General features: G+C 61.4%; 52 protein-coding genes and 5 tRNA genes (2 of these 57 running past the window's edge). 23 read left to right on the plus strand and 34 right to left on the minus strand.

Going from position 1 to position 56,540, the window contains the following annotated elements; genetic code table 11:
• The 5 genes from NKT35_RS00965 to phaR form a co-directional block, all read right to left on the minus strand.
• On the minus strand, positions 1–2,029 hold the 5' portion of the coding sequence (locus tag NKT35_RS00965; RefSeq protein ID WP_254297939.1) for an EAL domain-containing protein. 488 nt of this gene lie to the left of the window's left edge; only the first 2,029 of its 2,517 coding nucleotides appear in the window; the start codon lies at positions 2,027–2,029; its stop codon lies beyond the left edge, outside the window.
• Positions 2,030–2,194: 165 nt separating this feature from the next.
• Positions 2,195–3,511 (minus strand): 30S ribosomal protein S12 methylthiotransferase RimO, encoded by a 1,317-nt coding sequence (rimO, locus tag NKT35_RS00970; protein ID WP_254297940.1) that lies wholly within the window; start codon positions 3,509–3,511, stop codon positions 2,195–2,197.
• Positions 3,512–4,031: 520 nt separating this feature from the next.
• On the minus strand, positions 4,032–5,117 hold the full coding sequence (locus tag NKT35_RS00975) for an RICIN domain-containing protein (protein ID WP_254297941.1): 1,086 nt from the start codon (positions 5,115–5,117) through the stop codon (positions 4,032–4,034).
• Positions 5,118–5,285: 168 nt separating this feature from the next.
• A complete protein-coding gene (locus tag NKT35_RS00980; RefSeq protein WP_254297942.1) occupies positions 5,286–6,581 on the minus strand; it encodes a methyltransferase domain-containing protein in 1,296 nt (431 codons plus the stop codon).
• A gap of 74 nt (positions 6,582–6,655) precedes the next feature.
• Positions 6,656–7,216 (minus strand): polyhydroxyalkanoate synthesis repressor PhaR, encoded by a 561-nt coding sequence (phaR, locus tag NKT35_RS00985; RefSeq protein ID WP_254297943.1) that lies wholly within the window; start codon positions 7,214–7,216, stop codon positions 6,656–6,658.
• A 183-nt stretch (positions 7,217–7,399) separates the two neighbouring features.
• Here phaR and NKT35_RS00990 point away from each other — a divergent pair, with 183 nt between their 5' ends.
• Positions 7,400–7,954, plus strand: a complete 555-nt coding sequence (locus NKT35_RS00990; protein WP_254297944.1) for a phasin family protein — start codon at positions 7,400–7,402, stop codon at positions 7,952–7,954.
• A gap of 128 nt (positions 7,955–8,082) precedes the next feature.
• Positions 8,083–9,216 (plus strand): M14 family metallopeptidase, encoded by a 1,134-nt coding sequence (locus NKT35_RS00995; RefSeq protein WP_254297945.1) that lies wholly within the window; start codon positions 8,083–8,085, stop codon positions 9,214–9,216.
• Positions 9,217–9,283: 67 nt separating this feature from the next.
• On the opposite strand, the gene NKT35_RS01000 is transcribed toward NKT35_RS00995, so the two are convergent.
• The 3 genes from NKT35_RS01000 to ygfZ all read right to left on the minus strand — a co-directional run bounded on the left by NKT35_RS01000 (position 9,284) and on the right by ygfZ (position 12,596).
• Complete coding sequence (locus NKT35_RS01000; RefSeq protein ID WP_254297946.1) at positions 9,284–10,957, minus strand: cyclic-di-GMP receptor FimW-related protein; 1,674 nt, start codon at positions 10,955–10,957, stop codon at positions 9,284–9,286.
• 201 nt (positions 10,958–11,158) lie between these two features.
• Positions 11,159–11,464, minus strand: a complete 306-nt coding sequence (locus tag NKT35_RS01005; protein ID WP_254297947.1) for an H-NS histone family protein — start codon at positions 11,462–11,464, stop codon at positions 11,159–11,161.
• Positions 11,465–11,561: 97 nt separating this feature from the next.
• Positions 11,562–12,596, minus strand: a complete 1,035-nt coding sequence (gene ygfZ / locus NKT35_RS01010) for a CAF17-like 4Fe-4S cluster assembly/insertion protein YgfZ (RefSeq protein ID WP_254297948.1) — start codon at positions 12,594–12,596, stop codon at positions 11,562–11,564.
• Between the two features lie 208 nt (positions 12,597–12,804).
• On the opposite strand from ygfZ, the gene NKT35_RS01015 reads away from it, so the two are divergent.
• From NKT35_RS01015 to NKT35_RS01040, 6 genes are all read left to right on the plus strand, one after another.
• Positions 12,805–12,880 (plus strand) — tRNA-Asn (locus tag NKT35_RS01015).
• 30 nt (positions 12,881–12,910) lie between these two features.
• Positions 12,911–12,986, plus strand: a tRNA-Asn gene (locus tag NKT35_RS01020).
• A gap of 34 nt (positions 12,987–13,020) precedes the next feature.
• A tRNA-Asn gene (locus NKT35_RS01025) sits at positions 13,021–13,096 on the plus strand.
• Between the two features lie 84 nt (positions 13,097–13,180).
• Complete coding sequence (locus NKT35_RS01030; protein ID WP_254297949.1) at positions 13,181–14,035, plus strand: DMT family transporter; 855 nt, start codon at positions 13,181–13,183, stop codon at positions 14,033–14,035.
• 59 nt (positions 14,036–14,094) lie between these two features.
• On the plus strand, positions 14,095–14,559 hold the full coding sequence (mscL, locus tag NKT35_RS01035; protein ID WP_254297950.1) for a large-conductance mechanosensitive channel protein MscL: 465 nt from the start codon (positions 14,095–14,097) through the stop codon (positions 14,557–14,559).
• 211 nt (positions 14,560–14,770) lie between these two features.
• Positions 14,771–15,337, plus strand: a complete 567-nt coding sequence (locus NKT35_RS01040) for a TMEM165/GDT1 family protein (protein ID WP_254297951.1) — start codon at positions 14,771–14,773, stop codon at positions 15,335–15,337.
• 57 nt (positions 15,338–15,394) lie between these two features.
• On the opposite strand, the gene NKT35_RS01045 is transcribed toward NKT35_RS01040, so the two are convergent.
• The 13 genes from NKT35_RS01045 to NKT35_RS01105 all read right to left on the minus strand — a co-directional run bounded on the left by NKT35_RS01045 (position 15,395) and on the right by NKT35_RS01105 (position 26,280).
• On the minus strand, positions 15,395–17,191 hold the full coding sequence (locus NKT35_RS01045) for a methyl-accepting chemotaxis protein (protein ID WP_254297952.1): 1,797 nt from the start codon (positions 17,189–17,191) through the stop codon (positions 15,395–15,397).
• Positions 17,192–17,271: 80 nt separating this feature from the next.
• Positions 17,272–17,859, minus strand: coding sequence for a methyltransferase domain-containing protein (locus NKT35_RS01050; RefSeq protein ID WP_254297953.1), 588 nt, complete (start codon positions 17,857–17,859; stop codon positions 17,272–17,274).
• Between the two features lie 33 nt (positions 17,860–17,892).
• A complete protein-coding gene (locus tag NKT35_RS01055; protein ID WP_254297954.1) occupies positions 17,893–18,261 on the minus strand; it encodes a DUF1289 domain-containing protein in 369 nt (122 codons plus the stop codon).
• A gap of 248 nt (positions 18,262–18,509) precedes the next feature.
• A tRNA-Pro gene (locus NKT35_RS01060) sits at positions 18,510–18,586 on the minus strand.
• A 30-nt stretch (positions 18,587–18,616) separates the two neighbouring features.
• Positions 18,617–18,970, minus strand: a complete 354-nt coding sequence (locus NKT35_RS01065) for a MerR family transcriptional regulator (protein WP_254297955.1) — start codon at positions 18,968–18,970, stop codon at positions 18,617–18,619.
• Positions 18,951–19,253: an integration host factor subunit alpha gene (locus tag NKT35_RS01070; protein WP_254301328.1), complete on the minus strand. Its 303-nt coding sequence runs from the start codon at positions 19,251–19,253 to the stop codon at positions 18,951–18,953. Before NKT35_RS01070 ends, NKT35_RS01065 begins: the two co-directional genes overlap by 20 nt.
• Positions 19,254–19,326: 73 nt before the next feature.
• Complete coding sequence (gene pheT / locus NKT35_RS01075) at positions 19,327–21,684, minus strand: phenylalanine--tRNA ligase subunit beta (RefSeq protein WP_254297956.1); 2,358 nt, start codon at positions 21,682–21,684, stop codon at positions 19,327–19,329.
• Positions 21,685–21,702: 18 nt separating this feature from the next.
• The gene (locus tag NKT35_RS01080) at positions 21,703–22,689 is read right to left on the minus strand and encodes a phenylalanine--tRNA ligase subunit alpha (protein ID WP_254297957.1); all 987 of its coding nucleotides are present in this window, start codon (positions 22,687–22,689) and stop codon (positions 21,703–21,705) included.
• A 132-nt stretch (positions 22,690–22,821) separates the two neighbouring features.
• Positions 22,822–23,181 carry a 50S ribosomal protein L20 gene (gene rplT, locus NKT35_RS01085; RefSeq protein ID WP_043575501.1) on the minus strand — a complete coding sequence of 120 codons (360 nt, stop codon included), beginning with the start codon at positions 23,179–23,181 and terminating at the stop codon, positions 22,822–22,824.
• A 12-nt stretch (positions 23,182–23,193) separates the two neighbouring features.
• A complete protein-coding gene (rpmI, locus tag NKT35_RS01090; RefSeq protein WP_254297958.1) occupies positions 23,194–23,391 on the minus strand; it encodes a 50S ribosomal protein L35 in 198 nt (65 codons plus the stop codon).
• A gap of 167 nt (positions 23,392–23,558) precedes the next feature.
• A complete protein-coding gene (infC, locus tag NKT35_RS01095; RefSeq protein ID WP_254297959.1) occupies positions 23,559–24,083 on the minus strand; it encodes a translation initiation factor IF-3 in 525 nt (174 codons plus the stop codon).
• A gap of 35 nt (positions 24,084–24,118) precedes the next feature.
• Positions 24,119–26,020 (minus strand): threonine--tRNA ligase, encoded by a 1,902-nt coding sequence (gene thrS / locus NKT35_RS01100; protein WP_254297960.1) that lies wholly within the window; start codon positions 26,018–26,020, stop codon positions 24,119–24,121.
• A gap of 183 nt (positions 26,021–26,203) precedes the next feature.
• Positions 26,204–26,280: transfer RNA gene (locus tag NKT35_RS01105), tRNA-Val, on the minus strand.
• 136 nt (positions 26,281–26,416) lie between these two features.
• Here NKT35_RS01105 and tgt point away from each other — a divergent pair.
• From tgt to NKT35_RS01150, 9 genes are all read left to right on the plus strand, one after another.
• Entirely contained in the window at positions 26,417–27,532 is a 1,116-nt protein-coding gene (tgt, locus tag NKT35_RS01110) for a tRNA guanosine(34) transglycosylase Tgt (RefSeq protein WP_254297961.1), read from the plus strand.
• Positions 27,533–27,673: 141 nt separating this feature from the next.
• Positions 27,674–27,997, plus strand: coding sequence for a preprotein translocase subunit YajC (yajC, locus tag NKT35_RS01115; RefSeq protein WP_254297962.1), 324 nt, complete (start codon positions 27,674–27,676; stop codon positions 27,995–27,997).
• Between the two features lie 67 nt (positions 27,998–28,064).
• Complete coding sequence (secD, locus tag NKT35_RS01120) at positions 28,065–29,912, plus strand: protein translocase subunit SecD (RefSeq protein WP_254297963.1); 1,848 nt, start codon at positions 28,065–28,067, stop codon at positions 29,910–29,912.
• Between the two features lie 4 nt (positions 29,913–29,916).
• Complete coding sequence (secF, locus tag NKT35_RS01125; RefSeq protein WP_254297964.1) at positions 29,917–30,852, plus strand: protein translocase subunit SecF; 936 nt, start codon at positions 29,917–29,919, stop codon at positions 30,850–30,852.
• Between the two features lie 277 nt (positions 30,853–31,129).
• Positions 31,130–31,774 carry a DedA family protein gene (locus NKT35_RS01130; RefSeq protein WP_254297965.1) on the plus strand — a complete coding sequence of 215 codons (645 nt, stop codon included), beginning with the start codon at positions 31,130–31,132 and terminating at the stop codon, positions 31,772–31,774.
• Positions 31,775–31,847: 73 nt separating this feature from the next.
• Positions 31,848–33,755, plus strand: coding sequence for a DNA mismatch repair endonuclease MutL (gene mutL, locus NKT35_RS01135; protein WP_254297966.1), 1,908 nt, complete (start codon positions 31,848–31,850; stop codon positions 33,753–33,755).
• Between the two features lie 80 nt (positions 33,756–33,835).
• Positions 33,836–34,654, plus strand: coding sequence for an MBL fold metallo-hydrolase (locus NKT35_RS01140; RefSeq protein ID WP_254297968.1), 819 nt, complete (start codon positions 33,836–33,838; stop codon positions 34,652–34,654).
• Positions 34,655–34,807: 153 nt separating this feature from the next.
• Positions 34,808–35,755 carry an alpha/beta hydrolase gene (locus NKT35_RS01145; protein WP_254297970.1) on the plus strand — a complete coding sequence of 316 codons (948 nt, stop codon included), beginning with the start codon at positions 34,808–34,810 and terminating at the stop codon, positions 35,753–35,755.
• 203 nt (positions 35,756–35,958) lie between these two features.
• Complete coding sequence (locus NKT35_RS01150) at positions 35,959–36,552, plus strand: hypothetical protein (RefSeq protein ID WP_254297972.1); 594 nt, start codon at positions 35,959–35,961, stop codon at positions 36,550–36,552.
• Positions 36,553–36,773: 221 nt separating this feature from the next.
• Here the strand turns inward: NKT35_RS01150 and NKT35_RS01155 are convergent, their stop codons facing one another.
• The 3 genes from NKT35_RS01155 to NKT35_RS01165 all read right to left on the minus strand — a co-directional run bounded on the left by NKT35_RS01155 (position 36,774) and on the right by NKT35_RS01165 (position 41,611).
• The gene (locus NKT35_RS01155) at positions 36,774–38,063 is read right to left on the minus strand and encodes an NAD(P)/FAD-dependent oxidoreductase (RefSeq protein ID WP_254297974.1); all 1,290 of its coding nucleotides are present in this window, start codon (positions 38,061–38,063) and stop codon (positions 36,774–36,776) included.
• Positions 38,064–38,294: 231 nt separating this feature from the next.
• Positions 38,295–39,458, minus strand: coding sequence for an ABC transporter ATP-binding protein (locus tag NKT35_RS01160; RefSeq protein ID WP_254297977.1), 1,164 nt, complete (start codon positions 39,456–39,458; stop codon positions 38,295–38,297).
• Positions 39,459–39,796: 338 nt separating this feature from the next.
• Positions 39,797–41,611, minus strand: coding sequence for a phosphodiesterase (locus tag NKT35_RS01165; RefSeq protein ID WP_254297979.1), 1,815 nt, complete (start codon positions 41,609–41,611; stop codon positions 39,797–39,799).
• Between the two features lie 152 nt (positions 41,612–41,763).
• Between NKT35_RS01165 and NKT35_RS01170 the strand changes: the two genes are divergently transcribed.
• The 5 genes from NKT35_RS01170 to NKT35_RS01190 all read left to right on the plus strand — a co-directional run bounded on the left by NKT35_RS01170 (position 41,764) and on the right by NKT35_RS01190 (position 47,783).
• Entirely contained in the window at positions 41,764–42,552 is a 789-nt protein-coding gene (locus NKT35_RS01170; protein WP_254297981.1) for an alpha/beta fold hydrolase, read from the plus strand.
• A gap of 167 nt (positions 42,553–42,719) precedes the next feature.
• Positions 42,720–43,508 (plus strand): enoyl-CoA hydratase-related protein, encoded by a 789-nt coding sequence (locus NKT35_RS01175; protein ID WP_254297983.1) that lies wholly within the window; start codon positions 42,720–42,722, stop codon positions 43,506–43,508.
• Positions 43,509–43,573: 65 nt separating this feature from the next.
• A complete protein-coding gene (sbcB, locus tag NKT35_RS01180; protein WP_254297986.1) occupies positions 43,574–44,980 on the plus strand; it encodes an exodeoxyribonuclease I in 1,407 nt (468 codons plus the stop codon).
• A gap of 202 nt (positions 44,981–45,182) precedes the next feature.
• Positions 45,183–46,811, plus strand: a complete 1,629-nt coding sequence (locus NKT35_RS01185) for a methyl-accepting chemotaxis protein (RefSeq protein ID WP_254297988.1) — start codon at positions 45,183–45,185, stop codon at positions 46,809–46,811.
• Between the two features lie 144 nt (positions 46,812–46,955).
• A complete protein-coding gene (locus NKT35_RS01190) occupies positions 46,956–47,783 on the plus strand; it encodes an undecaprenyl-diphosphate phosphatase (RefSeq protein WP_254297990.1) in 828 nt (275 codons plus the stop codon).
• Between the two features lie 160 nt (positions 47,784–47,943).
• Here NKT35_RS01190 and NKT35_RS01195 read toward each other — a convergent pair whose 3' ends face one another.
• The 5 genes from NKT35_RS01195 to NKT35_RS01215 are packed head-to-tail and all read right to left on the minus strand — an operon-like array spanning position 47,944 to position 51,009.
• Positions 47,944–48,348 carry an NUDIX hydrolase gene (locus NKT35_RS01195; protein WP_254297992.1) on the minus strand — a complete coding sequence of 135 codons (405 nt, stop codon included), beginning with the start codon at positions 48,346–48,348 and terminating at the stop codon, positions 47,944–47,946.
• A 1-nt stretch (position 48,349) separates the two neighbouring features.
• The gene (locus NKT35_RS01200) at positions 48,350–48,811 is read right to left on the minus strand and encodes a thioredoxin family protein (RefSeq protein ID WP_254297994.1); all 462 of its coding nucleotides are present in this window, start codon (positions 48,809–48,811) and stop codon (positions 48,350–48,352) included.
• A 24-nt stretch (positions 48,812–48,835) separates the two neighbouring features.
• Positions 48,836–49,303, minus strand: coding sequence for an OsmC family protein (locus NKT35_RS01205; RefSeq protein WP_254297997.1), 468 nt, complete (start codon positions 49,301–49,303; stop codon positions 48,836–48,838).
• A gap of 60 nt (positions 49,304–49,363) precedes the next feature.
• Complete coding sequence (locus NKT35_RS01210; protein WP_254297999.1) at positions 49,364–50,173, minus strand: carbon-nitrogen hydrolase family protein; 810 nt, start codon at positions 50,171–50,173, stop codon at positions 49,364–49,366.
• The gene (locus tag NKT35_RS01215) at positions 50,170–51,009 is read right to left on the minus strand and encodes a segregation and condensation protein A (protein WP_254298000.1); all 840 of its coding nucleotides are present in this window, start codon (positions 51,007–51,009) and stop codon (positions 50,170–50,172) included. The genes NKT35_RS01210 and NKT35_RS01215 overlap by 4 nt, the downstream gene beginning before the upstream one ends.
• Before the next feature lie 122 nt (positions 51,010–51,131).
• Here NKT35_RS01215 and NKT35_RS01220 point away from each other — a divergent pair, with 122 nt between their 5' ends.
• The gene (locus NKT35_RS01220; protein WP_254298002.1) at positions 51,132–51,503 is read left to right on the plus strand and encodes a hypothetical protein; all 372 of its coding nucleotides are present in this window, start codon (positions 51,132–51,134) and stop codon (positions 51,501–51,503) included.
• A 2-nt stretch (positions 51,504–51,505) separates the two neighbouring features.
• Here NKT35_RS01220 and NKT35_RS01225 read toward each other — a convergent pair whose 3' ends face one another.
• The 5 genes from NKT35_RS01225 to NKT35_RS01245 all read right to left on the minus strand — a co-directional run.
• Entirely contained in the window at positions 51,506–52,906 is a 1,401-nt protein-coding gene (locus NKT35_RS01225; protein ID WP_254298004.1) for a cyclic-di-GMP receptor FimW-related protein, read from the minus strand.
• A gap of 78 nt (positions 52,907–52,984) precedes the next feature.
• Entirely contained in the window at positions 52,985–53,569 is a 585-nt protein-coding gene (locus NKT35_RS01230) for a cysteine hydrolase family protein (RefSeq protein WP_254298006.1), read from the minus strand.
• Positions 53,570–53,660: 91 nt separating this feature from the next.
• Positions 53,661–54,071 (minus strand): VOC family protein, encoded by a 411-nt coding sequence (locus NKT35_RS01235; protein WP_254298008.1) that lies wholly within the window; start codon positions 54,069–54,071, stop codon positions 53,661–53,663.
• Between the two features lie 113 nt (positions 54,072–54,184).
• Entirely contained in the window at positions 54,185–56,083 is a 1,899-nt protein-coding gene (gene htpG / locus NKT35_RS01240; RefSeq protein ID WP_254298010.1) for a molecular chaperone HtpG, read from the minus strand.
• 120 nt (positions 56,084–56,203) lie between these two features.
• Positions 56,204–56,540, minus strand: the 3' portion of a protein-coding gene (locus NKT35_RS01245) for a ProQ/FINO family protein (protein WP_254298012.1). 95 nt of this gene lie beyond the right edge of the window; the window shows 337 of its 432 coding nt (coding positions 96–432); its start codon lies off the right edge, out of view — the gene reads right to left on this strand; its stop codon occupies positions 56,204–56,206.

Genomic DNA, 56,540 nt, shown 5'->3' on the forward strand with positions numbered 1-56,540 from the left:
TGAGCTGGCGGCCGGAGACATTGATCGCCACCCGTCCAGGCTTCAGCCCGCGGCGCTGCCAATCGCGGATATCGGCGCAGGCCGTGCGCAACACCCAGGCGCCGATCTGCCCGATCAAGGCGCTTTCTTCGGCGATGGGAATGAAGCGATCCGGCGACACCAGCCCCAGTTCGGGATGGCGCCAGCGCAGCAGCGCCTCCGCGCCTATCATTTCGCCGGAATCCAGCGCCACCTTGGGCTGATACCACAGCTCCAGCTCGCCTTGAGCCAAGGCGCGGTGCAGGCTGTACTCCAGCTTCAGCCGCTCCAAAGCCCGCGCGTTCATGTCGGCGGTGTAAAACTGAAAACCGTTCTTGCCGCGCTCCTTGGCGCGGTACATCGCCGTATCGGCATGCACCAGCAGCGTGTCGGCCTCCTCGCCGTCCAGCGGATACAGGCTGATGCCTATGCTGGCGGAAATGAACATCTGCTGGCCGGACACCTCGGACAGTTCCGATATCGCGTCCAGCATGTCCTGAGCGGCGGCGGCGGCCTGCGCTTCGCCGTCCACGTTCTCCAGCAGCACGGTGAATTCGTCGCCGGACAGCCGCGCCACGGTGTCCGTCGGCTTGAGGCGCGATTGCAGCTGGCGGGCGATATGCACCAGCAGCTGGTCGCCGGCGTAATGGCCCAGCGTGTCGTTGACCAGCTTGAAGCGGTCCAGGTCGATGAACAGCAGCGCCAGCTGACGCCGCTCCTCGCCCGCCCTATCCACCGCGCTTTGCAGCCGTTCCAGGAACAGCGTGCGGTTGGGCAGGCTGGTCAGCGCGTCGTGATTGGCCAGGAAGTGCAGCCGCTCCTCCGCCTGCTTGCGCTGGGTGATGTCGGAAAACACCGCCACGTAATGCAGGCATTCGCCGGCGCCGTCGCGAATGGCGGTGATGCTGAGATGCTCGGTATACAGCAGCCCGCCCTTGCGGCGGTTCACCACCTCGCCCTGCCAGCGGCCGTCGCGCGCCAGACTGCGCCACATCTGCTGGTAAAACTCCGGCGGCTGCTTGCCGGACTTCAGCATCGCCGGCGTCTGGCCCAGCGCTTCCTCGCGGCTATAGCCGGTAATCCGGGAAAAGGCCGGGTTGATGGACTGGATCACGCCGTTGGGGTCGGTGATGACGATGCCTTCCATCGTCGATTCGAACACCTTGTCGGCCAGCAGCAGGCTATGGCGCGACTGCTGCAGCGCTTCGTCACGCTGGCGCAGGGCCTCGTGCAGTTCGTTCAGGTATTCGTGCTCGATGCCGTTGACGATGTCGTCGAAACCCAGAATGCGCAACAGCCGGCCATCGTCGGCAAAAACCGCCAGGTGGCGGATATTGTGCTGACGCAGCACGCGGCGCGCCTGCAACAGGCTGGCGCCGGCCGACACGCCGATCAAGGGCTGGCGACAGCCCTGTCCCAACGTAGCCGGCAGCTTGCCGGAGGCGAGCCAGCGCAGCACGTCGCGCTGGGTGACGATGCCATAGCCGCCATCGTCCAGCTTTACCGCCAGCGCGGTCAGGCTCTGCCCGCACATCCGGCTAAAGCCTTCCATCACCGTTGCCGTTGCCGGCAGGGGAATCGCCGCCGCCACCGGCAAATCCGCCACCCGCTTCACCATCAGGAATGATTCCAAGCCCTGGTTGCGCACGATATCGGTCAGGGTGAGCATGCCCAAAGGCTGTCCGTTGCGGCACACCAGCGCATGGCGCAGCTGCCGGCCGCGGAACGCGTCCACTGCCTGCTGCAGGCTCAGATCATGCGCCAGCTCGGCCGGCGGAGGCTTCATCGCCTGCTGGATAGGCTGATCGGCGTCGCCGCCGCTTCGGCATAGCTCCAGCGCGTCGGCCTCCGTCCAGAAGCCGCACACCCGCCCCCCCGCCTCCCGAACCAGGATGGAACTATATCCGGCGGCCAGCATCCGTCTGGCGGCTTCGCGCACGGATTGCGAGGGATCGCAACTCAGCAGCTCGCATGACACGATGTCGGCGATCGAAGGCGGGTGATAAGACATGGCAAATGCAAATGAAAGCGATTTATGTGACAGGCATTATACCTTTAACCCGATGGCAACCAGGGTTTAAATCGGCTTGTCATGATAAAAAAGCCCCGCAGAACCAGTCTACGGGGCTTTCTTTGCGGGCTGCGCGGCCATTTTCGGCCCCATGCGCGGGCAAGCTTACTTGCGCACGCCCCACAGATCATGCTCGCTGCAATCGACGATTTCCACTTGGTAGAACTCGCCAGCCTGCATGCCGGCCGCGTCTTCGACGAACACCAGGCCGTCAATCTCCGGCGCGTCGGCATAGCTGCGGCACACGGCCGTGCCTTCGTCGTCGATCTCGTCCACCAGCACCTGCAGGGTCTGGCCGACTCGGCGCTCCAGGCGGCTGGCGCTGATCTCGGCCTGCACTTCCATGAAGCGTTCCTTGCGGGCCTCCTTCACCTCCTCCGGCACCGGGTTCGGCAGCTCGTTGGCGGTGGCGCCCTCCACTGGGGAGTAGGTGAAACAGCCGACGCGGTCCAGCTCGGCTTCGCGGATGAAGGTCAGCAGCTCTTCGAAGTCTTCTTCGGTTTCGCCGGGGAAGCCGACGATGAAGGTGGAGCGGATCACCAGTTCCGGGCAGATCTCGCGCCACTTCTTGATGCGCGCCAGCACGTTGTCGCTGTTGGCCGGACGCTTCATCAGCTTCAGCACTTTCTGGCTGGCGTGCTGGAACGGAATGTCCAGGTAGGGCAGGATCTTGCCGTCGCGCATCAGCGGAATCACCTCGTCCACATGCGGGTACGGGTAAACATAGTGCAGGCGCACCCAGATGCCGTGACGGCCCAGTTCCTCGCACAGCTCGGTCATGCGGGTCTTGACCGGACGGCCGTTGTGGAAGCCCATCTTGTACTTGGTGTCCACGCCGTAGGCCGAGGTGTCCTGCGAGATCACCAGGATCTCTTTGACTCCGGCCTTGGCCAGGCTTTCGGCCTCGCGCAGCACGTCGTGGATGGGGCGGCTTTCCAGATCGCCGCGCATGGACGGGATGATGCAGAAGGTGCAACGGTGGTTGCAGCCTTCGGAAATCTTCAAATACGCGTAATGCTTGGGCGTCAGGCGCACGCCGATGTCAGGCACCAGGTCGACGAAGGGGTCATGCGGCTTGGGCAGGTGGGTATGCACCGCCGTCATCACTTCTTCGGTGGCGTGCGGACCGGTCACGGCCAAGACCGACGGGTGCACATCGCGCACCACATCGCCCTTGGCCCCCAGACAGCCGGTGACGATCACTTTGCCGTTCTCATTCAGCGCTTCGCCGATGGCGTCCAGCGATTCCTCGACGGCGGAATCGATGAAGCCGCAGGTGTTCACCACCACCAGGTCCGCCCCGTCGTAGGACGGCGCGATTTCATAGCCTTCGGCGCGAAGGCGGGTCAGGATCTGCTCGGAATCGCTAGCTGCCTTGGGGCAGCCCAGCGAAACGAACCCTACGCGAGGGGTCTTGTTCATGGTCGAAATCTTAGGCGTGAAAACAAAATCGCGCGATTATACAACGGTTTGCTTCGCGATACTCATCTGGTTTAACGCGACAGCCCGGGCACGCCGCGGCCGACCGAAAAAAGCGCGCCGGCAGGCATCGCCGCGCCCTCGCGTTTACTTCTGCGCGGAAACCAGTACCGGCATCGGATGTTCGGCCTCCTCCGCCAGCCCCGGCGGCATGGCGATCCGATCCGGGCCCGGCTCATCTACATGGCGCAGCGTAAAGCCAGCGGCCGTCCAAGCATGAGCATGGAGCCCAAGCGCGGTGGCATTTGACAACGCCGCCTGCCGGTTGCTGATGCGCCGCCCTCCGCCTGCTTGCCATTGATCAGCCTGAGAGGCCGCTCGCCCAAGGTTGAGCGCTTGGGCGAGGGGGAAGTTGGCGCAGGACGAATATCTTCAAGAGCATGAGGTTTCAAACCAAGCCTCTGCTGGCTGCATGCTCAAGCAGCGAACCCCGCCTGGCTAGGCCGGATACGCTTGGACCGCGTCAGCGCGCCGGCAAATTCCAGCTCTGGCTGGCCGCGCCGCTGCACTGCAGCAGACTGACCGGCTGGCCGGAGCGGTTGGCGCTCAGACACCGCTTGCTGCTCGCGCTGCGTATCTGGCTGCCATTGCGCGTCCAGACCGACTTGCCGCTGCAGTTGCGGATGTCCACGCCGCCGCCATTCTCTTCCAGGCAGTAATTGTCCTTCAACTGCAGCGTGCCATCCTTCGCATGCACCCAGGCCTGGTTGCCGCCGCTGTGGCAGCCATAGGCGATCGCCGCCGCGCCCTCGCTCACGCCGCCGCTGGCATCCAGGCACTGCCCGCCGTTGGCTATCGGCCCCCGCGTGCTGTTGCCTATGCCATTCTCCTGCTCGCTGCTCTGGCTATAGGCGGTGACTTTGGAAAAGGCGCGGCAAGCATCGCTGACCGAGGTGCCGCTTATGCTGGCCGGCGCCAGCCGGCCCGCCACCCAGCCGCTGGGCGCGCCGAAAGTGGCCTTGCTGTACGGCTGCCCCAGGCAGGTGGCGCGATTGCTGTTCCATTCGAAGTATTCGGTCCAGTTCACCATATTGTTTGGCGAGATCTTGCTGGCCGCGGTCTTGATGCTGCCGAGCTTGAACGAACTGCCGTCGGTTTGATCGGTGACGGTCACTCCCAGCCAGCCGCCCCCCTCGTAGGCGACATGGAAACGGTAGCGGTGGCCCTGCGTCCAGTCCACATGGATGCGGCAGCTGCGGCCGGTGCCCTCGCCGGAAAAGGTGGTGCAGTAGCTGCCCGGGCTGCCGGCCTTGGCGTCGGACGTATCCCAGGCGGAAAACAGGAAGGTGCGCTTGCCGCCGCCATTGCTCTGCATGCCGGTATAAGCGCCAGAGGCGCCGACAAGGTCAAATTGGTTAGCCCAATAGACGTTGGCGGCATAACCCGGATCGCGGTTCACCGTGATAGTGAAGTCCACGGCATCCATGCCGGCGGAAGCGGCGGCGGGAAAACGGTAGTTGGTATAGCTGCCAGGCGTTTTGCCCAAGGCGTGGGCCAGCGGGGAGGCGGCAAGCAACAGCAGCAGCGGGAGCGAGGTTTTGGCTATCATCGCGGTCATCCTTAACGATATCGACGGGAAAAAAGCGCAAGCGATGCCAAACGTTGCGCGCAGCGATAGCCATAGGGATACCTGAGTTAGAGCAATTAATCAATAAGCATTAATTACAAATAAACGGCTTAATTATTTTTATTTTGTTTAAAATAATCGCTATGCGCGTCAAGCCAAACGTTGCGCGCAAATAAACTCCCCCTCCACCGGACAGCCTGCCTCGTCCCTCATCGGCATCACCGCCCGCTCCAGCACGCTCCATTTATCCCCCAGCAGCCGATCCAGATAAGGCGAGGCATGCCGATAGCGGCCGCTATGGTGCAATTGATAATCGCCAGCGGCGTCGCCCAGCCTTTCCACGCAAAACAACAGCAAGCCGCCCGCTTCCGTCTGCCGCGCCAAGCAAGCGAACACCTCGTCCAGATCGCCCAGATAGGTCAAAGTATCCATGCAGGCGATCAACTGCCAACGCCTTCCCGCCGAGCGGAGAAAGGCGCGCAGCTCCGCCTGCGCCAAGCTGGCGTATATCCCCTTGGCCTGCGCCTGCGCCAACATGCCGCCGCTCAAGTCCACGCCGTCCAATCTGCCGACATAGGGCTGCAGGCGCTCGCCAGCCAGCCCGGTGCCGCAACCCAGGTCCAGCGCGGACAATGCGCGGCCGCCTGGCGCATGGCGCGCCAAACATTCTGTCAGCCACTGCGGGCCGCGGTAGCGCAAGCGCGCCAGATCCTGCTCGAAACTCGGCGCCGCAGCATCAAAGGCGCTGCCCACATACGCCTCCGCGCAGGCGGCCGGCGCATCGGCGCCGCCGAAAGCCGCCAACAGATGGCGCGCTACCGGGTGGTCCGGCCGCATCCGCAACCAGCCCTCGGCCATCTCCCTGGCTTCATCCATCCGTCCCAACTGGCACAGCGCCTGCGCTTGCGCGAGCGGCGGCATCTTGCCGGGCGGCTCCGCCAGCACCCCTCGCGCGTTGCAACGCCTGGCCTCGTCATGGCGCTCCTGCAAAAGCAAGGCCTGCGTCAAAAGATAAAAGGCGTCGGGGCACTGCGGGTCCAGTCGCTCCGCCTGGAGCAAGGCTTGCTCGGCATCGATGCCGCGCCCCATGCGCAGCAACTGCGCGCCTAGATTGGTCCAGTAGAAATAACGCGTCGGGTCGAGCTCGGCCGCCCGCCGCAAGGCTGCCGCGGCCGGCTCGTCCATTCCCCGCCGCGCGCGGGCGAGCCCCAGATTGAAATGCCACTCGGCGTGGCTGCCGTCGGCGGCGACCGCCTGCTCCAGCAGCGGCAGCGCCTCATCCAGCCTATCCTGCTGCGACAGCAGGAAACCCAGCCAATGCCTGGCGGACGCGCCCAACTCCGAGTCGTCCAGCAAGCATCGATAGGCCCGCTCGGCCGCCTCCGCCTCGCCGGACAGATGCAGCCGCTGCGCGCGGCTCAGCCTTCCATCCTCATCCAGCCCCATGGCGCTCCCTAGTAGATAAAGACAAGGCCGAAGCAGTCACCGCTTCGGCCTTGGATGATCGCGCGCGCCGCGAATCAGGACTTGTCCTTGTCCTCCGCTCCCGGATAGGCCGGGAAACCGAAGCCGCCGAACAACTGCTTGGTCTGCTCCTGCATGCGGTTTTGCATTTCCAGGAACATGCCGGTGCTCTGCTCCATATAGCTGGCCATCATGTTCTGGATGGCCGGGCCTTGCAGCTTCATGAACTCGCCCCACAGCGGCGCGTTGAGCATGGCGTTTTCGCCGTAGATCGCCTTGGTCTGTTCCTGCATTTTTTGCTGCAGTTGCGAGAACAGTTGCAGGTTTTTCTCCAGGAACGGCCCCATCATGCCTTGCATCGCCTGGCCGTAATAGCGGATGAACTGGGTCAGCACCTCATAGCTGAACATCGGCATGCCGCCGTTTTCTTCTTCCAGAATGATTTGCAGCAGCACGCTGCGGGTGATGTCTTCCTGGGTCTTGGCGTCCTGCACCTGGATGTCCACATTGTCCAGCACCAGCTGCTTGACGTCGCCCAGCGTGATATAGGAACTGGTGGCGGTATCGTACAAGCGGCGGTTCGGATACTTCTTGATGACCCGTTTCTCAACACTCATTTAGCGCTCCTGGTTTATTGTCGTGGTGTTGTGCGGTGGCAATCTAACATAAATACAACAGACTAGAGTAAATCTTCTATCAACTAGCAATCGCCTGTGCTACATTTCCGCGTCATTGTGCAGCGCACAACACCTGTAGAAGTCCGTCTGACCCCATTTTCCACGTAATGGAGGTTTTACACCATGTCCTTCAACAATGAACAGCTGAACAAATTGTCCCTGACCGGCATCGAATCCACCCTGCGCTTCGCCCAGATCGCTCTGGACAGCGCCGAGCGCCTGGTCAAACTGCAACTGGACGCTTCCAAGCAATCGCTGGAAGACAATACCAAGGTGGCCAAGCAACTGTCTGAACTGAAAGACGGCCAGGAAGCGATCAACCACCTGAACAAGCTGGCGACTCAATCCATCGACAAGCTGGTCAGCCACTCCCGCGACGTGTACGAAGTCGTGTCCGGCGCCCAGACCGAACTGAGCAAGCTGGTGGAAGACAGCGTCGGCCATTTCAACAAGTCGCTGATCAGCTCCATCGAGTCCGTGGCCAAGAATGCCCCGGCCGGCTCCGACGCCACGCTGAACGCGGTCAAGACCTCGGTCGCCGCCGCCGCCGCCGCCGTCAACACCTTCAGCAAGGCCGCCCAGCAAGTGGCCGAGTTCACCGACAGCAGCGTCAAGGCCGCCACCAGCGCCACCGCCGACGCGGTGAAAAACTCCGCCAAGCGCGGCGCCACCGTGTAAGGATAGGCGATCGCCATGCCATAACCCCGCCTTTCACGGCGGGGTTTTCATTTTGACGGGTGCGCGATGCCGCCGACAGGTTTACAATCGCGATTCCAAAGATTGAGCAAGCACTACGGACTCTCCGCATGAAAATCAGCAGCAACTTCGACGCCGGCAGCATCGAGATCGTCTCTTCAGAAAACCTTGACGACATCCAGCTGCGCATTCGCCGCGACAACGCGGCCGAGTTCGCGCAATGGTTCTACTTCCGCGTGCAAGGGGCTGCCTACCAACATTGCACTTTCCGCTTCCTCAACGCCTCCGAATGCGCCTACCCGCAAGGCTGGGTGGATTACCAGGCGATGGCCTCCTATGACCGCGTCAATTGGTTCCGCGTGCCGACCCACTACGAAGACGGCGTGATGGTGATCGAGCACGTGCCGCTGTCGGGCAGCATTTACTACGCCTATTTCGAGCCCTACTCCTACGACCAGCACCTGAATCTGATCGGCCAGGCGCAAGGCTCCGGCCTGTGCCAGGTCTCCGACCTCGGCTCCACGGTGCAGGGCCGCGACATGAACTTGCTGACCATAGGCCATGAAGTGGAATCGGATCTGAAGATCTGGATCACCGCGCGCCAGCATCCGGGCGAAACCATGGCTGAATGGTTTGTGGAAGGCTTCCTCAACCGCCTGCTGGACCCGCAAGACCCGACCAGCCGCGCGCTGCTGGACCGCGCCACCTTCTACGTGGTGCCCAATATGAATCCGGACGGCTCAGTGCTGGGCAATCTGCGCACCAACGCGGCCGGCGCCAACCTGAACCGCGAATGGGCCAACCCCAGCCCGGAAACCAGCCCGGAAGTGCTGGTGGTGCGCGAAAAGATGCTGGAAACCGGCGTGGACCTGTTCCTGGACATCCACGGCGACGAGAACATTCCTTACGTCTTCCTGGCCGGCACCGAAGGCGCGCCGTCGTGGAATGAAAACCTGGAACAGGTGGCCGACAGCTTCCGCCATCACTTCCTGCTGGCCAGCCCGGACTTCCAGACCGAACACGGCTATCCGCGCAACGAGGCCGGCAAGGCGAATATGGGCATCGCCACCAACTGGGCGTGCGAGCAGTTCGGCTGTCTCGCCTTCACGCTGGAAATGCCATTCAAGGATAATCACAATCTGCCTGACGACGACTTCGGCTGGAACGGCCAGCGCAGCCTGCGCCTGGGCGAAGCGGCGCTGTCGCCGATCTACGCCGTGCTCAACGACCTGGAACGCGAATAAAACCTGCGCCTCCATGAGAAAAGCCGGCTTCAAGCCGGCTTTTTTGCCATTCGGCCAAACGCGCGGGCTACATCGCCACCGGCAGCTTATCCAAGGTTTTAACCAACTCCACCTCAGCCATGCACCAGTCGCTGCCTTTTTCCAGCACCTTGCCCAAGGCGATCTGGAAATGCTTGCCGCGCGCAGTCATATAGAACTGCTTGCCCAGCATATATAAAGACAAAGCCAGCACCAATGCATTGACCAATTTCCCGCCGCGCCGATACGGCATGAACAAGGCGATATGGCCCGCCAGCCAGACTTGCTCCGGCGGCAAGGTGGGGTCGATCAAACGCGCGTCAGTGGGCCGCAAGGAGGCCGCGAGCGGCCGCGTGCTGAGCGTCTCCAGGCCCAGATAAATTCTTTCGCGCCCGGTGCGCTTCACCCGGCGGATGATGCCCAGGCTCCAGTTCTCTTGTTCCCGCTCCCGGTAAGCGATCAAGCCTCCCAGCCCCACCCACTCATTGCCCATCACGTCGATGGAAACGCCAAGCCCGGTTTGGCTGACATTTTCCAGCGCCCAGCGGGGAAAAGCCGGCTCCGGCGCCGGCTCCGCCACCTCCCCCGCCAGCGAAAGCCCCGCAGACAAGGGGGGCGCAGCCTTATCCCGCTTGCGGCTGGTCACAAAGCCGTAAATCCGGATATTGGCCGCGTCATCGAAGCTGTCTTTATCGCCGCCTCTTTGATTCTGCATGGCCTCTTCGTCAGGCTTGCGGATCAGCCTATGCAAAACCGTCAGCCTGTGCGCGACTTCGATTTGCCTGTTATTCACCGCCACCCGCTCGGAGCGCTCGAACATAACCTGCTTGGCCGCCCATTCGCGCGTCAGCATGCGCATCAGGCCCGCATCGATGCCCGGCTCGACCAAGCGCTTCAATTCCGAAGGCACCCTGCCCGCCTCCATCATGATGGCCCAGCCATGCAATATCTCGACCAATTCCGCGGAGCTCCAGTATCGAGCCCACTCGCCGCACGCTTGCTGGCGGAAGCGCATCGCAGGCCTGGGCTCAATCAGGTCGACGACGAAACTCGCGCCGTCGAAACCCTTCTTGGCCATCGTCATGCGGTTGCTCAGCAAAACCAACAATTCATGGGAGAAATTGATTTGGCGGACAGTCAAATTGCCATTGCCCAATACTGACAGCATTTGCAAAATCAGATATTGATCCTGGATTGTCGTGCCGCCGGCTTTGTCATCAAACAAAAATATTGGTTTGGAATCCAAAGCCCGTAATTCGGAAAATCTGTAAAGCTGGTTTACATTCAACCAGAAAACTTCATCCGGTTGAAAATTTCTGACGTATTGCCATATGGCATATTCCGTCAGATAGTACATTATTCTTGCCAACGCCAGCGGCAATCGCGAGTGGACTTTCACTCCATCCGGAGTGTCCGCCTGAATCGGCAAGGCGTATTGATAAAAGTCCGCAAAGTGCTTGCCATAGCTGAGAATCTGCCCGCGCAATTGATTCTCCAGCACTTTCGGCATTCTGCTGTTCATCAGATATTGCACGCATAGCGCGGCGTGCAGGGGCTGGGTTTCCTGATTCAATACCAGCACCGCCTCCAACAGATCCGAGGATAGCTCCAGCGGCTGGGCGCTCAAGCGTCCCAGCAACTCAACAACCTTGTCGTGCGCGGCGGAGCCATGCTCAAGCTTCAAGGCATCGACATACGCCTTGGCCGCAACCGCGTTCGCCAAAGGATCTGGCTTACCTTTGGCTCCCCTTGAAAAGAAATCCAGCATGCGCGTGTCCACTTTCGTTCATGGCAAGCCCCTGCTTCCCGCCCCAGTCCAGCTATGCTACAAGTATTTATAGCAAGGGGGGAATGCCCCCGCTGACACAACTTGCGCGCAGAAAAAAGGCGCCGTTTCGGCGCCTTTTCTTAATGCTTGGCTAAATCAGATAGCCAGTTGTTCCAGCGACTTGCCGCCGTCAACCCAAGCTTGCACCCAAGCCGGCTTGCGACCACGACCGGTCCAGGTCAGCTCCGTGTTTTCCGGATGGCGGTATTTAGCCTCAACCGGCTTGCGAGCTACGACGGTCTTGCTCAAAACTTCTTCAACGCTCAAGCCATAAGCGCGGGCCAGCTCGATAATCTGCTTCTTGGCCTTGGCTTTTTCTTCCACTTCGCGGCGCTTGATTTCGTTTTCAACTTCCGACTTCAGCTCAACCAGTTTGGTAAATTCCAGCGTGGACAGATCCATGTGATGTTCCTTGATTATTGATTTGCCAATTACAGGCTGTAATGTAGCCAATACGATTAGCACAAGTCAAGGTTAAAAAAGGAAATACTACCGCCTATTAGCCTGTTACCGATTCAAGGCTATAAGGCAAATCCAGCATGCGCAAAGGGATTTTATGAAGCTCATCGCCAAACACGCCCGATTCCCAAGTTTGCGCCTGCACCACCGCCAAGCCTTGGTAACGCCCCTTGCCCACTTGGCAAACCGCAGCCAGCATGCCTACGGACTGATCCGGCAATTCCGGGCTATATAGTTTTGTCGCATTCGGCAATGCTTGATCAAATTCAACGCGGAACATCCGACGCTTCATCTTGCCCAAATACTGGCTGCGCGCGACTATCTCCTGGCCAGGGTAGCAACCCTTTTTGAAATTCACCGCGCCTATCAATTCCATATTGGCCATCTGCGGCACAAACTGCTCCTGCGTGGCCAAGGCCACCCAAACGATGCCGGCCTGTATATCGCGCAACTGCCAGGCCTCAGCCGAAATCGGCGTCAAGGCGGCATTGCCGGCGATCTTGCCGCCCCACTCGCTTTCATTCCGCAGCGCGACAAGCCACCCCGCCCCAGGCAAAGCCATCGCCATGAAGTCCGCGCCGAAAACCGGCTTCAACGGTTCGACATTGGCCAATTCGGCCTGAGCTTCCCGCAATACGGCGCCGGCGGCATCGCCGGCCAAACCCAGCAACGCCCAGTCCGCCGCCAGCTCCACCTTGACCTTGGAGCGCAAAACAAACATCTTCAGCCGCTTGGCAATCGCTTCGGCGATATCGGCGGAAACCATCAGATAATAAGCGCCGTCCTTAAACCACGCCAAAAAGCTGGCCAGCATCCGGCCCTTGGCCGTCGAATATGTGCTGTATTGCGCGCGCCCTTCAAGCAGTTCGCGAATATCGCTGGATAGCTGCCCCTGCAAAAAGGCGGCGGCGTCCTCGCCTTCCACCCGAATCAACGCAAAGGTATCCAGGCACGCCAGCGCGGAACCCTCTCGCAAAGCAGAGATCTGCTCCAGATGCGCATCCTCGGATGCGCGCCGCTCCCCGCTCGGTTCCAGCCCATTCTTCAGCAACCACTCTTTCCAAAAACCTTCCATCGGCCTCGCTCCTGACAATTTGCAATTTGCGATCTTACCGCCAGCCTTTTTTCCTCGCCAGAGGTGTCCGGATGCGATAAAAATACAAATTCTTTAATAACAACAGGATAGCCACACCCCAGCCAGGCTCCCTCAAAAAAACAAAAGAAATTTGCCACAGAAGCTTGACAGCCCAATGGCTGCGATATATAGTTCGCCCTCACTCAATTCCCTGATAGCTCAGTTGGTAGAGCGACGGACTGTTAATCCGCAGGTCGCAGGTTCGAGCCCTGCTCGGGGAGCCAGTTCACCCTGGCTAAATTGAGTATGTTTGTTCCCTGATAGCTCAGTTGGTAGAGCGACGGACTGTTAATCCGCAGGTCGCAGGTTCGAGCCCTGCTCGGGGAGCCAACACCGCCCTTAGGGCCACAATTCAAAGTTTTGTTCCCTGATAGCTCAGTTGGTAGAGCGACGGACTGTTAATCCGCAGGTCGCAGGTTCGAGCCCTGCTCGGGGAGCCAGAATACGGCAAAAGCCGCAGCCCACGCTGCGGCTTTTTCGTTTTCTCTTTCCATCTTACAATCGTTCCAACTTTTGGAGGAACGATGCCACCCACTTCCATTCTGCTCGCAGCCGGCGCCATCCTGCTTTGGGCCTCGCTCGCCACCCTGGGCGCGCTCACCCGATCCCTGCCGCCCTTTTTCGTCGTCGGCGTCTGTCTCAGCGTAGGCAGCCTGTTGTCATTGCATCGCATCCGCGACTGGCGGATGCCGCCCGCCACCATGCTCATCGGCGTCTACGGCCTGTTCGGCTACCATTTCCTGCTGTTCTTCGCCTTCCGACACGCGCCCACCATGGACGCCAATCTGCTCAACTACCTATGGCCGCTGCTGATCGTCATGCTGTCGCCGCTGGCCCAATCCGGCGCCAAGCTGACGCCTCGCCATCTGGCTGGCTGCCTGCTAGGCTTCGCCGGCGCGGCGCTGATCGTGACCGGCGGCAAACTCTCGCTTTCGCAGCAATATCTGCCCGGCTATCTGCTGGCCATCGCCGCCGCCGTGGTCTGGTCCACCTTCAGCCTGGCGCTGAACCGGCTGGCCAATCTGCCCAAAGGCGCGATGGGAGGATTCTGCCTAGCCTCCGGCCTGCTCTCCCTGCTTTCCCATGCGCTGCTGGAACCCGCCGCCCAGCCCAATGCGCAGCAATGGCTGACGCTGCTGCTGCTGGGCCTTGGCCCGATGGGCGGCGCCTTCTTCCTATGGGAGCGCGCGCTCAAGCTGGGCGACCCCAGGCAAATCGGCTCGCTATCCTACGCCACGCCTTTGCTGTCCACTCTGCTGCTCGCCGCCAGCGGCCAAGGGCAGCTCAACCAGATGGCCATCTACGCCATTGCGCTGATCCTGGGCGGCGCGCTGCTCGGCACCTTGCCGAGCCGCAAGGCCCGAGCCGCGACAGTCTGAATGATTTGCAATGATAATGGAAACAGTTAACATGTTTTCTTATGAATAAGGAAAAGACCATGTCCGTACTGAAGGAATTCAAGGAATTCGCCGTCAAAGGCAATGTGATCGACCTCGCCGTAGGCGTGGTGATAGGCGGCGCCTTCGGTTCCATCGTCAAATCGCTGGTAGACGATGTGATCATGCCGCCCATCGGCCTGCTGATCGGCAATGTCGACTTCTCCAACCTGTTCTTTGTACTGAAGGAAGGCGCCAAACAAGCCGGCCCATACGTGTCCGTCGCCGCCGCCAAGCAAGCCGGCGCGGTGACGCTGAATCTGGGTTTGTTCATCAATTCCCTGGTCAGCTTCACCATTGTCGCCTTCGCCATCTTCATGCTGGTCAAGGCCATCAATCGCCTGAAGCGCGAAGAAGCGCCGGCGGAAGCGCCTGCCGCGCCCGCCACCACAGAATGCCGCTACTGCCTCTCCGCCATCCCGGAGAAAGCCAGCCGCTGCCCTTGCTGCACTTCGCAACTGGACTGACGCCCTTGCCGGCACCGGGCTTTTCCCCTACAATCCGCTCCGTTCTGGGGGAGTAGCCTCGGCGCGCGACAGCGCCGGCAACGGTCAACATACTTGGCATTCGCCATGGCCGTCGCGACGAATCCCGTTTGGCAAGACCCATGACATGCTTGCGCATCGCGGGGCCGCGGCGCAGGTTTGTCATGGCGCATGCGCGGCCCCTGGAGTATCCATGGAAGCTTTTCTGATTTCCACCGGCGTGGTGGCTCTGGCCGAGATCGGCGACAAAACCCAATTGCTGGCGCTGCTGCTGGCCTCCCGCTTCAAAAAACCCGTCCCCATCATCCTGGGCATTTTCGTATCTACCCTGGTGAATCACTTCGTCGCGGCGGCGGTTGGCCAATGGCTCATGACCAAGGTCGGTCCGGACATCATGCGCTGGGGGCTGGGCATTTCCTTTGTGATGATGGCCGTCTGGATGCTGATTCCGGACAAGCTGGATGAAGACGGCGGCCTGCGCGAGCGTTTCGGCGTCTTCGGCACCACCGTGATCGCCTTTTTCCTGGCCGAGATGGGCGACAAGACGCAGATCGCCACCGTGGCGCTGGCGGCCCGCTTCCACGAGCTGCCGATGGTGGTGGCCGGCACCACGCTGGGCATGATGATCGCCAACGTGCCCGCCGTGCTGCTGGGCGAGGTGGCCGCCAAGAAGCTGCCGCAAAAGCTGATGCACGGCATTGCCGCCGTGTTGTTTGTCGTGCTCGGCGTCATCACGCTGCTCAATCCGCTGACACTATAAGCGCCAGCAAAAAGGGAGGCCCAAGCCTCCCTTTTCCAACTCCGCCTCGCCCCAAGCCTAGGTCGCCAATAAGCTATTAGGATCGAACCCCACCCGCAGCGCGCCCCAATGCCGGCCTCGCAGCTGCAGCGGCAGCACCACCTCGGACAACACCTCGCCGGTATCGCGGCTATAGGTTTGCAGCAAGAAGGGCTGCTGATTGCGCGCCGCGCGCAAGCCTGCCGGATCATTGAAAATGCGCTTGTCGCGACTCTCTTTCAAGTCCTTCTCCGCATCGCCGCTCAGCGGCCGGCTATACCAGCTGTTATGCGTAGGCGCGTAGCCATTGCCGTCCACCGCCACGCAAAATTTGCCGCCGGGAATCCGCTGCACCATGCTGTCCAGCACCGGCTGCAGCATCTTCTCCAATTTGCCGTCGTAAACCGTTCGGTACTTGGTCGGCTTGCTGCCGGCGATCGGCTGATAGCGCTGATCGAACAAATCGATGCCCCGCTGCAGCTCGCCCTGCAGCAAAGTCAGCACCTGGTCGCGCGCTTCGCGCGCCTGATTGACCGCCTGGTCGAATGCGCCCTCGCCGATCACGAACTTGGAAACCAGCTCCTGCACCCGCTCCGCCGCCGCCGTCAGCTCGGTGGCCGCCTGCTCGGTCTGCCCCAGGCGATCATTCACCTCGCGGCCCAGCAAATGGATTTCCGCCACGTTTTGGTTCACCTGGTGATTCGCCGAAGCAAACTCCTGCATCGTCGAAGCGATCTGGCTCAAGCTGCTGGAGGTGGCCTCGAAGTCGCCCATCATCTTGCTGAAATGCTCGGAAGCGCGCGAAATCACCTCGCGGGCCCGATTGGTGTCTTCGGTAATCGCCGTCGTTTCCTGCTGCGTATCCGAAACCAGGCCCAGCATGCCGTCGATATTATGAGAGATCTCGTCTGTGGCCTTTTTCACTCTTTCAGCCAGCTTCCTCACCTCATCCGCCACCACGGCGAAGCCGCGGCCGCTCTCGCCCGCCCGCGCCGCCTCAATGGCCGCGTTCAGCGCCAGCAGATTGGTCTGCTCGGACACATCCTTGATCAGATCGACAATGGCCTTGATGCTGATGGAGCGTCGGCTCAGCTCATCCACCGTCAGATTGAAATGCCCCACCTTGCGGCTGATGTCATGGATGCTGTCCGTCACCATGCGCAGCTCTTCGTAGGATTCGCGCGCGACATCCAGATTCTCGCCCGTGGTCGAGGAGATCGCCTGCGTCTGCTCGGTAACCTGCTCCACGCCGCGCGTGGATTGGTCGCTGGCCTGCTTCACCTCGCGCGCCAGCTCGTCCTGCTGCCGCGCGCCGTCCAGCGACACGCCCACATTGCGCCGCGTCACCGCCGAGTCCATGGCGATGCGCACGGTCATCACCCTGACCTTGCTGATGATTTCACGCATCTTGAGCAGGAAGCGATTGTAGGACATCGACAGATCGCGGATTTCGTCATAAGTCACCGCCGGAATGTCCCGCGACAGATCGCCGGCGCCCGCGCCTATCTCATTGAAGATATCGATGATCATCTTCAGCGGCCGCACAATCAGGTAACGCAGATACCAAACCATGAAAGCGATGAAGGCAAAGCTCAGCGCCCACAAGCCCAGCGTCCAATACAAGGCGCTGTCTATGCGCGACTCCATTTGCGCCAGCACCTGCTGCCCCATGCCTGCAGATCGCGCCAAGGAACGGATATCGCTAAGCGCGTAATAGCAGTAGGCCACCATCATCAGCTGGAATACGCTGATGAAGAAAAAGCTGCACAGCTTTTTCGTTAAGCTATTCCAGAAGGTTTTTTCAGAAAACGTATAAAACCGCCCAAACCACTCCATTATTTCTCCTCCCGACCTGCTGCGCCGCTTCTTAAAATCGGACGCTATTTTTTATGAAAAGCGGAAGAATTGCCAGAACGTTACACGGCAAAAGCTTGATCAAGATCAACACTCCTCCGCTTCCAGACCATCCACCGCTCCATTCCGCGGAAAACCGGCAATCCATCCGGCAAGGACTGCTCGAATTCCAGAGAAAACCATTTTCCAACAAGGGCTTCCAACTCCGATTCGGCGATGCCGAACGGCGGCCCGCGATCGCTTGCCGCGACAAAAAACACCCCAGCCAGCAAACCGCCGGGACGGATCAGGCTAGCCATTTTGACAGAATATTCCATTCTCATTTTTATTGGCAATGCGCACAAAAAAGCCCGCTCGAACACATAGTCGAAAGCGGGCTGCTCCAGCTTGAAAAAATCCTTCAATAATAATTTGTCCGATAGATTCGGCCACCGGCTGCGCGCATGCGCCAATGCCGCCTCGCTGAAGTCTATCGCCAGCACCTCATGCCCGGCCGCCATCAATTCCGGCATATCGCCGGCGCCACCGCACCCCGGCAGCAATAACCGTCCAGGCGGAGCCTCCCGGAAAAAACGCCGCGCGACATCCGGAAAGCTGGCACCCTCCCAGGGCGTGACGCCTTCTTTATAGCGCTGCTCCCAAAAATCCATCTGCGAACTATCCGCCACTCGCACCCCTCCCCATCAAGCCTGCGACAACCAACCAACCGTTCGCCGCAGATCGCTCCAATCCGCCATGACCGCCTCGCCGCCAACCCCCCTGCGCAGCAAAACGCCATCGTCGCGGATTCGGAACTTCACGCCGGCTGGCAAACGCCCCCACTCCTCGCCTTCTTCGCAATCCAATTCCAACAACACCCCGCACGCCGCGGCAAGCCGCAATAAACGCTGGCGCGCCGGCAAACGCGCCCAGACCAGCTCGCGCTCCGCTTCATCCATGAAGCACCACTGGCTGATTTCTCCAAAAGTGCGCGCGCAACCGCGGCAGACATTATCGCCCAAGGCGGTGGAACACAAGGCGATGCATGGAGAATCTGGGCGGGAATCATTCATCGATTGCTCACTTCAAACAAAACAATAACTTAAAACAAGGCAGGAAACTCAAATCGAGTATATCAGCTAAGCGGAAAAACAGAGGCGGGATATCGCGAGACGAAGCCGCTCGCACAAGGCATGGAAAATTAAAAAGCCAGCACACGCTGTGCCGCGTGATATTGGAAGTTTTTCTAATATCTTCTAAAAGCGCAAACAAAAAAGCCAGCTTGCGCTGGCTCTAAATGCTTGGTACTACAGTGTTTTGTTGGTCGGGGTGAGAAGATTCGAACTTCCGACCCTCTGCACCCCATGCAGATGCGCTACCAGGCTGCGCTACACCCCGACTCAAGAGAAACGTATTCTAACCGATTTATTATTCTTTGCCAACACCTGAATCCAACCATTCCAGGATAGACTCCAATTCGGCGCGCACTTCCTGCGCCGTGATCGGACGATCGCCGGTATCGCCCATTCCCAGGCGCTGGCGGGCGCCCTGAATGGTAAATCCGTCGTCGTAAAGCAATTCACGGATTTTCCGCACCAGTAAAACTTCATGGTGCTGGTAATAACGACGATTGCCGCGCCTTTTTACTTGGCGCAGCTGAGCGAATTCCTGTTCCCAATAACGCAGCACATGCGGCTTCACGCCCGCCAGCTCGCCAACCTCGCTGATGGTGAAGTAACGCTTGGGCGGAATCGACGGCAAATCAGCCTTGCTTGTCAGCATGGTATTGCTCAACCATTCCCTTGAGTTTCTGGCTTGCGTGGAAAGTTACCACACGACGCGCGGTAATAGGAATTTCTTCCCCGGTTTTCGGATTGCGGCCCGGACGCTGCGGCTTGTCGCGCAGCTGGAAATTGCCAAATCCGGACAGTTTCACCGAGTCGCCGGTTTCCAGCGCCAACCGGATTTCCTCGAAAAACGACTCAACCATGTCCTTGGCTTCGCGCTTGTTCAGACCTACCTGGTCAAACAGCAAATCGGCCAGTTCAGCCTTCGTCAAAGTCATGACATTCCCCTCAAACTTCAAAAACATCCAGCAATGGGCGAATTCTAACGCGAATCGCCCATCCAAAACTTGATTAAACGCGCAGTTGCGCGCCCAGCGCCGACACGGCTTCGAGCAAGGCCTGAATGGCCGGCTCGACTTCTTCGTCGGTCAGGGTGCGGCTATTGTCCTGCATCAGCACGCTAAAGGCCAGACTCTTCTTGCCTTCATCGACGCCTTTGCCGCGATACACATCGAAAATCGAGATATCGGTGACAATTTCGGCCTTCTTGGCATCAAAAGCGGACAGCAGTTGCGCCACAGTCACTTGCTCGTCCACCACCAGCGCCAGATCGCGGCGCACCGGCTGGAACTTGCTCACCGGCTTGGCCTTGATGCGGTCGCGGGCGATGGCGCAGGACAGATCCAGCTCGAACAACACCGGCGCAGTCGGCAGATCGTAAGCTTGCGCCCACTGCGGATGCAGTTCGCCGATCACGCCCACCGTCTTGCCATCCACCAGCACCTCGGCGCAGCGGCCGGGATGGAAGGCGGGATGAGCCGCCTTGCGGTAGGCCGCCTTGACCGGGTGCAGCAGCGCCTCGACATCGGCCTTCACGTCGAAGAAATCGACGCGCTCGGCCTTGGCCGCCCACTGCTCGGCCAGACGCGGCCCCCAAGCCAGACCCGCCACTTTTTCCGGCTGCTCGAAGCCCTGCTCGCCGCGCAGGAACACGCGAGCCACTTCAAACAGACGCACGCGCGGGTGCTTGCGGTTGATATTGCCCACCAGGGTGTCGACCAAGCCGCCGATCAGCGTCGAGCGCATCACGCTCATTTGGCTGGCGATCGGGTTCTGCAAGCGGATGGCATTGTCGTTGCCGGCGAAATCGCGTTCCCAGCGCTCGTCGACAAAGGCGTAGCTGACCACTTCCTGATAGTCGCGCGCCGCCAGCAGATGGCGCAGCTGATCCACCGGACGCTGTTCTTCCGGCTGCTTGAGCATGCTCATGCCCGAACGCGGCGCGTCGGACGGGATGCTGTTGTAGCCGTAGACGCGAGCCACTTCCTCGATCAGGTCTTCTTCAATCTCGATATCGAAGCGGAACGACGGCGCCTGCACGGTGAATACGCCGTTCTCCAGCGTATGCGCCAGGCTCAGGCGCGACAGAATGTCGGCGATCTGCTCCGCATTCAAGCTCACGCCCAACACCTTGGAGGCGCGCGCCACGCGCAGCTTGACCGCTTGGCGTTTCGGCAGCTCGGCCACCTCTTCCACCACCGGGCCGGCTTCGCCGCCGCAGATGTCCAGCACCAGACGGGTGGCGCGCTCCATCGCTTCGCGTTGCAGTTCGAAATCCACGCCGCGCTCGTAGCGGTAGGCCGAATCGGAGCCGAAGCCCAGCTCGCGCGCGCGGCCGGCGATGGCGGCCGGCGCGAAGAACGCCGACTCCAGGAAAATGTCCTGGCTCGCGGTCGTGACGCCGCTGTGCTCGCCGCCCATGAAGCCGCCCATCGCCAACACCTTGGCGTCATCGGCGATCACCAGATGATGCGGCTTCAGCTCTACAGTCTTTTCATTCAGGCACAGCAGGCTTTCGCCTTCGCGCGCCATGCGCACGGCGATGCCGCCCTCGACCTTGGCCAGGTCGAATGCGTGCATGGGCTGGCCCTGCTCCAGCAGCATGTAATTGGTGATGTCGACGATGGCGGAAATCGAACGCAGGCCGGAGCGCTCCAGGCGGCGGCGCATCCAGTCCGGCGTCGCCGCGGCGGCGCTGACGCCCTTGAGCACGCGGCCCAGATAGCGGCCGCAAGCCTCGCGCGCCTCGATCTTCACCGGACGCACGTCGTCGATGGACGGCGCCACCGGGGCGACGGCCACCGGTTTCTGCTCGGCGCCGGTCAAGGCCGCCACTTCGCGGGCGATGCCGCGGATGGACAGGCTGTCGGCGCGGTTAGGCGTGATCTTCAGCGTGAACAGCTGGTCGTCCAGGCCCAGGTAATCGCGGATGCTCTGGCCGATAGGCGCGTCGGCCGGCAGCAGCATCAGGCCGTCCACGTCTTCCGGCACGCCCAGCTCCTTGCCGGAGCACAGCATGCCGTTCGATTCCACGCCGCGCATCTTGGTCGGCTTGATTTTGAAATCGCCGGGCAGCACCGCGCCCGGCAGCGCGCACGGGATGCGCACGCCGACGGCCACATTGGGCGCGCCGCAGACGATTTGAATCAGTTCGCCGGTGCCGGCATCCACCTTGGTGACGCGCAGGCGGTCGGCGTTTTCATGCTTGGCGCACTCTTTCACCTCGGCGATGACCACGCCGCTGAAAGCCGGCGCGGCGGCTTGGGTTTCTTCCACTTCCAGGCCCGCCATGGTCAGCAGGTAGGACAGTTCATCGGTGGTCAGCGCCGGATTGACCCAGCTTCTCAGCCATTGTTCGGAAAATTGCATAGTCGGCTCCGTGCGCGATCAGTTGAATTGCTTCAGGAAGTTGAGATCGTTCTCGAAGAACAGGCGCAAGTCGTTGACGCCGTAGCGCAACATGGCGAAACGATCCAGGCCGATGCCGAAGGCGAAGCCGGTATAAGTTTCCGGATCGATGTTGGCAATACGCAACACATTCGGGTGCACCATGCCGCAACCGCCCACTTCCAGCCAGCGTCCCTGCTCGTCCAGCACGTCGATTTCGGCCGACGTTTCGGTGAACGGGAAGAAGGACGGACGGAAGCGCACTTGCAGATCGTCGCGCTCGAAGAAGCGGCGCAGGAAGTCGATCAGCACCGCCTTCAGGTCGGCGAAGGACACGCCCTCGTCCACCCACAGGCCTTCCATCTGGTGGAACATAGGCGAGTGCGTGGCATCCGAGTCGACACGGTACACGCGGCCCGGCGCGACGATCTTGATCGGCGGACGGTGGCTTTCCATGAAGCGCGCCTGGATCGGGCTGGTATGGGTGCGCAGCACATCGCCGTTTTCAACGTAGAAGGTGTCCTGCATCGCGCGGGCCGGATGGTTTTCCGGAATGTTCAGCGCCTGGAAGTTGTAGAAATCGCTTTCGATTTCCGGGCCGTCGGCCACTTCGAAACCCATGGTGCGGAACAGGCCGGCGATGCGCTCCAGCGTCAGCGCCACCGGATGCAAACCGCCGCCCACAGTACCGCGGCCCGGCAGCGTCACGTCCAGCGCCTCGGCGGCCAGCTGGGCTTCCAGCTTGGCGGCGTTGAGCCGGTCGCGCTTGTCGTTGTGCGCGGCTTCAAAAGCCTGCTTGGCCAGGTTGATGGTGGCGCCGGCTGCTTTGCGCTCTTCCGGCGCCAGCTTGCCCAGCTGCTTGAGGAGTTCGGTCAGCTCGCCGCTCTTGCCAAGGTAGCGCGCCTTGACTTGCTCGAGCTCGATCAGATCGGCCGCGGCGGCTACTGCCTCCTGGCCGGCTTGGAGAATCGCGTCAACGTTGTTCATCTTGTCCCACACCGCATGCGAATAAAAGGCTGATCGAATCAGGCAGGAGCCTGCATGATTGGATAAGCGTTCTACAAAGCGCGAATAGAAAAAAAGGGAGGCGATTGCCTCCCTTTAAGTTCGTCCGGGCGATTAAGCAGCGAGGCTTGCTTTCGCCTTTTCGACGATCTGAGCAAAAGCGGCCTTTTCGAACACGGCCAGATCGGCCAGGACCTTACGGTCGATTTCGATGCCGGCTTTCTTCAGACCGTTCATGAACTTGCTGTACGGCAGGCCGTTTTCACGGGCAGCTGCGTTGATACGAGCAATCCACAGTTGACGGAACTGACGCTTTTTCTGACGACGGTCGCGGTAGGCGTACTGACCCGCCTTCATCACCGCCTGTTTGGCGATGCGATAGACGTTCTTCCGGCGGCCGCGATAGCCTTTCGCCAGGGCGAGGATTTTCTTGTGACGAGCACGTGCGGTTACACCGCGTTTAACGCGTGGCATATATCAGTCTCCTTATGCGTAAGGCATCATGGCTTTTACGGAAGCCATGTTGGTTGCGTGCACCATGGTGGTACCGCGCAGTTGGCGCTTGTTCTTGGTGGTCTTCTTGGTCAGGATGTGACGCTTGAAGGCCATGGAACGCTTAACGCCGCCGTTGCCCAGCACTTTGAGACGCTTTTTCGCGCTCGACTTGGTTTTCATCTTCGGCATGGAAATGCTCCTGCTGAATTTTGTCTAGATTCGACACAGGGTGGCCGTCCGGCAAGCCTTTCGGCGCTTGATACCACTGCGTCACGCTTTTGAAGCAGGTCGTTGCCGACCTACAAAATCAACACGGCAGAGCGCACTCTGCCGTGTCGGAATGGCGATTATACCGATTATTTCTTCTTCGGCGCAATCATCATTACCATCTGGCGACCTTCCAGACGCGGGAACTGTTCCACAGTGCCCACTTCCGCCAGGTCGGCCTCTACGCGCTTGAGCAGCGCCAGACCGATATCCTGGTGAGCCATTTCACGGCCGCGGAAACGCAGGGTGACTTTGGCCTTGTCGCCTTCAGACAGGAAACGCACCAGGTTGCGCAGCTTGACGTTGTAATCGCCATCGTCTGTGCCCGGGCGGAATTTGATTTCCTTGATCTGAACTTGTTTCTGCTTCTGCTTGGCCTCGTGGCGCTTCTTGGACATTTCGTACTTGTACTTACCGTAGTCCATCAGCTTGCACACCGGCGGCTGCGCGGTCGGGGAAATTTCCACCAGATCCACATCGCCTTCTTCCGCCAGAGCCATTGCTTCACGCAGACTGACGATGCCAATCTGCTCACCTTCTTTACCTACCAGACGAATCTCGCGAGCGGTAATCTCGCCGTTGATCCGTGCTTCGCGTTCCTGAGCTATAGCCAAATCTCCTAATGAATGATAATTGCGCCGCCGCTGGATCAGGCCTCAGGCATCTCAGCCTTGAGGCGCGCGATGAACGCATCCAGCGTGAGCTGACCCAGGTCTTCGCCACGGGCGCGCACGGCAACCAGTCCGTCTGCCTTTTCCTTGTCGCCGACAATGATCTGATACGGCAACTTCTGCAGACTGTGTTCGCGAATTTTATAGCCGATCTTCTCGTTTCTCAAGTCAAGATCGACACGGAAGCCTTGTTTCTCAAGCGCTTTGGCGATGTCCGATGCATATTCCGCCTGCGCTTCGGTGATATTCATCACAACCATCTGCACCGGAGCCAGCCACAGCGGGAAAGCGCCGGCATGGTTTTCGATCAGAATGCCAAGGAAACGCTCCAGCGAACCCAGCGCCGCGCGGTGCAGCATCACCGGACGCTTGCGGCTGTTGTCGTCAGCCACATATTCGGCGTCCAGACGCTCCGGCAGCATGAAGTCCAGCTGCAGCGTGCCGCACTGCCAGGAGCGGCCTAGCGCGTCCTTGATGTGGTATTCGATCTTCGGACCGTAGAAAGCGCCCTCGCCCGGCAATTCCGTCCACTCCACGCCGCAAGCGCGCAGCGCCTCGCGCATGCCTTCCTCGGCCTTGTCCCAGGTGGACTCTTCGCCGATGCGCTTGTCCGGACGCAGCGCCAGCTTGATCGCCACCTTGTCGAAGCCGAAGCGGTCGTACACTTCCATCACCAGGCGGTGGAAATCCTTGGCCTCCTGGTTGATCTGGTCTTCGGTACAGAAGATGTGGCCATCGTCCTGCACGAAGCCGCGCACGCGCATGATGCCGTGCAGCGCGCCGGACGGCTCATTGCGATGGCAGGAGCCGAACTCGGCGTAGCGCAGCGGCAGATCGCGATAAGAACGCAGGCCGCTGTTGAAGATCTGCACGTGGCCCGGGCAGTTCATCGGCTTCACCGCGTAATCGCGCTTTTCCGACTCGGTGATGAACATGTTCTCGCGGTAGTTGGCGGCATGACCGGAACGCTCCCACAGATTGGCGTCCATCATCATCGGCGTGCGCACTTCCTTATAGCCTTCGACATTCAGCTTGGCGCGCATGTATTGCTCGACGTTCTGCCACAGCTGCCAGCCCTTGGGGTGCCAGAACACCATGCCCGGCGCCTCGTCCTGCAGATGGAACAGGTCCAGCTGCACGCCCAGCTTGCGATGGTCGCGCTTTTCCGCCTCTTCCAGCATATAGAGGTAGGCTTCCAGGTCTTCCTTCTTAGCCCAGGCGGTGCCGTAAACGCGCTGCAGCATTTCGTTCTTGCTGTCGCCGCGCCAGTAAGCGCCGGCCACCTTCATCAGCTTGAACACCTTCAGCTTGCCGGTGGACGGCACGTGCGGGCCGCGGCACAAGTCGGTGAACTCGCCCTCGCGGTACAGACTCAGCACCTCGCCCTGCGGGATCGATTCGATAATCTCGGCCTTATAGGCCTCGCCTATGCTCTTGAAGTAGGCGATCGCCTCGTCGCGCGGCAGTTCGTAACGCTCTACCGGGATATCCTTCTTCGCCAGCTCGGCCATTTTCTTTTCGATGGCGGCCAAGTCTTCCGGCGTGAACGGACGCTTGTAGGCGAAGTCGTAATAGAAGCCGTTTTCGATCTCCGGCCCGATGGTCACCTGCGCCTCCGGGAACAGCTCCTTGACGGCGTAAGCCAGCAAGTGAGCGGTGGAGTGGCGAATGATGGACAGGCCGTCGGCGTCCTTGTCGGTGACGATAGCCAGATCGGCATTGCGGTCGATCAGGTAGCTGGTATCGACCAGCTGGCCATCCACGCGGCCCGCCAGCGCGGCGCGCGCCAGACCAGTGCCGATGGATGCGGCCACTTCATGAACCGTTACCGGTTTGTCGAATGAACGGACCGAGCCGTCCGGCAAGCGAATGTCTGGCATATCAACTCCAACGAGGGCGAGAGGTTTGTGTGAGCGATTCTAAAACGTAAGGATAAAAAAAAAGTGCGGCCTGAGCCGCACTTCTTTTTTCGCATGGTACAACCCGCAAGGCTCAGCTTCCGTGAGTATGTCGGGTTGTGGTAGTTCGCAAAGCTTTCACTTGTTCACTCCATGCATTGAATTTGGTAGGCACGATTGGATTCGAACCAACGACCCCCACCATGTCAAGGTGGTGCTCTAACCAACTGAGCTACGTGCCTGTCGTCGAGGTGTGCATAGTATAAGAGCCTACCCGTCTTGGCAAGCACTATTTTGCATCCTCGGCGCAGGCCGCGCGCTTGCTGTATACTAGCGGACTGATTTTGCTAAACAAACCTTGAAGCGACACTTCGAATAATGTTGAAGTTTACCGTACACAAAACCTCCGGCGGCGCGCGACGCGGCACGCTGGAGCTGAACCACGGCACCGTGGAGACCCCGGTCTTCCAGCCGGTGGGCACCTACGGCTCGGTGAAAGCGATGAGCCCGGTGGAGTTGAACGACATCGGCGCGCAGATCATTCTGGGCAACACTTTCCACCTGTGGCTGCGCCCGGGCCTGGAAATCGTCGAGCAGTTCGGCGGCCTGCACGAGTTCATCGGCTGGGACAAGCCCATCCTCACCGACTCCGGCGGCTTCCAGGTGTTCAGCCTGTCCGACATGCGCAAGCTGACCGAAGAAGGCTGCACCTTCCAGAGCCCGATCAACGGCGACAAGTTGTTCCTGAGCCCGGAAATCTCGATGAAGATCCAGACCGTGCTCAATTCGGACATCGTGATGCAGCTGGACGAGTGCACGCCGGGCCAGGTGGACCACGCCACCGCGCAGAAATCGCTGCAGATGAGCCTGCGCTGGGCCGAGCGCTCGCGCCGCGCCTTCGACGATCTGAAAAACCCCAATGCGCTGTTCGGCATCGTGCAAGGCAACCTTTATACCGATTTGCGCCAGGAATCGCTGGAAGGCCTGATGCAGGTCGGTTTCGACGGCATCGCCATCGGCGGCCTGTCGGTGGGCGAGCCCAAGCCGGAAATGTACCGGATGCTGACCGAACTGAAGGACATGCTGCCGGCCGAGAAGCCGCACTATCTGATGGGCGTGGGCACGCCGGAAGACCTGGTGCACGGCGTGGCCAACGGCGTGGACATGTTCGACTGCGTGATGCCGACCCGCAACGCGCGCAATGGCTGGATCTTCACCCAATGGGGCGACGTCAAGATCAAGAACGCGCGCTACAAGGACGACAAGAAGCCGCTGGACGAAGAGTGCGCATGCTACGCCTGCCGCAACTTCAGCCGCGCCTACCTGCACCACCTGCACCGCGTGGGCGAAATCCTGGGCGCGCGCCTGAACACCATCCACAACTTGCATTACTACCAGGAATTGATGCGCGAAATGCGCAAGGCCATCGAAGAAGACCGCTTCGAGGACTTCCGCCTGGAGTTCGCCGCCAAGCGCGCTCGCGGCGTCAATTAATTAAAGCTGTGACAACGGGAACCTAGCGGCGTCGGGCACGGTCCCACGCCGCTGCCGCGCGCCATGGTTGGAAAAGCCATGGAGCATGGATACAATGGCCTGTTTGAATGCCAGTCATACATAATCATTAGGAGTCTTTCGATGTTCATTACTCCCGCCTTCGCCGCCGGTGGCGCCGCCCCCGCAGGTTTCGACCTGATGGGCTTCCTGCCGATGATCGTGATCTTCGTGCTGTTCTACTTCCTGATGATCCGTCCTCAGCAGAAGCGCATGAAGGAAACCCAGAAGATGCTGTCGGAAATCCAAAAGGGCGATGAAGTCGTCACCCAGGGCGGCATCATCGGCCGCGTGGCCAAGGTCAGCGAACAATACCTGACCGTTGAAATCGCCAACGGCGTGGAAATCAACGTACAGCGCGGCGCCGTCAGCGCCAAGCTGGAAAAGGGCACGCTGAAGTCCCTGTAATGCCAATCACGGCCGCCCCCGGACCCTCCGCAGGCGGCCTGTTCATTTTCCATCCCAGAACTAGAACATGAACCGCTACCCTCTCTGGAAATACCTCGTCATCGTGGTGGCGCTGATCATTTCGGCGATCTACACGCTGCCCAACTTCTACGGCGAAACGCCCGCGGTGCAGGTGTCCAGCTCGCGCCAATCCATTCCGGTGGACACCGCCGTGATGGCGCGCGTGGAAAACGCCCTGAAGTCGCAGAGCCTGAGTCCCGACGGCGTATTCCTCGACAACAACAGCCTGAAGGTCCGCTTCAAGGACACCGACACCCAGCTGAAGGCGCGCGACGCCATCCAGCACGAGCTGGGCGACAACTACATCATCGCACTGAACCTGCTGCCGGCTTCCCCGGCCTGGCTGTCCTCGCTGCACGCCAACCCGATGTTCCTGGGCCTTGACCTGCGCGGCGGCGTGCACTTCCTGCTGGAAGTGGACATGAAGGCCGCCATCGACAAGGCGATGGACCGTTACTCCGGCGACCTGCGCCGCGAGCTGAAGAACAAGCAAGTGCGCTACGGCAACATCCGCCGTACCGGCAACACGCTGGAAGTGCAGCTGCGCGACAACGACACGCTGAAATCGGCACAGGACGTGGCCTACCGCATGCTGCCCACCCTGGCCATCCGCGCCGATGACTCCAGCAACAAGCTGATCCTGACGCTGAAGCCGGAAGAAGTCATCAAGATCCAGAACGACGCGGTCAAGCAGAACATCACCACCCTGCACAACCGCGTCAATGAGCTTGGCACCACCGAGCCCATCATCCAGCAGGCCGGCCCGAACCGCATCGTGGTGCAGCTGCCCGGCATCCAGGACACCGCCCGCGCCAAGGACATCATCGGCCGCACCGCCACGCTGGAAGTGCGCATGGTGGAAGACGACCAAGGCAAGGTGGCCGACGCCATGGCAGGCAATGTGCCGGCCGGCTACGAGCTGCTGGACGAAGTCACCTCCCGCGGCCAGAGCAAGATCCTGCTGAAGAACGACGTGGAGCTGACCGGCGACAATATCAACGACGCCCAGCCTAGCTTCGACCAGTTCGGCGCGCCCGCCGTCAGCATCACGCTGGACAGCACCGGCGCCGCCATCTTCCGCCAGCTGACCGGCGAAAACGTCGGCAAGCGCATGGCGATGGTGCTGGTGGAAAAAGGCCGCAAGGAAGTGGTGACCGCGCCGGTGATCCGCACCGAAATCGGCGGCGGCCGCGTGGAAATCTCCGGCAGCATGAACAATGCCGAAGCCAACGACACCGCCCTGCTGCTGCGCGCCGGCTCCCTGGCCGCCCCGATGAACATCATCGAGGAACGCACCATCGGCCCGAGCCTGGGCAAGGAAAACATCGAGAAGGGCTTCCATGCCACGCTGTGGGGCTTCGCCGCCATCGCCGCGTTCATGGTGATCTACTATGGCCTGTTCGGCGTGTTCTCCGCCCTGTCGCTGGCCATCAACGTGTTCCTGCTGATCGCCATCCTGTCGATGCTGCAAGCCACGCTGACCCTGCCCGGCATCGCCGCCATCGCGCTGGCGCTGGGCATGGCCATCGACGCCAACGTGCTGATCAACGAGCGCATCCGTGAGGAGCTGCGCAACGGGGTGCCGCCGCATTCGGCGATCCAGGCTGGCTATACCCATGCCTGGCACACCATTCTGGACTCCAACGTCACCACGCTGATCGCCGGCCTGGCGCTGATGATCTTCGGCACCGGCCCGGTGCGCGGCTTCGCCATCGTGCACTGCCTGGGCATCATGACCTCGATGTTCTCGGCGGTGCTGGTGTCGCGCGGCCTGGTGAACCTGTGGTACGGCCGCCGCCGCAAACTGACCTCGCTGGCCATCGGCCAGGTGTGGAAACCGGAAAACAAGGGTTAATCCAATGGAGCTTTTCCGCATCAAACGGGACATCCCGTTCATGAGCTACGGCAGGCTCACCACTGCGATCTCGCTGGTGACCTTCATCCTCGCCGTGTTCTTCCTGGCCACCCGCGGCCTGAACTTCAGCGTGGAGTTCACCGGCGGCACGGTGCTGGAAGTGCAGTATCAGCAGTCGGCGGACCTGGACAAGATCCGCGACCGCGTCGACGGCCTCAAGCTGGGCGAAGCCACGGTGCAGAACCTGGGCAGCAGCCGCGACGTGATGATCCGCCTGCCGAACAAGCCGGGCACCAGCTCGGCCCAGCTGTCCGACAAGGTGATGACGCAGCTGAAGGCTGACGATGCCGCCGTGCAATTGCGCAAGGTCGACTTCGTCGGCCCGAGCGTGGGCGCCGAGCTGGTGTCCAGCGGCCTGACCGCCGTCATCCTGGTGTGCCTGGGCATCATGCTCTACCTGGCCATCCGCTTCGAATGGCGCTTCGCCGTGGCGGCCATCATCGCCAACATGCACGACGTGGTGATCATCCTCGGCTGCTTCGCCTTCTTCCGCTGGGAGTTCTCGCTGACCGTGCTGGCCGGCATCCTGGCGGTGCTGGGCTACTCGGTGAACGAATCGGTGGTGGTGTTCGACCGGATCCGCGAAAACTTCCGCAAACCGGGCACCCGCGGCCTGCCGGTGAACCAGGTGATAGACAACGCCATCACCTCCACCATGAGCCGCACCATCATCACCCACTTCTCCACCGAAATGATGGTGGTGTCGATGCTGGTGTTCGGCGGCCCGGCGCTGCACGGCTTCGCCATGGCGCTGACCATAGGCATCGTGTTCGGCATCTACTCCTCGGTGCTGGTGGCCAGCCCGATCGCCCTGTGGCTGGGCGTGAAGCGCGAGCACATGATCAAGCCGGTGAAACCAAAAGAAGAAGCGGTGGTCTGACCTCCGCACCGCATCAACTGGCCGGCTTGTCCGGCCAGTCGGCTGTTGATAGCCCCCTCGCCTTCTTGAAGGCGAGGCTCCCTTGCAGGGCAAGGGCGGGGGGATTGGGATTCAAATAGGCAGGCTGCCGAATGAGCCGCTTATTTGGCGAGGCCCGGCTGTGCCGGGTCCTCTAGAATCGTACCGATTCACCATGTCAGCAGCCAGGCCGGCTTGTCCGGCCAGTTTTTTGCCCTCCTTCGCTCAACCCGAACCACTACTACGTACCGGAAAGCTCATGGAAGTCCTGACATTCCTGATCGATTTCATCCTGCACATCGACACCCACCTGGCGCAGCTGGCGGCCAATTACGGCCCGTGGATCTACGCCATCCTGTTTCTGATCATCTTCTGCGAAACCGGCCTGGTGGTGACGCCCTTCCTGCCGGGCGACTCGCTGCTGTTCGTCGCCGGCGCGCTGGCCGCCATGGGCAAGATGGACGTGCACGCGCTGGTGGGCACCCTGATCGTCGCCGGCATCCTGGGCAATACCGCCAACTACACCATAGGCCGCTACCTCGGCAAGGCGCTGCTGCAACGCTTCCCGCGCTTGATCAAGCAGGACTATCTGGACAAAACCCACGCTTTCTACGCGCGCCACGGCGGCAAGACCATCATCTTCACCCGCTTCGCTCCCATCCTGCGCACTTTCGCGCCGTTTGTGGCCGGCATCGGCGCCATGGGCTATCGCCAGTTCATGGCGTACAACGTCATCGGCGCCATCCTGTGGGTGGCCAGTTTCAGCTACGCCGGCTATTTCTTCGGCAACCTGCCCTTCGTGCGCAAGAATCTGGAACTGCTGATTTTCGGCATCATTTTCGTTTCCTTCCTGCCGGCCATCATTGAATTCCTGCGCCATAAACGCGCGGCCGCCAAGTCTTAATCCGTAGTAAAATCGACAAGGCCGCCCCCACCGGGCGGCCTTATTCGTTTTCCGACACCAGACCTCGCCGCCCATGAACCGCATCCAAAAGCTCCCCGACCACCTCATCAACCAGATCGCCGCCGGCGAAGTGGTGGAACGCCCGGCCTCCGCCTTGAAGGAGATGCTGGAAAACAGCCTGGATGCAGGCTCCAGCCGCATCAGCGTCGATCTGGCCCAGGGCGGCATCAAGCTGATACGCGTGACCGACAACGGCGCCGGCATCGCGGCGGAAGACTTGCCGCTGGCGCTGGACCGCCACGCCACCAGCAAGATCGCCTCGCTGGACGATCTGGAGTCGGTGGCCACCCTGGGCTTCCGCGGCGAGGGTCTGGCCAGCGTGGCCTCGGTGTCTCGGCTGACGCTGGTGAGCCGCCCGCAAGACGCCGAGCATGCCCACCAGATCATCGCCATCGACGGCACGCTGCATCCGGTGGAGCCGGCCGCGCATCCGCATGGCACCAGCGTGGAAGTGGTGGATCTGTATTTCAACACCCCGGCGCGGCGCAAATTCCTGAAAAGCGAAAACACCGAATACGCCCACTGCGAGGCAACCTTCGAGCGCGTGGCGCTGGCGCACCCGGACGTGGAATTCCTGCTGCGCCACAATGGCAAGGTGATCTGGCGCCTGCCCTCGCAAAGCGCGGAAGACCGCGTGGCCGCATTGCTGGGCAAAGACTTCGTCGCGGCAGCCATTCCGCTGGCCAGCCAGGCCGGCCCGCTGGCGCTGTCCGGCTTCATCGCCTCGCCCACCTATTCCAAGGCCAGCCGCGACGCCCAATATTTTTACGTCAACGGCCGCTTCGTCCGCGACAAGACCGCCCAGCACGCGCTGCGCCAGGCCTATCGCGACGTGCTGCACCACGACCGCCACCCGGCTTACGCGCTGTTCTTCCAGCTTGAGCCGTCCGGCGTGGACGTCAACGTGCATCCGACCAAGATCGAGGTGCGCTTCCGCGAAAGCCAGGCCGTGCACCAATTCCTGTTCCACAGCGTGCACAAGGCCTTGGCCGGCACCACCGCCGGCGCCGCGCCGACAGTCCAAGTGGAGGATGCGGCGCCCGGCGTGGCGGCAGACGCACCCGCCGGACTCTCGCGCGGCGAATCGGCCTCGCTGTTCGCCAATGCCGCCCCAAGCCCGCGCCCGGCCTCGTTCTCTTCGCCCGCGCCGCCGCCCTTCCGCTACCAACAGCAATCCATCCCGCTGAACGTGGCGCGCGAGGCCGTGGGCGTGTACGACAAAATGTTCGGCGGCCTGCGCGACGAAGAACGCGCCCAGTCCCAGCCGGAGACGGGCGCCAGCCCCGCCCTGCCCCACCCAGCCGTGCTGGCCATGCCGGCGCACGACGAAAACGGCATCCCGCCGCTAGGCTTCGCGCTGGCGCAACTGCATGGCGTCTATATCCTCAGCCAATGCGCCGAAGGTTTGATCTTGGTGGACATGCACGCGGCGCATGAGCGTATCGTCTACGAAAGGCTGAAAACCGCGCTGGAAGCCGACGCCATCCCGCTGCAGCCCTTGCTGCTGCCGGTGTCGTTCGCCGCCGACCGCATGGAGGTGGCCACCGCCCACGAGCACGGCGAAGAGATGAAAAAGTTGGGCGTAGAGCTGGCGCCGCTGTCCCCCACCCAGATCGCCGTGCGCGGCGTGCCGGTATGGCTGAAAGACGGCGATCCGGTGGAGTTGGCGCGCGCAGTGCTGAAGGACGTGCGCGAGTTCGGCCTCAGCCAGGTGCTGACCGAACGCCGCAATGAACTATTGGCCACCATGGCTTGCCACGGCGCGGTGCGCGCCAACCGCCAGCTGACCTTGCCGGAAATGAACGCGCTGCTGCGCGACATGGAGGCGACGGAACGCTCCGGCCAGTGCAACCACGGCCGCCCCACCTGGAGCCGGTTGACGATGCGCGATCTGGACAAGCTGTTCATGCGCGGTCAGTAAGCGCCGTTTCTGTCATCCATTATTCTTAGCCGTGGCGTCTCAACGCTGAAGACGCCGCGGCCAAAGCGACAAGGTTTGAAGTGAAAGTCAGCGTATTAGTGGAAAACCATAGCCACCGGCCCGAGTTGAAAGCGGAAGCCGGTTTGTCGCTATGGATTGAACGCGGCCCTCATCGCGTGCTGTTCGATACCGGCCGCAGCGGCCTGTTGCTGGAAAACGCCGCCCAGATGGGCATTGATTTATCCAGCCTCAGCCATCTGGTGCTGTCGCATGGCCATTACGACCACAGCGGCGGCCTCGCCCCGCTGGCGGAGCATCTGCGCCCAGCCGCGCGCCCGCAGCTGATCGCCCATCCAAGCGCGCTGCTGCCGCGCGTCGCCACGCTCGGCCCCTGGCCGCTGCGCCGGCTGGGCATTCCCGCTATCCCTGAGACTTTGGCGTCGCAGTTCGATCTGCGCTTGCAGACAGAGCCCTACCCCTTCGCCGACGACTTTGTGTTTCTCGGCCAGATTCCGCGCGAGCGCTACGCCGAAGGCCGCGGCTCGCTGGGCAGGCTCAATCCCGACCAAGCGGACAGCGCGCCCGACATGGTAGAAGATGACTCCGCCCTGGTCTGCAAGACCAGCAAGGGCCTGATCATTTTCAGCGGCTGCGCCCACTCCGGCATCCGCCATATCGTCGACTACGCCAAGCTGGTTTGCGGCGGCGCGCCGGTTCGCGCCGTCATCGGCGGCTTCCATCTGCGCAGCGCCAGCCCGCTGCGGGTATGGCAGGTGCGCCGCTATTTCCAACGGCAAACCGAGCCGCAACTCTTCGCCTGCCATTGCAGCGGCTACGCCCGCCATCTGCTGCCCAAGCAAATGCCCATCGCCACCGGCAGCCGGCTGATCTTCGACTGAACCCCATCTCATTTGGCAAGACTGCGCGCGCCGTTGCATACAAAGGCCGCGCAATCATTGCCAACATTTTGATGCCGCCGCCCATTCATTGAAATGACAGTTAAATGCTCGGCGCTTTATGATGGCGACTCCAGCCAAACAGGAGATCAGCGCATGCGTTTCCCCACATTCGCCGTGCTGGCCATCGCCGCCTTATGCGCAGGACGCGCGTCTGCCGCCGTCGATCAAGCCATTGAACTCAATACCGCCACCGGCCGCATCGCCGGCTCGCTGATGTTGCCGGATCACGCCGACAAACCGCCGGTCGCGCTAATCATCGCCGGCTCCGGCCCCACCAATAGAGACGGCGACAACCCCGGCCTGCCCTATGGCAGCGGCGGCTATCTCAAGCAACTGGCCCAGGCGCTGGCCGAAGCCGGCATCGCCTCGGTGCGCTACGACAAGCGCGCCATAGGCGAGAGCCGCGCCGCCGGCCTGGACGAAGCGGCGCTGCATTTCGACGATTACGTGGGCGACGCCGCCGGCTGGGTCGCCAAGCTGAAAACCGACGCCCGCTTCTCCAAGGTGGCCGTGATCGGCCATAGCGAGGGCTCGCTGATCGGCATGCTGGCGGCGGAAAAGCAAAACGCCGCCGCCTTCGTCTCTCTGGACGGCCCTGCGAGCAACGCGGCGGATATTCTTCGCCTCCAACTGGCGCCCAGGCTGCCGGAAGACTTGGCCAAGCAAAGCGATCGCATCCTGCAAGCGCTGCGGCAAGGCCGCGAAGCCGACAACGTCCCCGGCCCGCTGATGGTGGTGTACCGCCCCAGCATCCAGCCCTACCTGATTTCTTGGTTCCGCTACACCCCCAGCGAAGCGCTGCGCGCGCTGAAAGCGCCCGCTTTGATCATCCAGGGCGGCGCCGACCATCAAGTAGCCAAGAGCGAGGGCAAAACGCTGCATGCCGCCAAACCCGACAGCCAGTTCCTGCTGATTCCCGGCATGAACCACCTGCTGCGCGACGACGAAGCGAACGTCCAGGCCTCATATGGCGCCGCTCCGCAGCCGCTGGCGCCGGAGCTGCCCTCCGCCCTCATCCGCTTTCTGAAGCAGAGTCTGTAAACGCGAAAGCCCGGCCAAGCCGGGCTTCCTGCCGCGCCCAGAGCTGAAGCCAAAACAATATAGGGATCCGAATAAGCGGGATGCGTGCCACCCCGCCGTAGTCCGTTGCAGTCAGACCATCGCCACCGACAAATATTCCAAACAAATACGAAAGATAGTAACCTTATGCCTGACTGACTCGACTCCGTAAAGGCAGATAAAAAATGAAGAGAGTGTTATTACTGATCATGCTGGCAGCGTGCTCGCTAACATCTCACGCCACATCCACTAACGAGCTATTTGCTGACAAACCATACACTCTGAATCTGGATCTGCTACAGGCCTTGGATCCAAAACCTCTTCAAGTCAGCAGCTTCAAACCCGAACCGGCAGAGCCTGAGCGCGTTCAAGGCATACACATCATCTCAGGAGGCCGAATTTACCCCTTCACTTACGAAGTGATCAGTGTCCGCAACCCCAAGCCGGGCATCTTGGAAACTCTGTCGAAAACGCTAGATGGTAAAAGCGATATCATTCTGAAAAACATTGCACCATGCTCTCTCGCCGAACAATGCCTGCACTATTTCGAACGCATCAGTGTGGATGGCAAGCCTCACCATGCCACTTCAAATTATTTGCTGGTTAAAAACCAGACGCTGTATCACTTTTCGGCAGCCAACTACGCCGCATTGATCAATGGATACGAAAGCTGGGGGGCGCCGACCGAGAACAAAAATGCCGAGCTTGAAGTAGGGCGCTTGCTTCAAGCGATCAGCTTCAAAAATACCAAAGCGCCATCCGCCTCCGGCCCGAACTAGATGCTATTTCAAGCTTATTTTCCTGCTTGATTGATAGTGCCAAAATATCTTGAAAACTGAAGCGGGATTACACCGCCAATCACTAAAACCATGAGATTGGCCGCTAGCCGCTGACCAAGCCGGCCTTTTACATCCGGCAATGCGACGCAGCGCGCTAGCGGTCAATAGTCTGCCCGAGCATGCAACTTAAAGCGGCCCAAGCCAAATTGGCGGATATGGCATTAAAGTAAATCCCGCATCCGGTAGTAAGCCATCCCCAACACCAGCGCCGGGGTGCGCAATAATTTGCCGCCGGGAAAGTCGCGATGGCGGATCTTGGCGAACAGGTCCAGCCGCGACGCGGTGCCGGCGATAGCCTCGGCTACAATCTTGCCGGCGATGCCGGTGATATTGACGCCATGGCCGGAAAAGCCCTGCAGATAATAGATATTGCCGTCCAAGCGGCCGAAGTCGGGCGCGCGGTTGACGGTGATGTCGCAGAAGCCGCCCCAGGCGTAATCGACGCGGGTGCCCGCCAGTTGCGGAAACACGTGCAGCATGTCGGCGCGCATCGAGGCGGCCAGATCGCGCGGCTCGCGCCCGGAATAGCTGACCTTGCCGCCGAACAACAAGCGGTGGTCGGCGGACAGCCGGTAGTAATCGAGCACGAAATTGGTGTCGCACACCGCCATATTGTCGGCGATCAGCGCGCCGGCGCGCGCTGCGCCCAAGGGCTCGGTGGCGATGACATAGGTGCCGGCCGGCATAATGCGCCGCTCCAGCTCCGGCGCCAGCGCGCCGATATAGGCATTGCAGGCCAGCACCAGATGTCGGCTGCTCACGCTGCCGCGCTCCGCATGCGCTTTGGGCTGCTGGCCTTTTTCCAGCCTCAGCACTGGGGTCTGCTCGTAAATCCTCACGCCCGCGGCCAACGCCGCCCCGGCCAGGCCCAAGGTGTAATTAAGCGGGTGCAGATGGCCGGAGCGTGGATCGAACAAGCCGCCGACATAACGCTCGCTGCCCACCTTGCCGCGCAGCGTCTCCTGATCCCACAACTGCTGGTCCGCGTAGCCATACAGGCTCTCAGCTTCCCGCCGCCAATCCTCCAGCTCCCGCATCTGGCGGGGCTTGACCGCCACGCTGACGTAGCCTCGCTGCCAATCGCAAGGAATGCCATGGTGGCGCACCCGCTCATCGATGATCTCCACCGCCTCCACCGACATGTCCCACATCGCCTTGGCGGCTTCGGCGCCCACTTGCGCCCGGATGCCGGCGATATCGCTGGCGAAACCGGCGATCACCTGTCCGCCATTGCGGCCGGACGCGCCGAAGCCGACCTCCGCGCCCTCCAGCAAGATGACGGAGAAGCCCTTTTCCGCCAGATTCAGCGCCGCGGACAACCCGGCCAGGCCGCCGCCGACCACGCAGACATCGCAGGAAGCATCCTCCTGCAGCGGCGGCTGTCGGCCCCAGGCATGAGCCGTAGCGGCGTAATAGGATGGCGGATGCGGTTGATGCGCGAAGCTCAGCATACTTTTCCCATGGGTGGTGAAAACGAAAGAGAGTCCAGGCGGTAGCGGGCGATGCGCTCTCCTTCATTGGCAGGCCGAGGCCGCCCTCCGCATGAGAGACGCTGGATTGGCCCCGCGCGCCAGCTTAAGCCGGGAGCCGGCTTGCCATAGCAGCCATCTCCCTATCGGGCTGGCCGCATGGCAAAAGAACCGCCATGCCGGTCGAGGATGCTTGGCGGCGGAATAAAAAGCTTATTGCGTCAGCACCACCGGCGTGTCGGCGCGCCAGCTGATGTAAACCGGCTCATCCCAGGTGGGCGGCGTTTCATTGGCGTCGCACCAGCGCGACGACGGCACCACCGATTTGACGATTTTGCCGCTGGCCAGCTTGACGTGATAAATGGAATAACTGCCCAGATAGGCGATGTCTTCCACTTTTCCGGCGGCACGGTTGGGGCCGGCGGCCAGCGCCTGCTTGTCCAGCCGCACGTCCTCCGGCCGCACGCTGGCCCAGACATGCATGCCCTTGGGGCCGGTGATGCCGTGGTCGATATGGATCAGCCCGCCCAGCTCGACGGACTGGATTTCCACCTTGTCGGCTTCGTCCACCACCACCGCGCCTTCGAAGATATTGGTCTCGCCGATGAATTCGGCGGTGAAGCGACAGTTGGGGTATTCGTAGATTTCGGTCGGGGTGCCCACTTGCAGCAGCTTGCCCTCGCTCATCACGCCGATGCGGCTGGACATGGTCATCGCTTCTTCCTGATCGTGCGTCACCATGATGCAGGTCACGCCCACCGCCTCGATGGTGTTGACCAGCTCCAGCTGGGTCTGCTGCCTGAGCTTCTTGTCCAGCGCGCCCAGCGGCTCGTCCAGCAGCAACAGCTTGGGCCGCTTCACCAGGCTGCGCGCCAGCGCCACCCGCTGCTGCTGGCCGCCGGACAACTGGTGCGGCTTGCGGCCGGCGAATTTGCGCATCTGCACCAAGTCCAGCATCCGCGACACCCGTTCGGCGATCTCGTCCTTGGGCGCGCCATCCTGTTTCAGGCCGAAAGCGACGTTCTGCTCCACCGTCATGTGCGGAAACAGGGCGTAGTTCTGGAACATCATATTGACCGGCCGCTCGTAGGGCTGCAGGCCGTGCATGTCCTGGCCGTCCAGAATGATCTTGCCCGAGGTGGGCGACTCCATGCCCGCCAGCATGCGCAGCAGCGTGGACTTGCCGCAGCCGGAGCTGCCTAGCAAGGCGAAGATTTCATGCTTGCGGATGTCCAGATCGATATGATCGACGGCCACGTGGTCGCCGAACTTCTTCACCACGCCTTGAATGCGCAGATAGGTGGGAGCGGCCGCGCCCGCGGCGCTGGCGGCGGCGAGATGGGCCGCGCCTTGGGTGGCTGCAATAGCTTCCGACATGTCGTTTCCCTTTCCCTTTTGCCCGAGGCAGGCGCGCTTGCGCGCGCTTCCAGCATGGCAAATAGCGGATCGCCCTGCTTGAAAAGATGAAAGCGGGATGGATGGCGAAGAAAACCAAACAACGCCCTGCCGCGCCTCGCGGCCGGCTGTGGCGGCTCTCCTCTTCTCACCCGTCCCCTATGGCACGGAATTGCCGCCGTCTGCTGCGGCGGTGACAGGTGTCAGACTAAGCGATGTTTAAGAAAATTGACAAGCCCCGGCAATAGATCCGGTTAGAACATTCCATCTGCTTGTGGCTTCGACGCCTCAGCTGTTGAAGAAATCAAACAAGGCAGGGCTCATCGCCCGCATGCGCAGGCTGAAGACTTGGACGATGGCGGCACGCGGCGCTCGATGAACAGGCTGTTGCCCGGCATTTTCTTGGCCTGTTTCTTGGCGTCGGCGGTGGCGGCGCCGATTTCATGATGGTTCAAATACCGGCCGGGCTGGATTTTCACCACGCCCAGCGACAAGGTCGTCAGCGGCAAAAACAGGATTTCGCCGGTGCGCGCCGCCACCTCGAAACCGCCGGCCTCGCGATGCCGCTCGGTGAAATGTCCCGACGCCAGCCGGCCGAATTCCGCCAACGCCCGGCGCAGCCGCTCCTCCCAATCCTCGGACTGCATCAGCACCACAAAGTCGTCGCCGCCGACATGGCCGACGAAATCGCGCTCCGGATCGGCAAACTCCTGCAGCAAACGCGCCAGCAGCAAGATCAGATCGTCGCCGGCTGCGTAGCCGTACAAGTCATTGAAAGGCTTGAAGTGGTCCAGATCTGCGTAGGCCGCCACAAACGGCGCGCGCATGCCCAGCAGCCGATCCACCGTTTCGTTGATCGGCACATTGCCCGGCAGGCCGGTCAAGGGATTGGCGTAGCGCGCCGCCGACAGCTGCAGCTCGGTGATTTTGCGCATCAGCGCGAAACCGGTGCCCATGCCCAGATAGCGGCCGCCCTCAGTGATGATGAAGCCATCCACCAGATAGCGCTGCTCGGCGGCCACCACCAGGCTGGACAGCTCATGGACGGTGATGTCGGCATTCACCACCAAGGGCTGCTTGTCCATCATCAGGTGGCAGGGCTTCTTGCCATACAGCTCGCGGTTGAACGGTTTGGCGAAACTTTCCAACAGATGATGGCGGCGCAGCAGGCCCACCGGCACGCCGTCTTCCACCACGGGAATGGCGAAGCATTCCGGATGTTCGGCGAAACGCCGGTAAGCGGCCTCGTTCGGTACCCGCGACTCCATCGGCGCCACGTCCATCAGCAAATCGCGGGCCAGCGCCTGATTGCGCAGGGCATGGCGGCGGTTGCCGGTCCAGGGCAGGCTGTCTGCGCTCAAGGGCAGCTCATGCGCGGGATGAGCCTGGGGCCTGGCCAACAAATAGCCCTGCCCATAACGGACGCCGAGTCGGCACAAAGTTCGCAGCTCCGCGGCCGACTCTATGCCTTCCGCCACCAGCTGGGCGCCGGACTCGCGGGCGATGTCCACCATGGAGCGGACGAATTGTTCTTTCAGCGGATCAAGATGGATGTTCTGGACAAAGTGCTTGTCCAACTTGACGAAATCCGGCCTCAGCTCGGACCACAGGCGCAGATTGGAAAACCCCTCGCCCAGATCGTCCATGGCGATGCGCAAGCCGCCTTTGCGGCAGCCGCTGGTCACCTCGCGCAGCGCCAGATAGCCGCCATTGGGCCTGGTTTCGGTCAGCTCCAGAATCACTCGCTTGCTGTCCAGGCCTATCTGAGCCAAGAACGCCAATATCGAGGCGGCACGCTGTTCCTGCACCAGCAGCGTTTCCGGATGCAGATTGACGAACAGCATGCCGGGCAGCGCCAGCTCGGTGAAGCGTTCCGCGCAGGCGCGCAAGCAGGCGATATCCAGCGAGATCGTCATCTGGCAGCGCTCGGCAGCTTCGAACAGCATCATCGGCGAATGCAGCGTGCTGTCCGACGGCCCGCGTATCAACCCCTCATAGCCAAGAATGACGCCAGCATCAAGATCGACAATAGGCTGAAAAACCGGCTGCAGCCGGCGCTGCCCGATGATTTCGTCCAATTCCTGGCACCAGCCCGCCACGCCCTGCAAAGGAGAGGGCTCGACGCAGATTTGCATGATTTCCTAAACGACCCCGCAAAAAGTCCACCGGCGAATCTACCTCGCCAATATGTCAAAGGAATTACGGTCGTCTTTTTCTCCGCCATGCTGTTCAGACCGACACCGGCAGTTCTAGAATGAAAACATGACAGCCAGGAAGAGAAAGCGCCATGCCCTATGCCCAGATCAATGGACATCAAGTCTATTACGAGGAAAGCGGACAGGGCGCCTCTCCCCTGCTGCTGATGAACGGCATCACCATGTCGACGGTAGGCTGGACCTTGATGCTGCCGATGCTGGAGCGTTATTTCCGCGTCTTGAGGCTGGACTTCATCGGCCAAGGCCAGAGCGATCATCCGCCCGCAGACCATTACGCCCTGGCCGATCAGGCCGACTTGGCTTGCGGCCTGCTGGATCTGTTGGGTATCGATCAGGTCTATGCGGCCGGCCTTTCCTACGGCGGCATGGTGGCGCAGCATTTCGTCCATCGGCATCCCGCGCGCGCCGGCAGGCTGTTTCTGGCCGGCACGCTGGCTTGGTCGGACAGCGTCAATCACTACATCGGCGACAGCTGGATCGCGGCCAATCGCCAGGGCGGCCTGGACTTGCGTTACGAAGTCAGCATACCTTGGCTGTTTTCCAGCCGGTTTCTGGCCAGCAGCGCGCCCATGCTGGATGATCTGAAGAAAATGGCCGGACTGGTGGACTGGGAGGCGGTGATCCGCCTGATCAATGGCGTCAAGCAGCATGACGCCAGGACCTGGCTGCCGCAATTGCAACTCCCGACGCATATCCTGGTCGGAGACGAAGACAGGTTGACGCCGCTCTACCAGGCGCAACTGCTGCATGGCCTGATTCCGGGGGCCACGCTGGAAGTGCTGCCCGGCGCCGCGCATGTGCTGCACATCGAGTCGGCGGAGGCTTTCGCCCGCGGCATCGTGCGTTTCGGCCAGGCATAAGGCATCTTAATCACTCGGCAATGCCGTATTGAGGCTTCTCGCTTGCGGATGACGGCTCCAGGCCGGCGGAAAAACATGTCCGCCATCCGCGCGCTCCAAGCCTCTCAAACGCTTATTGCCGGTTCAATCATTGCAGGTTCAGTACCGGCACAAGGGGAAGATTAGCGATGAAAGTTGAATCCGTACTGCTCAGCGTAGACAAACAAGGCGTGGCCACCGTCACGCTCAACCGGGCCGACCTGCACAATGCGCTGGACGATGAAACCATCAGCCTGCTGGCCGCCACGCTGGAAACCGTGGCCGAAGACAACACCATCCACGCCGTGGTGCTGACCGGCAGCGGCATCAGCTTTTCCGCCGGCCATGATCCGGATTGGCTGCGCCGGCTGTCGCAGTTTTCGGCCAGCGAACTGAACCGCTACGCGCAACAGACCGCGCAACTGCTGCATACGCTGGACACGCTGCCCAAGCCTACCGTGGCGAAAGTGCAAGGCTCGGCCTTCGGCCTGGGCGTGGCCCTGGTAGCCTGTTGCGACATCGCCATCGGCGTGTCGGAGGCGCTGTTCAGCTTGTCGGAAGTCCGCTTCGGCCAGATCCCGGCCTTGTCCACGCCCTACCTGATCCGGGCCATAGGCGAGCGCGCGGCGCGGCGCTATTGCATCACCGCGGAGCGCTTCAACGCCGGCAAGGCCAAGCGGCTGGGCCTGATCCATCAAGTGGTGGAAAACGACGAGATCGACGCGGCGGTGCGCCACATGCTGGGGCAATTGCTGCTCAACAGCCCCGCCGCGATGCGCGCGGCCAAGCACCTGATAGGCGAAATCGGCCACCAGGACATTTCCTTGCCGGTGATGCAGCGCTGCATCGAACACAGCCTGACCATGCGCATGAGCGAGGAAGGCCGCGAAGGCATCAATGCCTTGATCGAAATGCGCAAACCTGGCTGGATGGACTGAGGGCTGGCCCAAGCGGCTGCCGCGATGCGACAATAGCGCCCTTCCCATCCGCCGCCGCAGCCGCCATGTCCCACACTTTCTTCTGGCACGATTACGAAACCTTCGGCGCCGTGCCGCGCCAGGACCGCCCCTCGCAATTCGCCGGCATCCGCACCGATGCCGAGCTCAATGAAATCGGCGAGCCGGTGATGCTGTACTGCTCGCCCGCGCCGGACTACCTGCCGACGCTGCAAGCCTGCCTGCTGACCGGCATCACCCCGCAGCTGTGCGCCGAGCGCGGCGTCGCCGAGCATGAGTTCGCCGGCGTGATCGAACGCGAGCTGGCCACGCCCGGCACCATAGGCGTGGGCTACAATTCGCTGCGTTTCGACGATGAAGTCACCCGCTTTCTGTTCTGGCGCAATCTGATCGATCCCTATGCCCGCGAATGGCAGAACAACTGCGGCCGCTGGGATTTGCTGGACCTGGCGCGCGCCGCCTACGCGCTGCGGCCCGAGGGCATCAATTGGCCAAAACACGATGACGGCCGCCCCAGCTTCAAACTGGAGCACCTGTCCGCCGCCAACGGCCTGGAGCACGACGCCGCCCACGACGCCCTGTCCGACGTGCGCGCCACCATCGCGCTGGCCCGCTTGATCCGCCAACACCAGCCCAAGCTGTTCGACTTCTACCTGACGCTGCGCAAGAAAGACGCGGTCAAGGTTCAGCTGTCGCTGCACGACCCCAAGCCGGTGCTGCATGTTTCCGGCATGTACGGCCCGGAGCGCGGCAATCTGGCCGTCGTATGGCCCTTGGCCCAGCATCCGACCAATGGCAACGAGGTGATCGTCTGGGATCTGGCGCGCGATCCTTCCGAGCTGCGCGGCCTGTCGGCGGACGCCATCCGCCAGCGCATGTTCAGCCGGACAGAGGACTTGCCGGAAGGCCTGGAGCGGCTGCCGATCAAGACCATACACATCAACAAATCGCCCTTCGTCGTCGCCAATCTCAAGGCGCTGAGCGAGGACAAGGCCGCGCGCTGGGGCGTGGACTTCGCCGCCGTCCAGCGGCATGCGGACATCGCCAAAACCTTGCCTGACTTGAATTCGCTCTGGCGCAAGGTATATCAGCGCGAGGCCGGCGAACCGCAGGACGTGGATCAAAACCTGTACGGCGGTTTCGTTTCCAACAATGACCGCCGGGTCCTGCAGAAAATGCGCCGCCTGTCCGGACCGCAGCTGGCCGGCGAGATGGCGCTATTCGAAGACCCGCAGCTGGCTGAACTATTGTTCCGCTACCGCGCCCGCAACTTCCCCGACACCCTGGCCGCCGCGGAGAAACAACGCTGGCAAACCTTGTGCCGCAGCCGCGTGGAGGCCGGCATGCCAAGCTTTCTGCAGGAGTGGGAAACGCTGCAAGCCACCGAGCTGTCCGAAACGCAACAACAGCTGCTGCGGCAAGTCGCCGACTACGCCGACCAATTGCGGGCTTGATCCGCCTGAGCCGCCAGGCCGGCCTGGCGCGCGCCTTCGATTCCGGATGCCCCATCCAAGCAGGCATCCGGAATCGCCAAGGCAAATCCACCGCCCGAATCGCCCTTTCCCGCCTCGCTACGCATTTGCCCTTATGAATTTCCACTATGTATTGAGCTAGAACCATTTATATGGGAATCAATATGTAAACAAGGGGGCGACGATGCTGCATCAGTTCACCGTTCGACAGAAACTGCTGGGCGGATTCGCCATCCTCATCATGCTGCTATGCGTGGTGATAGGCGTCGCCTATCTCAAACTGCAGAATATCCAGGACAACATCAACGAGATCAAAAACGACCGCTATCCCAAGATCGCGCTGTCTCACCGCATCTCGCTCAACCTGCTCAATATCGGCCGCGAGGTGCGCGACGGCGTGCTGGCCAATCGCCCTGAGGCGGTGGAGGAGCACATCCGCAAAGCCAACGAAATCCGCGCGCAAAACATAGACGACATGAACAAAATGGAGCCGCTGCTCTCCACGCCCGAAGGCCGCGTCATTTTCGGCAAGATACGCGAGGCGCAAACCCGGCAACGCGCGCTGTTCGAGCCGCTGTACGCTTTGCTGCGCAGCCATCAGGTCGAGGCCGCGCGCGACTTTCTGGATAACAAGTTCGCCCCCGCCAATAACGATTTCATAGCGGCGCTCACGCAATTGCGCGAACGCCAGCAAGGCCGGCTGGAAAAATCGATGGACGAAGCGCTGACCGCCAGCCAGGCCGCCATCGCCATTCTGATTTCCACCTCGGCCCTGACCCTGCTATTGGCTTTAGGCGTGGCGCTGGCCATTTCCAACCTGATCACCAAGCCGCTGCGCAAATCGGCCGATCTGGTCCATCAGATCAAGCAAGGCAATCTGGCCGGCGCCGATGAGCTCATTCCCCCAGCCCGCGACGAGGCGATGATCATCGCCCGCGACATTCAGGAAATGCGCGATCAACTGCGCCAGATGGTGCAAAGCATCCAGGACAACGCCCATCAGGTGTCCGACTCCGCCCGCGCCCTGTCCGGCATGGCGCAACAAGTGGCGACCGGCGCCCAGACCCAGGCCGAGGCCACCTCCTCCGCCGCCGCCTCGATCGAGCAGCTCACCGTCAGCATCAACCATGTGGCGGACAACTCCAGCGAAGCCTCCGAGCAGGCCCATGCCGCCGGCCAGCTGGCCAGCCGTGGCGGCAACGAGGTGCTGGAATCGGTGGGCAAGATCCGCTTCGTCACCACGTCTGTGGACGATACCTCCAAACAGATGAACAGCCTGACGCACGAGGTGCAGCAGATCGGCCATATCGTCACGGTGATTCGGGATGTCGCCGACCAGACCAATCTCTTGGCGCTCAACGCCGCCATCGAGGCCGCCCGCGCCGGCGAAACCGGGCGCGGCTTCGCGGTAGTGGCGGACGAGGTTCGCAAGCTGGCGGAGCGCACCACCACATCGGCCCAGGAAATCACCACCATGATAGGCTCGATCCAGAAGGGCGTCGGCCAAGTGGTGCACAGCATGGGACAGAGCCTGGATTGCGTGGAAGGCGTGTCCAGCACCGCGGAACAGGCTTCGCAGTCGATGAAGGAGATCGAATCCAGCGCGGACACCATTCTGCGCACCATTCAGAACATCACCGGCGCCTTGTCCGAACAACGCAGCACCAGCCAATGCCTGGCGCAGGACATGGAGAAAGTTTCGCGGATGGCGGAGGAAAACAACGCCACCGTGCAGGAGCTCGCCACCACCTCCAGCCAACTGAGTACCCTCTCGGCCAATCTGCAAAGCGTGACCACCCGCTTCCGCCTGTAGCGGGTTAGCTTGTCGGCCTGGCTGCGCCGGTTTCGGCGCAGCCGTTTTTTTACTCGGCGCGGCGGCAATATGCTGCCAACAAACGTCATGCTTCTCGCTTATAATCGCGTCCATTGCCCTTTGCATAGCCAAACTGGACGTCACATGGACCCGATTCTGCTGTTTCACTCGCTGATCATGGGCTTGGTGGAAGGCATCACCGAGTTTTTGCCCATTTCCTCAACCGGCCACCTGATCCTGACCGGCGATCTGCTGCATTTCCTCGATAAGGAAAAACGCGACGTCTACGAGATTTTCATCCAGTTGGGCGCCATGCTGGCCGTGGTATGGGAATATCGCCGCAAGATCGGCGCCACGCTGGCTGGCGCCATCCGCCCCGGCAGCGAGCGCAATCTGCTGCTCGGCATCGTCATCGCCTTCATTCCGGCCGCCATCGCCGGCCTGTTGTTCTCCAAACAGATCAAGGCCGTGCTGTTCAACCCGGTATGCGTGGCCATCGCCTTCATCGTCGGCGGCTTGATCATTTTGTGGGCGGAAAAGCGCGAACATAAGATCGCCGTGGAGACAGTGGACGACTTGAGCCTGAAGGACGCGCTGAAAGTGGGGCTGTGCCAGTGCCTGGCGCTGATTCCCGGCACCAGCCGCTCCGGCGCCACCATCATAGGCGGCATGTTCTTGGGCTTGTCCCGCAAAGCGGCCACCGAGTTTTCCTTCTTCCTCGGCATTCCCACCTTGGGCGCGGCTTCGCTGTATAGCCTGCTCAAGCATCGCGATGCGCTGAGCGGCGACGATATCGGCGTATTCGCGGTCGGCTTCGGCGCGTCATTCATATTCGCCTTCCTGGCCATCCGCGCGCTGCTGCGTTTCATCTCCACCCACAGCTTCGCCGTATTCGCCTGGTATCGCATCGCCTTCGGCCTGATCGTGCTGGCCAGTTGGCAGAGCGGCCTGGTGAACTGGAGCGCCGGCTAAGCGCTTGCGATGCGCAGCCCCTGCGACACACCGCCGCAGCGAGGCTTGGCCTAGCAGGCCTTTTCCGAGGATGGAGTGAACAATCGGGCGCATTGCCCCCCTTTAAGCCTGCCAAGCGCCGCTACGGGCCTGGCCGGAGAGGCCAGGCCGCGCTGCTCGCCTAAAAGCTCGCGCTGAACACCACGCCGGCAAAGCGCAGGCAGTCTTCGACCCGCTGGCGTTGCACTGGGCTCAAATCTTCCAGCGGAAAGAAGCGCCAAGCCGAGTGCTCGGCGCTGAGGGACAGGATAGTGTCTGGCGGCAAGACGCAACGGAAGATGAAAGCCTGGGAATTGTACGTCCGGTGATAGTAGACGCCGGTCAGCCATTTCACCTCGACCTCCAACCCCAGCTCCTCCCGGCATTCGCGGACAATGCACTCGTGTATGGTTTCGCCCGGCTCCAAAGCGCCGCCGGGCAGCCCCCAAGCCAAACCGCCATAGGTGGCCTTCAATTGCAGCACCGCCCCAGCGCCATCGGTGATCACCGCATGGGCGCTGAGGCGGAAAACATCGTCGAACGCCATCCTACGGCTTGGCTTGATGGCTGACCCGGTCGAAGAAGTCGTAGATGCCGGTTTCGCTCATCCGGCGGGCATCGGCCAGTTCGCCGGCGCGGGTCGCGTACAGCACCTTATTGTCGGACGACAGCACCACGGCGGCCGGAATGCCTTTGGCGATAGGGTGGCCGTAAGCGGCATCGATGTCCAGGTTATGATCGAAATTGCCGACATCCACCTTGATCACCTTGAATTCGCGGTTCACCAGTTCGGCGCTCTTGCCGGTCTTCAGCGCCGCGTCCAGCGCGCGGCAGTCCTCGCACCAATTGGCGCCCAGAATCAGCAACACCGGCTGATGGCTTTGCTGAGCCGCGGCCAGCGTCTGCTGCAGTTCCGCCTTGGCATCGGCCTGTTCGTTGTAAGGCAGATCGGCGGCGACCGCCGCTACGCTCGCCAGCAACAGCGCGAGCATCAAAAAGTATTTTCGCATGAGAAGCTCCTGCGGCAAGAAAGATCAAATCAATTTGGGATGGCAAACAATCTCGGTCTTCACCGAGTTGGCGATGAAGCACTCTTCATGCGCGGTGTGATGCAGTTGCTGCAACTGCTCGAGCGTCGGCTGCTTGTCTCCGGAAAACGCTGTCGCCGGATGCAGGGCCGCCTTGGCTACCCAAGCTTTGCCCTTGTCGTCGCGCCCCATTTCGCCGACCGCCTCATCATGGTAGCGATCCACCCGGAAACCTGCGCGGGCGGCCAAATCCAGAAACCACAGCATATGACAGGCCGACAAGGCGGCGATGAACGCTTCCTCCGGATCCACGGCGGCCGCGTCGGAATACGGCAGCGGAACGACATGGGGAGAAGATGAGCCCTTCACCTCCACCCCGCCATCAAACCTCAACACATGGCTGCGGCTATAGCGGCGGTCCAGAAAATCCTGCTCACCGCGCTGCCAAATCACTTCCGCAAGGTGCTGCGCCATCACGGCCTCCAGAGGGAAATCCAAACCGGAACATGATAGCACGGCAATGACAAACAACTATCAGCGGTAGCAATCCGGCCTCAGCGCCTGCGTCCCCCACACCTCGTCCTGCTCCGTCCGCCAGCGCCGCAACTCGCTCAAATCCAGATCGGCGAACAAGATGCCGGCTTGATCATCGGCCAGCGCCAGCAAGCGGCCGCGCGCGTCTATCAGGCAACTGGCGCCATCCTGCAGCGGCGCGGGGTAATTGCATAGGGCGACAGCGAATCGGTTTTCCAATGCCCGGCCGCGCAACTGCTGCAGCCGCGCATCGCCCAGCGCTTCGTCCTCGCGCATTCGACAGGCATTCGGCGTCAAGACCAGCTCCGCGCCTTGGCGCATCAAGGCGCGGCCCGCTTCGGGAAACTCCCTGTCGAAACAAATCATCGCGCCTATCCGCACCGTTGCGCCGCCCAGCGCCACATCGGCGCATGCGAAACCATCGCCGCCCTGCAGCGCCGTTTCCGTACCATCGGCAAAGTCGCAGATATGGACCTTGTCGTATTGCAAGGCCAGCCGGCCATCCGCGCCGTACAGTCGCAAGCGGTTGCGCAAAGCGCCCTGATGGCGCGCCAGATAGGTAAAGCCTACCGCCAGCCGGCGCTCCTGGGCCAAAGCCGCGATGGCGGCCAGCGCCGGATGCCCATCATGCCAGGCGTGCGCCTCGTTCATTTTGTCTGGCCGATAGCCGGTCGACCACAATTCCGGCAACAGCAGCAGATGCGCGCCGCCTGCCGCCGCCTGTTCGCACCAAGCCTGCAGCCAAGCCAGGAAGGCGGCCTCCTCCGGCGCATCCCCTTGCTGGGCCAAGGCCAGGCGGATCCGGCTCATACCAATGCGATCCGCACGTAAATCGGCTGGTATGGCGCGTCCTGGCTCACCTTGGCCAAACCTTCCTTCACCAGCTCCAGCACCGCGATGAAGTTCACCACCAGATGCGCCACGCCCTTGTCTAGATCAAACAACTCTTCGAAGGGCACGTACTCCTTGCCTTCCAGATAACGCAGAATCCAGCTCATCTGCTCGCGCACCGACAATTCGTCCTTCTCCACCTTGTGATGGCGCTTGTGCTTGGCGCGGGACAGGATGGCCATCCAGGCTTGACGCAGGTCGCCGCTGCTGATGTCCGGCAGGCGCTGCTCGGCCGATTGTTCCACCAGCACCGCCAGCCAGGCGAAATCGCGGTCGGCCTGCGGAATTTTGTCCAATTCCAGCGCGGCCAGCTTCATCTGCTCGTATTCCAGCAGGCGCCGCACCAGCTCGGCGCGCGGATCGTCGGGCTCGCCGTCCTCATCCAGCTGCGGCCTGGGGAGCAGCAAGCGCGACTTGATTTCGATCAGCAGCGCCGCCATCAACAGATATTCCGCCGCCAGCTCCAGCCGCCCATGCTGCATAGCGTCGATATAGGACATGTACTGCGCGGTGATGTCCGCCATCGGGATATTGAGCACGTCCAGATTCTGCTTGCGGATCAGATACAGCAGCAGGTCCAGCGGGCCTTCGAAGCTTTCCAGGATCACTTGCAGGGCATCAGGGGGAATGAACAGATCCTGCGGCAGCTCCAGAACAGGCTGGCCGAAAACATGGGCAATCGGTAAACTGTCGGACAATTCATCCGTCGCCGACGGGACCTCGCCGGGCGCAGGGTTGTGGGATTCGGAATTCATGCCGGCAAGGATACCAGTTCCCTACTGCGCGCGCGGTTGAACTTTTCCATGTCCGAGCAGCCAAAATGGCTTTATATCTGATGCAACGCCGCGTGTTAACGAATTCCGCACACCTTGTTTCGATGTTGATCGCTGGCATCATTCTGGCCAGCTCAGCCACAGCCGCCACCGCTCATCCCACCCCAGCGGCACCCGCCGCAGCCAGCCAGCCGGAAAACAATTCCGACCATTTCTGGCGCAAGCGCAAAATCCAGGAAACCAGCCGCCGCATCATTGAAATCGATCTGGGCGTCACCGACAAGCTGACGCTGGACGAAAACGACCACAGCCAAGCAGGCAATATCTATCGTTTCACTTGGCGATTGCCGGCAGGCAAGACCTCCGCGGCTGGCTATCAAGCCTATGCCATCCAGGGCGATGTGGCGCATGGCGCCATACTGAGCATTCGTTGCCAACGCGCCAACGGCTCCATTGAGAAGTGCTACCCGCGCTAGGCTCAGCGCCCCTCCTTCGCCTCCGCCTCATGCGGCTCCGCCAGCCGGACTTCCATCAACTGACACGCGCTGGTCTGCAATAACAGCCGCTGCGCGCGCACTTGCCACGCTTGCTCTCCCTGGCGCACTTCAAATAAGCGCAGCGCTTGATATCGCCTGCCCGGCAAGACCAGCACGCCCCGCTGCTGAAACTGCCGCTCCGCGCACAGCAGCAATCCTTTTTCCAGGCCGCCGGAGGGGTGGCTGCTATGCGGCGCGACCAGCACAGCCGCCGGCCGCTTGCCGACAAACTCCACGCCGCAATCCGCCAGTTCGCCATTTCTGGGAAGGCAAATCCACCTCACCACGCCTAACTGCCAACTGGACCCCTGCCGTTTAAGCATGGCCAGCGACCCCGCCTGCAGGTCCTGATCGGAGAAATCGCCCGCCAAACGCATGCCTGATGCGCTGAGATTGCCGATCTCCAAACGGCTAGCGCTCTCCCCCAGCGCAAGCTCGCCGCTCGCCAAACGCCAGCACGAATCGAACTTCCCCAATAAGACAGCCGTCTCGCCATTATGCAGCGATTGGCGGATATGCCTGCGCCGCGGCGGATGACGCCATTCCCGCTCCAGCCGGGACAGCAGCATCCAATCCCCCGCGGCCGCGTCTGCCTGCCGCTGCAGCCCGCTCAAAATGCGGCGCAAAACCTTTTCCGCGTCGGCGCGCCAGCTGATGCCTTCTTCGCCATCCGATTCCGCGGCGAAACGCCCCGGCCCGTCCACCCGCTCCGCGATCAACCAACCGCCGGATGTCCTGCCTTGCGGACTCAGCTTCAATAAAGGGCCATACCGGCATATCCATTGCATCAAGCGTATTTGATTGACGCCGTCCAAGCGATTGCAGGAGCAGAGCCCCAACAGCAGGACACGTCGATACCAGGCGCCCAACGCGCCCTCCCCGCCTATGGGACGCCGTCCCTGCCAAGACCGCTGCGCCATTTCACGAAACAGGCCATGGCAGTGCAGCCAGAAGCCCTGAGGCAGCGGCGCATAGGATTTAACATACTCGCGCAGCAACAGCCACGCGCTCATCAGCGCCAGCAACAGCGCCAATTGATGCTGGCTTCTGCGGCCAAACCAACCTGAAACGCGCAAGCGCTCCTCATCCAGGCAGCGCTTGGCGTTTTCCCACAAGGCAAGCCACAGCTCGCCGGCCAAGTCTGCATCTTCGACGCCATATAGATTAAGCGACTGCGCGCATAGCAATATTTCCCGCAGCGCCTGCAAGTCCAGGCCATGCTCCGGATGGGCATGGTGCCTTCGCAGCATCCGCAACTCTGCCAGGGCGATGGCTGGCGCCAGCCCCTCAAGCCGGCTCAGGGCGGCAAGCCAGGCCGCGCGCGGCAGGGATGCGCCTTGCATGTCTAAAGGGGGCGACGGAACGGTTGTTTCAAGATGAGGCATGGTCATTCAAATTAAACGTGTCAGGGCTGGCCCTGCTTACCGAGGAACAGCGCTCAAGGCCGCCAGCACATCGCCGCTGCCGCATACTCGGCAATACTCGCCATCCAGATTGGCCAAGCTCATCGCATGCACTTCTTCCGCGCTGCGCCAGCGGCCTTGCCAATCTTGCTTGTCGAAAGTGAAGCAAGCGTCTTCCGCCAAGCAGACATCAAAGCCCAGATTGCCGGCCATCCGCACCGTGGCCTCGACCGAGTTGCTGGTGCTCACGCCAACAACTACCAGCTCCAGCCAGCCCTTCTCGCGCAATAACGCTTCCAGACCGGTGCCGATGAAGGCGCTATTGGTTTGCTTGGCGATCACCGTTTCGCCAGGCAAGGGCATCGTCTCCGATTTGAAGGCATGGCCGGGCCGATCCGGACGAAAGGTGGAGGCGGGCTCGACGGAGTCATGACGGATATGGATCAACGGCAAGCCGCGTTCGCGCCAGGCGGCCAGCAGCCGCGCGCAAACCTGTTCGGCTTGAGGGTGATTGCGCGGGCCCCAGCTCGGGTCGTCGACAGCCTGTTGCATATCGATCAGCAATAACAGCGGCGGGGCGCGAAATGAATGGGGAGCCGGCATATCAGTCTTCAATGCACAATGAGAACGGCATTATGCCATGCTCCCTCGTTTCGCTACAGCGCGGATAATTTAAATCAGAAGCATGGGATTTTTACCAATAGCCGCCCGGCACATAATCGCCGAAGTACCAGCGGTGGCCTTCCAGATCCAAGGCCAAATAACCGGTTGCGCCGTACTCTTCCCGCTTCAGGGCTTGCAGAATCTCCACGCCCTGCGCCCGCGCCTGTTCATAGTGCGCGGCTGGATCCGGCACGTGCACATACAAAGCCTGCGACCAGTTCCGCTCATTGCGCGGCCCGGTCCAGTCATGCGCGGGGTTGGGGCTGGAAATCATGAAAACAGCATTGCCAAGCGACAGCTCGGCATGCATCACCTTGCCATCTTCAATCACGGCGAAACGGCGCTGAAACCCAAATGCGCGCTGCAGCCATTCCAAGGCCGACACCGCATCTTGGTAACACAGGCCAGGGTAGACGCCCGGCGGAACTTGATTCGCACTCATCACTGCCTCCTGGTGGGTAAACCTAAAGGCCTAATGTTAGGACAATGGCAATAAAAAAACCGCCCTACTAAAGGGCGGTTTCCTGATTGCATCAAGATGCGCTAGCCAGAGGCTTAGGCCGACAATTCCAGCATCAGCTTGTTGATGCGCTTGACGAAGGAAGCCGGATCTTCCAGCTTGCCGCCTTCCGCCAGCAGTGCCTGATCGTACAACACGGCGGCCAGATCGCCGGCGCGGGCTTCATCGGACTCCTCGGCCAGCTTTTTCACCAACACGTGTTCCGGGTTGATTTCCAGCGTCGGCTTGCTGCCTTCCACCTTCTGGCCGGCAGCCTTCAACATCCGCTCCAGGTGGGCGCTCATGTCATGCTCGCCGGCCACCAGGCACGCCGGGCTCTCGGTCAGGCGGGCCGTGGCGCGCACTTCCTTCACCTTGTCGCCCAGCGCCTTCTGCACCTTTTCCACCACAGGCTTGGAGGCTTCCTCAACCTGCTTTTGCGCTTCCTTGTCGGCCTCGTCCTCCAGCGAGCCCAGATCCAGCGCGCCCTTGGCCACGGACTGCAGCGACTTGCCTTCGAACTCGAACAGCGACCCCACCACCCATTCGTCGACGCGATCGATCAGCAGCAGCACCTCCACGCCCTTCTTCTTGAACACTTCCAGGTGCGGACTGTTCTTGGCGGCGGCCAGCGTGTCGGCGGTGATGTAGTAGATCTTGTCCTGGCCTTCCTTCATGCGGCCGATGTAGTCGGCCAGCGAAACGGACGGCTCCGCGCCTTCTTCCGACGCGGTAGTGGTGAAGCGCAGCAGTTTGGCGATGCGCTCCTTGTTGGCATGGTCTTCGCCCACGCCTTCCTTCAGCACTTGGCCGAATTCCTTCCAGAACGCCGCGTATTTCTCAGCCTGGTTGGCGGACAGGTCTTCCAACAGGCCCAGCACCTTCTTGACGCAGCCGGCGCGGATGGCGTCGATATCCTTGCTTTCCTGCAGGATTTCGCGCGACACGTTCAGCGGCAGGTCATTGCTGTCGATCACACCGCGCACGAAGCGCAGGTAGTGCGGCATCAGCTTTTCGGTGTCTTCCATGATGAAGACGCGGCGCACGTACAGCTTCACGCCTTGCTTGCGTTCGCGGTCGTACATGTCGAACGGCGCGCGCGACGGGATGTACAACAGCTCGGTGTATTCTTGGCGGCCTTCAACGCGGGCGTGGCTCCAGGCCAGCGGATCGGTGAAGTCGTGGGCGACGTGCTTGTAGAATTCCTGATACTGCTCTTCGGTGATGTCGCTCTTGGAGCGGGTCCACAGCGCGGAGGCGGAATTGACCACTTCCAGCTCGTCGCTATTGCTTACTTCGCCGTCTTCGCCGTAACCGGCGCCCTTCTTCATCTCGATAGGGATGGAGATGTGGTCGGAGTACTTGCGGACGATGCCTTTCAGGCGCCAGTCGTTCAGCAGCTCGTCCTCGCCCTCTTTCAGATGCAGCACGATCTCGGTGCCGCGGCCGGCTTTCTCCACCTGTTCCAGCGTGTACTCGCCCTCGCCTAGCGACTCCCAGCGGGTGGCGGCGACTTCGCCGGCGCGGCGGCTGGTCAGCGTGACCTTGTCGGCCACGATGAAGGCGGAGTAAAAGCCCACTCCGAACTGGCCGATCAGGTTGGCGTCCTTCTTGGCGTCGCCGGACAGCTGGTCGAAGAAAGCCTTGGTGCCGGACTTGGCGATGGTGCCGATATTGGCCACCACTTCATCGCGGCTCATGCCGATGCCGTTGTCGGCGATGGTGAGGGTGCGGGCGTCTTTGTCGAAGAAGATGCCGATCTTCAGTTCCGGATCGTTTTCAAACAGTTCCGGCTTGGCCATGCCCTCGAAGCGCAGCTTGTCGGCGGCGTCGGAGGCATTGGAGATCAATTCACGCAGGAAGATTTCCTTGTTGGAATACAAGGAGTGGATCATCAGCTTCAGCAGCTGTTTCACTTCGGTCTGAAAACCCAGGGTTTCTTTCTGTGCAGTCATGGTCATCAAGATGATTGAAGTTGCCGATAGCGCCAAGATGGAGGGCATTCGGCGCTTTTCAAGCCCCTAAATGCAAAAAGCCCTGTCGATGGACAGGGCTTTTAGACGCACAGCCGGGGATCAAGCCTCGGCGTTGCCTTCCGCTTGCGGAGCCGCGCTCGGCTGCTCAGCTGCGGGAGCCGCCGCCTGCTCGGCCTCGGCCGCAGCCTTAGGCTGGATCTGCAACTCGGCCGCGCGCTTTTCCTCCACGCTCACCTCGCCTTGCGGCTTGCCGTTCAGATCGAAGCGCTTGCCGCCGCGCGACAGCGATTTCAAGTAGCGCGGCTTGCGGCAGTGGTTCGCCACCACGCGGGAAATCAGAGCGGAATCAAACTGGGGAAGCGCGGCGATCAGGCTTTCGTGAATGCCGAGCGCCAACGGGCGGAACTGACGAAACACGTCGAACTTGCCGTAAATA

This window comes from Chromobacterium sp. IIBBL 290-4, assembly GCF_024207115.1.
Lineage (GTDB): Bacteria > Pseudomonadota > Gammaproteobacteria > Burkholderiales > Chromobacteriaceae > Chromobacterium.

Excerpts from the sequence above, each read along its gene's own strand:
- NKT35_RS00975 (WP_254297941.1), bottom strand. The coding sequence starts at position 5,117 with ATGATAGCCAAAACCTCGCTCCCGCTGCTGCTGTTGCTTGCCGCCTCC.
- NKT35_RS01210 (WP_254297999.1), bottom strand. The coding sequence starts at position 50,173 with ATGAGCCGGATCCGCCTGGCCTTGGCCCAGCAAGGGGATGCGCCGGAG.
- secD (WP_254297963.1), top strand. The coding sequence starts at position 28,065 with ATGAACCGCTACCCTCTCTGGAAATACCTCGTCATCGTGGTGGCGCTG.
- NKT35_RS00980 (WP_254297942.1), bottom strand. The coding sequence starts at position 6,581 with ATGGGGCTGGATGAGGATGGAAGGCTGAGCCGCGCGCAGCGGCTGCAT.
- NKT35_RS01225 (WP_254298004.1), bottom strand. The coding sequence starts at position 52,906 with ATGCAAGGCGCATCCCTGCCGCGCGCGGCCTGGCTTGCCGCCCTGAGC.
- sbcB (WP_254297986.1), top strand. The coding sequence starts at position 43,574 with ATGTCCCACACTTTCTTCTGGCACGATTACGAAACCTTCGGCGCCGTG.
- yajC (WP_254297962.1), top strand. The coding sequence starts at position 27,674 with ATGTTCATTACTCCCGCCTTCGCCGCCGGTGGCGCCGCCCCCGCAGGT.
- NKT35_RS01230 (WP_254298006.1), bottom strand. The coding sequence starts at position 53,569 with ATGCCGGCTCCCCATTCATTTCGCGCCCCGCCGCTGTTATTGCTGATC.
- NKT35_RS01030 (WP_254297949.1), top strand. The coding sequence starts at position 13,181 with ATGCCACCCACTTCCATTCTGCTCGCAGCCGGCGCCATCCTGCTTTGG.
- NKT35_RS01055 (WP_254297954.1), bottom strand. The coding sequence starts at position 18,261 with ATGAATGATTCCCGCCCAGATTCTCCATGCATCGCCTTGTGTTCCACC.
- pheT (WP_254297956.1), bottom strand. The coding sequence starts at position 21,684 with ATGCAATTTTCCGAACAATGGCTGAGAAGCTGGGTCAATCCGGCGCTG.
- NKT35_RS01220 (WP_254298002.1), top strand. The coding sequence starts at position 51,132 with ATGTTGATCGCTGGCATCATTCTGGCCAGCTCAGCCACAGCCGCCACC.
- NKT35_RS01130 (WP_254297965.1), top strand. The coding sequence starts at position 31,130 with ATGGAAGTCCTGACATTCCTGATCGATTTCATCCTGCACATCGACACC.
- htpG (WP_254298010.1), bottom strand. The coding sequence starts at position 56,083 with ATGACTGCACAGAAAGAAACCCTGGGTTTTCAGACCGAAGTGAAACAG.
- NKT35_RS01195 (WP_254297992.1), bottom strand. The coding sequence starts at position 48,348 with ATGGCGTTCGACGATGTTTTCCGCCTCAGCGCCCATGCGGTGATCACC.
- NKT35_RS01190 (WP_254297990.1), top strand. The coding sequence starts at position 46,956 with ATGGACCCGATTCTGCTGTTTCACTCGCTGATCATGGGCTTGGTGGAA.
- thrS (WP_254297960.1), bottom strand. The coding sequence starts at position 26,020 with ATGCCAGACATTCGCTTGCCGGACGGCTCGGTCCGTTCATTCGACAAA.
- tgt (WP_254297961.1), top strand. The coding sequence starts at position 26,417 with ATGTTGAAGTTTACCGTACACAAAACCTCCGGCGGCGCGCGACGCGGC.
- NKT35_RS01170 (WP_254297981.1), top strand. The coding sequence starts at position 41,764 with ATGCCCTATGCCCAGATCAATGGACATCAAGTCTATTACGAGGAAAGC.
- NKT35_RS01235 (WP_254298008.1), bottom strand. The coding sequence starts at position 54,071 with ATGAGTGCGAATCAAGTTCCGCCGGGCGTCTACCCTGGCCTGTGTTAC.
- phaR (WP_254297943.1), bottom strand. The coding sequence starts at position 7,216 with ATGAGTGTTGAGAAACGGGTCATCAAGAAGTATCCGAACCGCCGCTTG.
- NKT35_RS01080 (WP_254297957.1), bottom strand. The coding sequence starts at position 22,689 with ATGAACAACGTTGACGCGATTCTCCAAGCCGGCCAGGAGGCAGTAGCC.
- NKT35_RS01165 (WP_254297979.1), bottom strand. The coding sequence starts at position 41,611 with ATGCAAATCTGCGTCGAGCCCTCTCCTTTGCAGGGCGTGGCGGGCTGG.
- NKT35_RS01200 (WP_254297994.1), bottom strand. The coding sequence starts at position 48,811 with ATGCGAAAATACTTTTTGATGCTCGCGCTGTTGCTGGCGAGCGTAGCG.
- mutL (WP_254297966.1), top strand. The coding sequence starts at position 31,848 with ATGAACCGCATCCAAAAGCTCCCCGACCACCTCATCAACCAGATCGCC.
- NKT35_RS01145 (WP_254297970.1), top strand. The coding sequence starts at position 34,808 with ATGCGTTTCCCCACATTCGCCGTGCTGGCCATCGCCGCCTTATGCGCA.
- secF (WP_254297964.1), top strand. The coding sequence starts at position 29,917 with ATGGAGCTTTTCCGCATCAAACGGGACATCCCGTTCATGAGCTACGGC.
- NKT35_RS01070 (WP_254301328.1), bottom strand. The coding sequence starts at position 19,253 with ATGACTTTGACGAAGGCTGAACTGGCCGATTTGCTGTTTGACCAGGTA.
- NKT35_RS01065 (WP_254297955.1), bottom strand. The coding sequence starts at position 18,970 with ATGCTGACAAGCAAGGCTGATTTGCCGTCGATTCCGCCCAAGCGTTAC.
- NKT35_RS01050 (WP_254297953.1), bottom strand. The coding sequence starts at position 17,859 with ATGGATTTTTGGGAGCAGCGCTATAAAGAAGGCGTCACGCCCTGGGAG.
- mscL (WP_254297950.1), top strand. The coding sequence starts at position 14,095 with ATGTCCGTACTGAAGGAATTCAAGGAATTCGCCGTCAAAGGCAATGTG.
- NKT35_RS01160 (WP_254297977.1), bottom strand. The coding sequence starts at position 39,458 with ATGTCGGAAGCTATTGCAGCCACCCAAGGCGCGGCCCATCTCGCCGCC.
- ygfZ (WP_254297948.1), bottom strand. The coding sequence starts at position 12,596 with ATGGAAGGTTTTTGGAAAGAGTGGTTGCTGAAGAATGGGCTGGAACCG.
- NKT35_RS01185 (WP_254297988.1), top strand. The coding sequence starts at position 45,183 with ATGCTGCATCAGTTCACCGTTCGACAGAAACTGCTGGGCGGATTCGCC.
- rpmI (WP_254297958.1), bottom strand. The coding sequence starts at position 23,391 with ATGCCGAAGATGAAAACCAAGTCGAGCGCGAAAAAGCGTCTCAAAGTG.
- rplT (WP_043575501.1), bottom strand. The coding sequence starts at position 23,181 with ATGCCACGCGTTAAACGCGGTGTAACCGCACGTGCTCGTCACAAGAAA.
- NKT35_RS01215 (WP_254298000.1), bottom strand. The coding sequence starts at position 51,009 with ATGAATTCCGAATCCCACAACCCTGCGCCCGGCGAGGTCCCGTCGGCG.
- NKT35_RS01175 (WP_254297983.1), top strand. The coding sequence starts at position 42,720 with ATGAAAGTTGAATCCGTACTGCTCAGCGTAGACAAACAAGGCGTGGCC.
- NKT35_RS00990 (WP_254297944.1), top strand. The coding sequence starts at position 7,400 with ATGTCCTTCAACAATGAACAGCTGAACAAATTGTCCCTGACCGGCATC.
- NKT35_RS00995 (WP_254297945.1), top strand. The coding sequence starts at position 8,083 with ATGAAAATCAGCAGCAACTTCGACGCCGGCAGCATCGAGATCGTCTCT.
- NKT35_RS01155 (WP_254297974.1), bottom strand. The coding sequence starts at position 38,063 with ATGCTGAGCTTCGCGCATCAACCGCATCCGCCATCCTATTACGCCGCT.
- NKT35_RS01150 (WP_254297972.1), top strand. The coding sequence starts at position 35,959 with ATGAAGAGAGTGTTATTACTGATCATGCTGGCAGCGTGCTCGCTAACA.
- NKT35_RS01205 (WP_254297997.1), bottom strand. The coding sequence starts at position 49,303 with ATGGCGCAGCACCTTGCGGAAGTGATTTGGCAGCGCGGTGAGCAGGAT.
- NKT35_RS01045 (WP_254297952.1), bottom strand. The coding sequence starts at position 17,191 with ATGGAGTGGTTTGGGCGGTTTTATACGTTTTCTGAAAAAACCTTCTGG.
- NKT35_RS01040 (WP_254297951.1), top strand. The coding sequence starts at position 14,771 with ATGGAAGCTTTTCTGATTTCCACCGGCGTGGTGGCTCTGGCCGAGATC.
- NKT35_RS01005 (WP_254297947.1), bottom strand. The coding sequence starts at position 11,464 with ATGGATCTGTCCACGCTGGAATTTACCAAACTGGTTGAGCTGAAGTCG.
- rimO (WP_254297940.1), bottom strand. The coding sequence starts at position 3,511 with ATGAACAAGACCCCTCGCGTAGGGTTCGTTTCGCTGGGCTGCCCCAAG.